The following is a 57671-nucleotide window of genomic DNA, read 5'->3' on the forward strand; positions in this document are numbered from 1 at the left end:
ATGATCTGAGAAATTTTACAGAATAATGTTTGGTATGTAAGGATTGAAAATTATAAATGTGATTATCCGCAATGATGCCAGTTGCCTTAGATTCTTTGCTTATCTGGTCGGAAGACCGATAACCGAAGACCGAAGTGACCTCAATTATAAATTTGAACAAATTCTAGATTGCTTTACCCTCTTTACTGGTAGAAAAGCGGATATACATAATTATAAAATTGGAAGATTGGAAAATTTGGTCACCATGAGCGTCCCTCATATTCTTATGGGATCGAAGGGTTGAAAGATCGAAGGGTTATTGGATTTGAAAATTGGGAGATTGAAAAATTATTGTGGTATCATAGTTTGATAGTGGAATGAGTTGGAACGTGGTACCACTTCATTATTCAAAATTCAGCATTGGACATTCATAATTTTTTGAATTAGAAATTAGGAGATTTAAGAATCGATAAACAAGAAAGCGTTGGTCACCCTTAGCGTCCCGCATAGCTATCGGGAATGAATGGCTGTAAGGTTCGAGCATAATTCTGAAAAACGACAAGCTATATCACCAAAAGTATAAATCTCAAAACCCTAACATCCTATCACATAATACTGATATATAGCGTTTTAACAAACATTTAGTTAATTAATCTAAAGACACTTTAGTATTAGAGAAGATTAGTAGTAATTCGATAAATCAACTTTTAAAACCTTTAAAAAATGAAAGCACATCGACTACTTCTGATCCTTCTATTTTGCAGTTTGCTACCATTAGCTACTCATGCACAAGTAAAGCCTAACTTACAATACACCGTAGGCTTCGGTTCATCCATAGATGGGATGAATGATCTTTATGGGCTCAATTTCACCAATGAACTAAATGTTAGGCTTGGCAAAAGAACCTCATTCAATGCTGGACTCTCCTTCTATCATTCGCTGGGCAGTTACAATGAGAAAATATTGCCTGAGTATTCAAATGGAAAGAATAATGAACAGTCCTCTGGTATTTTTATTACCCCATCTTTCAAATACGACATCTTACAACGCCCTTCTGGTTTCAACTTGGCTTTTTCAGCTGGACCTTCACTTCAGCTTGGAGGAGAAACTTTCATACGGTCCGATTTTATTTCAGAAGCACCTTCTACAAGTTATTATGTAAACAAGTATCAACGTATCGGCTTATTCATGGAATTAGAAGCTGAGTGGAATTCTAAGAATCCTAATCGAAAAAATGCAGTCAGCCTTTCTGCATTCGGAGCGGACAATTCCATACCATGGTACCTCAATGCGACATATAAAATGAGATTTAAAGTCGGTAAGAAATAATCATAATCGGCTAACTTGCGGCCTTAAAGCGATTGAATTCAAAACTACTACATGAATATAAAACCAACTATTTCCCTGTTTTTTCTACTTCTAAGCATAAGTTCCTTTGCTCAAAACGCTCCGCTTCAGACAGTTACCGATCCATATTTTAAGCTAGTAAGACCAGAGTTCAAGGGTGACATGGCTTATGAGACCGTAGGTTTTGTGGAGCAATACTGGAGAATCGCGGGAAATACTGGTTTTAATAATACCGTATATCGAATCGCTGAGAAATTGGAAGCTGCGGGTTATGTCCTCGAAGAAAAAGCTAGCGACTCAGATCGATTCACCTATAGAATCGAAACTCGGGAGATGCGTCAACCTACTTGGGAGCCAATTTCCGCTTCCTTGAAAATCGTCGGCGCCACTGAAAACTTACTTTCATCCGAGACCAACCGAAATATGATTTATCAGTATTCCTCCTCCACTCCGGTGGATGGGATTACTGGAGAAGTGATTTATGTGGAGAGCAAGGAAGCGCTTTCTGCTATAGATGTGAAAGGGAAAATCCTCTTTTCGGATCAGGTTAGTTACAGAACATTGCAATCATCCGTTACAGACAAAGGCGCTTTGGGCGTATTGACCTATGATTTGCCTGCGTATTTGCAACCTGAGAAAAACACTACCTCCATTCAGTTTAGAGGTTTGAGACACGATGTTAAGAATCCAGCTTGGGCGATTGCACTTTCTTTCGAAGCCAAAGAAAAACTGAAAGCCGAGCTAGCTAAAGGCAAGGTAGAAGTAACAGTGAAGGCAGAAACTAAGATCTATGAATCCGAGGAACTCACTATAGTAGCGAATGTAAAAGGATCTGACTTGCCTTTGGAAAGCTTAGTTTTCTCAGCTCACATCCAAGAGCCTGGCGCAAATGATAACGCTACTGGTGTGGGTGCTCAACTGGAAATGGCGAGCATTACATCAGATTTGATTAAAAGAGGAAAGCTTGACCTGAAGCGTACCTTGACTTTCCTTTGGGGAGATGAGATTATTTCTACGAGAAGATATATAGAAGAAAAAGATAAGCGTGAAGCCGATATCAACTGGGGAATTTCCTTGGATATGGTGGGTGAAAATACTGACATCACAGGTGGAACTTTCCTAATCGAAAAGATGCCTGATCCAAGTGCAATCTGGACTCGTGGAGAAGACAAACACAGCGAATGGGGCGGTCGACCATTGAAAGCGGAAGATATGAAGCCTCATTATTTGAATGACTTTATCCTGACCAACTTCGAAGCTCAAGGCGAGTATGCTGACTGGGTGGTGAAAACCAATCCTTTCGAAGGAGGATCTGATCATACACCATTCCTTCAGGCTGATATTCCTGGATTATTACTTTGGCACTTTACCGATCAGTTCTACCACACGGACAATGATCGCTTGGATAAAGTTTCTCAAAAAACAATGGTCAATGTAGGAACAGCGGCTTTGGTTTCTGCTTTTACTTTGTTGAATGCAGATGCGAAAACCGTAGATCAACTGATATTGATGATCACAGCAAAAGCCCACATACGCTTGCTAACAGAAGTTCAACTTAGCAAAAAAGCGATTGCTGAAGGTGGATCTACCAAAGATGAACAATTGATCCTAGACACATGGGCTGACTATTATGCAAAGGCTATGGATTCGATAAAGGACTTGGTACCTGCTGATGATGAAAAAACATTGAGGAGAATAGTACTAGCCAAAGAAGCTATCAAGGCTCAGGTGCCTCAGCTTTAATATAATCTCGCTCCCGATAGCTATCGGGAGGCGCAAAGGCGCAACGATTATAATTTGATGGGTTCAACCTGAAAATCGAATATACACCTTCCCATACTTGAATATGATTATTGAAAATTGAACTTGATCATTGCTCATTGCTCATTTCCAAAAGCTCGTATAGGATTCTTTTCTAAAAGCATTTCCCAATCAGCCTCATCAAATCCCTTCGCATTCAATGCGGGCATCAGCTTTTCAAAAATATTGGTAAAGGGCTGAAAATCTCCACCATCGGGTTTGGCTGGATCATACCAGCCTGCATCGTGGGAAATCAGCACTTGACCTAAGAAACCATTTTCTTTGGCGAAGAGTAAGCGAGCTACATATTCATCCACGCTCCAACCAATTCCATCCAAGCTTATCCAAACGCCAAGTTTAGCAGCTTCGAAATAATTCTGAAAATCCTCTTCAGCTTGTGAGTGAACCCAAACAAAAGCTGAAGGATCAATTCCCATTTCCTGCAAAATTTTGACTTCCTGCTTTGCTGTAGTCCAAGTGCCCGTGTGAGAAGCTATTTGCAAACCTGTTTCCCGATGAGTGAAACCAGCAGCTTTAACCAATTTTGCATCTATTTCCCGAAGTGGTTTTTCTTCATTTACAGAGATCTTGATGAATCCAGGTTTGATTCCTGTAGCTCCGATTCCATTTTCATATTCATCTATCCAGCGATTTGCCAGTTCTTCAGCAGTTTCCGTGAAAGCAAAATCCGGCAGATACTTACCTCCTACTGCTCCATAAAAACCAGTGTTGGTGATGAGTTGAATTCCCGACTGCTCACTGAGTTTTCTGAGCAGAACTGGGTCCTTTGCCAAATAGGAAGGAGTACAATCAAAAATCATTTTTACCCCATATTTCTTCACTTCAAGTAAATAAGGCAGGACTTTAGCGATTACCTCTTCCTGATTATATCGCTCAGACGATACTGAATCTGCTCCTATAAAGTCCACCAACATATGCTCATGAATCAGTGTGATCCCCATGGAAGCTATAGGAATCGGGCCAGTGACGGTATTGATGTAAGGTGAATTGGACTCAGGATTTGAGCAAGAAAAAGAAAGGATCAATATGCTTAGCCCAATTACTAGCGAATGCTTCATATATAAACCTAAGAAACTACGATCCTTAATGCCAACAGGTATACCAATTGATTTACCCGACTTATTTCAAAGAAGACATTCCACCGTCTATGTGTAATATCTGACCTGTGACCCAAGATGATTTATCATCCAAAAGAAACAAAGTCGCCTCAGCAATATCCTGTGGTGTACCTATGCGACCAAGTGGATGTCTTTTGTCAGATGCAGCACGCTTTTCGTCGGTGCTCACCAACTGCTGTGCTAGCGGTGTGTCCGTCAATGATGGAGCAATGGCATTGACTCTAATGTGATTTGGAGCCCATTCTGCTGCCAAAGATCTAACTAATCCTTCCACAGCTCCTTTTGCAGAAGCTATTCCTGAATGGAAACCCATTCCTGTTTGCACCGCAACAGTACTATAAAGAACAACCGAAGGAGCTTCTGACTTTTTTAAATTTTTCAAGCAGGCTTGAAGTGTTCTTACCGCGCCAAAAAAATTAAGATCCATTTCAGCCTTAAAATCCTCCATGGAGATTCGGTGGAATGGCTTCAGATTGATGGAACCTGGACAGTAAACCAAGCCATCAATTACCTCAGGCAAATCCTGTAATTCTGAAGCTTCATCTGTGACGTCAAATTGATAATTCCCCTCTCCACTTCTGGAATAGAGAAACAAATTTGCGCCGTTGTTTTCTGCAAGTTCAGCCACAGCTTTTCCGATTCCTGAATTCCCTCCGATGATGACAATATTTTTTCCTTTCATTGCTTTTTATTTTCTATTTAAAGCTGATTCGGAAGGAGATTGTTTGAAAACGTGAAAAATGAATATGTATATCCGCATGAATGCACATAATAGAATTTTGTCTGGTTCTAGCCTGAAAAAAATCCCCCTTGCCCCCTTAAGAAAAGGGGGAATTGCGAAATTTGAACCTCTAGCATTATTTCAAAGCACATACGTGCAGTTAAGCGGATACTCATAAAAATGAATGGTAGGAAGAAAGTAGCGTTTGACTAATCAACTACGTTTAGCAAAAACAATCCAACTTTTAAAATGCGGGCAATTCTAAACATCCTCTTTTTTCTATTGATTATTTCTAGCTGTAGCGAAGATGGTCAATTAGAACAAAAGTTTCAGGAAGGCACATTCACTGGTACATTCCAAAGGGATCTTGGTGATAGTAGAATCGCGAATATCACGTTGACATTTGACGGCAATCACTGGAGCGGGACTGGCGACTATCCAAAATACCCAGCGCTTTGCAGAGGCACTTATTCTATCAATGGAAATAAAATTACTTTTCAAAATGAATGTGCATGGACAGCTGAATTTGATTGGACTTTAATTCTTTCAGGAGAATATAAGTTAACGAAAACCGGAAGCGTATTAGAGTTTTCAAGAGATTATCGTTCTGCAACTTCTGACACCTATATAGACCAGTACCGATTGACCAAAAATTAAGAGCTATGAAGAAATACTTCAGCGGGAATACTGAAGAAATTCTTGAGCTTTTGAGCCATCTTCAACGTGATTTCACGCTTGCCTGACAATACCGCGGAGACATGACCTTTGCTCCCAATCATAGGTTCAAGATCCTTGGCCTTGATTCCCATTTCTTTCATTTTGTACTTGATCACTTCTAATGCATCAAGCTCGGGAAGCTGATAATGTGTATCATCATAATCTTTAACCAATACCAATAGAAGTTCAAGCTCATCACTCTCAGGAGTATTTGGCTCTGCATGGAATATTTCCATTAACCTTAGTGAGGCTTTATTATAGTCTTTTTCGCTTTTGAGCACTTTCCACTTCATATCCATAAGTTGAGTTACATTAAAATTGTCGGGTCAAATTCAATTTTGCTTACGTCTATTTTGTCATATTCTTTGTGAGTTCCAAACCACAATACATAACAAGCCTTCTGCAAAAAATTAATTGACACAACTAGCCGAAAGTCATTGCCTTTTATAATGAAGACAACTCTATTATTACTTACGATACTGGCGTTTCCATAAACCTTCTTCAGTTCATTGAAATTTGAAAACTCCTTTTTTGAAAACTCATTATACCAAATCAAAAGTTGAGTCGAAGCAACTGGATACTTTTGAGTGTAAAATAAGATCGTTTTCTTAACAAGAATTCTCATTGATCAAAGGTGTTGAAAAGTCATCAAATTGCAAACTTTTGTAAAAACTTGTTTATTAACCGTCTCTAAAAGCAATCCTCTTCTTCTTAGTTTCTTCATTACCGCCAAGTCGCAAAGTTCGCTGAGTTTTTCGCAAAGGAAAAAAAGCCTTACATGTGATTGATTAAACACAATCAGCCTATTAAAATAAAAACATCCCAATTATCTAGTTCATATTGACTAAAGTAGTATTTTAGTAAAAGTTGTAACCTAGAATCCAGGTTATTACTACTTTTTAATGAGACAAATGAAAACTTTAAATTTTATGTTATGATTTGGTTTGACATCAAAGAACTAGAAAGAGGTCTTATAAACAGGGAAATCTCCGATAGGGTAATCTTCAATTATTTACTGGGAAACTTGATACTCTACTCCATATCCCCCTACCTAGCAGGAAGTGACTCTCCTGGATTTTTACTCATCTTTCTTCAAATAGCTGTCACCCTTGTTATAACTGTAGTTGGCACATCGAGAACGTATGAAATCAATACATCGGGGGACCGCAGGGATTATTTCAAGAGGTTTCTTTCGCTATCCTTCGTGACCGGAATCCGGTTATTTGTTTTTATGATTATTGCGGCAATCCCAATTGGTATTATTCTCGGGGTTTTAGGCTTCAACCCATTTGTAAACAAATATTCTGAAGGTCTTTTCAATTTAATTTTGATGGCAGGTGGAGGTGTTCTTTACTACTACATGTTGACTAACTCTTTCAAAAGAGTTAGTCACGGACATCAAAATCAGCCGGTAGTTCAGTAAATGGATTGGGCTATTTCAAGTAAAAATTTAATGGGATCAAGCCAAATAAAAACATGGAACACTTGTGGCCAATTGCGATATAGACGCAATAGGTGATGAGGGTTGCGTATATACAAGTGTTAAATTCCCACCACAACTCCCTTACCATCTCAAGTCCAGCTTCTGGAGAAGCAGGACAACTAATCCTACGCTACTTCGCATTTTCTTCGCGCCCTTAGCGGTTTAAAAAAAGCATAAAAAAAACCGAGCCTCACAGCCCGGTTTCAATGTTGGTTTTCGTCTTCAGTTGTTACTTTTCAAGATTGATGTACTGCATGAATTCGTTTCGCGATTGCTCGTCTTTTTCGAATTTGCCTGAGTAAAAAGAAGTCACCGTAGAACTCTGTGTGTCCTTCACTCCTCTGGAACTAACACACATGTGATAGGCATCTATAATCACCGCCACATCGTCCGTTCCAAGCGCCTCTTTCAGTTCATTCCCGATCTGCATTGTCAATCTCTCCTGCACTTGTGGGCGCTGGGAGAAATACTGCACGATTCGGTTGATTTTAGATAGTCCGATTACGCTTCCATTGGAAATGTAGGCCACGTGGGCTTTTCCGTATATCGGCACGAAATGATGCTCACAGTGAGAATGCACAGTGATATCCTTCTCCACCAGCATCTCATTATACTTGTATTTGTTTTCAAAAAGCTTTGCGACAGGTTTATTCTTAGGATTCAACCCTGAGAATACTTCCTTCACATACATCTTTGCTACACGATGCGGAGTGCCTTTAAGACTGTCATCTGTAAGATCCAGCCCCATGATGTTCATGATTTCTCTGAAATGCTTCTCGATCAACTCCACTTTCAGTTCATCATCCATTTCGAAAGCATCCTCACGAAGAGGAGTCTCCAGGGAAGTTCCTACATGTTCCTCACCGATTTCCTCGAATGAAGCACGGGCGATTTTAATTCCCATCGTATTCAACAAAGTTTCTTTCTGTTTCATAAAGTCGAATCGTTAACTCGAATTTGCGATCAATTTTTTCCCTTAAAATATTCCAAATAACCACTGCAATGTTCTCAGCGGTTGGGTTAAGTTCTTTGAATTCATCGGTATCCAGGTTTAAATTTTTGTGATCTAATTTCCTCAACACATGCTCCTTGATCAAGTCGCTGAGCACTTTCATGTCAAAAACATAGCCAGTTCTCGGATCTACTTCCCCTCTCAGTTTTACGACCAATTCATAGTTGTGACCATGAAAATGGGGATTATTACACTTCCCAAAAACGGCAAGATTCTGTTCATCTGACCAGTCAGGATTATGAAGGCGATGTGCCGCGTTGAAATGTTCTTTTCTATAAACTGATACTTTCATGGAATGCTGAAACAGCCGCTTTTCTGTTTTTGTTTGAATTATTTTCCTATTTGTCTGTTAGAGTACTTGAAGTATCCTGAGTGACAGGGAAATAATTTTGGGAACGCAAAATTACAGAATAATAATTGGTACCAAAATCAAAGTCCAGTCTCATTATGCCAAGAACGGATAAAGCTGCTGAGAAGGTTCCCGAAAAAAATTTCACATCTTTTATGGTGAAAATCATAAGAGACTGACTTCAAGTTCGTTTGAAGTGACAGGATATCGTCCTAACTTTGCCAAATCACCCAAATGCTTATGCTTTCACAAACACTTGCGATTACCTTCCTATTGTTCATAGGAATTTTCCCCAATCCAGATTTTAAAGAAAACAGTACAAATACCACCTCCATCGACCCAGTCACCGCTATATACGATGGACTTCATATTAAAAACGGAGTTCTTCCTTCCAGAGAAGTATTCAACTTGGCTATCCAAGGTTGGAACAAAATGAAAGGAAGTCTCAAATCTAAAGTCCTCACCGTAATTGATTTCAGCCTACCTTCTACCGCTAAGCGGATGTGGGTGATAGATCCTGAAAAAGGTGAAGTGCTATTGAATTCAGTGGTTTCTCACGGCAGAAATTCCGGAGACCTAATGGCAAATACCTTCTCTAATGTGCCAGAATCATTCAAAAGCAGCTTAGGTTTCTATAAAACTGCCGAAACTTACTCTGGCAAACATGGCTACTCTCTTAGACTGGATGGGTTGGAAAAAGGCTTTAATGATCAAGCTAGAAACCGTGCAATTGTAATTCACGGAGCAGATTATGCCCGTGAAGAATTTGCCGAATCAGTTGGAAGATTAGGAAGAAGCTTAGGCTGTCCTGCCCTTCCAAGTGAGCTTTCTGCTCAGGCCATTGATCTGATCAAAGACGGTTCTTTGCTATTCATCTTTGGAAAAGACGATAATTACTTATCAAAATCAAGCCTGATCAAGGCTTGATTTTTTGCTTCTAAGCGCTTTCAGCAACGATTGGTCTCTTTCGTAGACATCTGACCTGAAATTAGCTTTTCCTTTTTTATCTGCCCAGAAAGTCATATAAACTAGCACCACTGGTATTTCTCTATCCAACTTCACTACCTCTTCGTTAGTCTGATTCATCGCTTTTTGGATCTTTTCATCATCCCAAGATTTATCATTAAGCAAGATTTTTGCGAATTGATCTGGATTCTGAATTCGGATACATCCGTGGCTTAGTGCTCTGGTCTCCCGATCAAAAAGACTTCTAGCTGGCGTGTCGTGAATGTAAATATTGTAATCATTTGGGAACATGAATTTCACCAAACCCAGGGAATTATCTCCTCCTGGCTTTTGTCTAACTCGGTAGCCAGTTTCTTTTGACAAATTGACTTGTGAAGCTTTCACTACTTCGCCACTTCCATCCACCACTTCCATATTTTTCTGAGAGAGATAATTTGGGTTCTTCTGAACTGAGGGAATAATCTCATCATTCGTAATTGACTCTGGAATGTTCCAATACGGGCTAAAAACGATGTAACTCATCGGAGCCGTAAAAGTCGGCGACTCATTGTATTCTTTTCCCACGATCACTTTTGCTGTGAACGCTGTGTCAGAATTATTCATGTAGTCCAACTGATAGTTGGCAATGTTCACTAGAACCATCTCTTGATTCCAATCCATTTTTGGCATCCAACGCAGTCTTTCCATGTTGATAGATGCGATATCTATGAGATTTTGAGGGGAATTATTAAGCGATTCAGCGACTAAGGAACCGATCACGCCGTCAGGATTCATTCCGTTGGACTCTTGATATTTCTGCAATCCGGCAAACATGGTAGAGTCAAAAAGTGAAGGATCTGCTGTTTCATAAGGCTTCAAAACATCCCAAAAGGTCAAACGCTTACGCAAAGCTGGAATAGCTTCGTGCTTCTCTCCTACCTTGATGGCTCCATCTACCTTAGCAAAATCCCAAGTAAGTGTATCATTCTTTTGAATCTTATACAGCTCCTTTATCGCTTCTCTGCCATGTGCATATAAGTCTGAATTAGGATATAGGCTGGCTAAGGTCCTTTCTACAGAGCTTCCATTTGCTACTTTTTCCAATAATTCAGTGTAATTCACATCAGTTTCCTTCTCTTCAAACTTCCAATTTGGATCCAAGCTTGAAGGATTCACTTTTCCTTTTTCCAAGTCATGGGCTAAGTTGAAAAAGCTATCAGTAAGCAAAAGTTCTAAATTGACTTTCTCTTCTGAGGAAAGATTTCTGAATTTCTTATTCTCTTTCTCCTGATTAGAAGAAAGCTCATAGATCTTGGCCAGGTTATAATCTTCCGGCTGCAAACCATCATATTTTGAGTTTTCAATCTGAGCGAGCATCTCCTTTCCGGTTTTGGAAAGTGTCCCATTGAAAAGCCAAACTTCCATATATTCTCTACCAGCGTAAAAGCTCTGAATTTCTTCTGAATAGTTAGAGTTAGCTAAAACACCGGTTTTCTCTCCACTTAGATTTGCTTGCAGTTCATCTGTCAAATCAGATCTGCGCTGGTTGAAAAACCAGATGAGTCCTACTGCAAGGAGTAGAACTGCGGATATTGGAACGATTATCTTCTTATTCATAAAAGGCGATTTGTATTACCTTCTACTAGTCAAAGTTCGTACGCTTAATTTTTCACGGAAATAAAAGCCGGGGACTTTACTCTTTTCAACTCATTTTCAATACGTTAAAAGAAAAATACGATTATAGATCAATATCAGCTGAGACTGACCACTGAGACTGGAATTACCCAAGTTGGGGTAAATGCCTTAGCAGATCCCTATCTGTTCGTGCCTCCAAAACCCCGGCATATGTCTAACAGACCGGTAACCAAAATCAACTATTACTTGCGTAATGCGATCAAAACTTCCTCATCTCTGTCGTAGATATCTTGCCTGAAATGCCCTTGTCCTTTTGAATCTGCCCAAAAGGTCATATAAAGCAGCACCACAGGTATCTTTCGGTCTAAGTTTACAATCTGCTCATGGCTTTGATGCATGGCAGCATTGATCTTCTCTGGCGTCCAGGAGCTATTGCCTTTCAGTAATAGACCTGCGAAGGTGGCTGGATCCTGAATTCGAATACAGCCATGACTCAGCGCTCGGTCTTCTCTTTCAAAAAGGCTCCTTGCTGGCGTATCGTGTATGTAGACACTATGTTCATTTGGGAACATAAACTTCACCAGCCCCAGAGAATTAGTAGGACCAGGTTTCTGTCGCACCATATATGGAATTGACCTTCCACTCCAATTCACCGAAGCTGGATCCACAGGTTTACCTGAGTAAGTCACTACTTCCATATTTTTCTGGGCCAGGTAATTCGGGTTTTTGCGAACTGCAGGCATGACTTCATTTCGCACAATCGAAGTCGGCAAATTCCAGTAAGGACTAAAGACGATGTAACTCATCGCAGATGAAAAAATAGGCGACTCATGATACTTCTTCCCGACGATCACTCTTGCCGAAAATAATGTATCCCGATTGCTCAGGTAATCCAACTGATAGTTAGCAATATTCACCAAGATCATCTCAGCCCCTCGCAACGTATCAGGCAGCCAACGAAGACGCTCCATACTTACCGAAGCTTTGTCAATCAAATCCGTAGGTGATTGATTCAATGCATTCACCGTATTTTTGCCCAATGCCCCATCAGGCTCTAGACCATTTCTCAGTTGGAATTTCTGCACTGCCGCAAACATCGTCGAGTCGTATTCCTTTTCATCTTCAAATGTGTATGGCTCTAGATACTTCCAAAATGCAAGACGCTCCCGTAAGTTCGGCATCCCTCCATTTGTCTCTCCTACTTTAATGGTTTTAGACACTTTGACTGCCTTCCAGTTCAGGGTATCCTGCTTACGAATTTCATCCATAGCCCGAATCACTTCACGCCCTTTTTTATAAATCGTAATCGTAGGATAAAGTGTCTCCAGCGATTGTCTAATCTGCTTTTTGTTCACTGCCACTTCGAGCATATCTGTGTAGGATACTTTCGCCTTTTTAGTAATGATCTGCCAGTCACCAGCAAGGGACTGAGGATCCACCTTACCTATTTCCAGATGTGATGCCAAGTGAAAAAATGCATCGGAAAGCAATAGATCTACATCTGCCAGGTCATCCAAAGCATTGGGGATAGCTTGCTTTTTATTAGACTCGAAAAGTGTGAAAAACACATTGATCAGATCCAAGTGATAATCTCTAGGACTTAGTCCATCAAATTTGCTTTGAATTATTTCAAACCGAAGTTCGTAAGCTAATTCAGTGAGCACCCCATTTTCTGTCCAAACAGGATTGAATATGCGATTAGTATAGAATTTATATATTTCGCCTTTGGCAAAAAGCTCATTCTGACGCACATTTAAAGGAACATCAGGCTGATCCAGCTCTAGCCTAATTCTGATATTATCTTGCAGATCAGTACGCTGAGCAAAACAAAAAAGCCCCGGAGCTAAACTCAGGAGCAATACTAACAGCAAGTGTTTGCGCATATTATTGGATTAATTATTCACATCAAAATCCTGATACTTTCTTCCAAGTATCCAGGCTTCTTTCAGCATTTCTAAGAATTGACCCATCTTATGAAGTGGGATCAAATTTGGCCCATCGCTCAGTGCTACAGATGGATCTGGATGAGTTTCGATAAAGAAGCCATCAATTCCAGTTGCCGCTGCTGCTCTAGCCAAGATCGGCGCAAATTCACGTTGACCTCCACTAGTTCCGCCTTGACCACCTGGCTGCTGTACAGAATGCGTGATATCAAAAACCACTGGAGCAAACTGACGCATAATAGGAAGTCCACGCATATCCACTACCAGATTATGGTACCCTAAAGAAAAACCTCTTTCCGTCAAACACACATTTTCATTTCCTGTTGACCTCACTTTGGTCACCGCATATTGCATGTCCTCAGGAGCCATAAATTGTCCACGCTTGATTTTGACAGCTTTTCCACTTTCGCCTGCGGCTAAAAGCAAATCCGTCTGCCGACACAAAAACGCAGGAATCTGCAAGACATCAACTACTTCAGCGACATCCTTTACCTGATAGCTTTCATGTATGTCTGTCACCAAAGGAACATTCAGCGCTTTACCCACACGCTGCAAAACTTCCAGCGATTTATCCATTCCTATGCTTCGAAAAGATCCAGAGGAAGTACGGTTAGCTTTGTCAAATGACGCCTTGAACACATAGGAAAACCCATGCTGCTCGGCCCATGCTTTGACTTTTGTACCTATTTCCAGACAAATATCATAGCTCTCGACTGCGCAAGGACCAGAGAATAAAACAGGTTTATCTTCTCCCAAAATCACCGAATCAGTGACGCGCATGGGTTGGTTATTTCTTATCATTTTCCTTTTGGGATAAAGTATCAATCAATGGGACAAGCTGGCCTTTGGAATGAAGAAGCAAATCTCCTACTTCTCTAAAAACTCCCTCTCCTCCTTTAAATCTAGACACATAATGTGCAATCGGCTTTACATATTCTATGGCATCACTAGCAACTACAGCTAGACCGACACGGGCTAAAATGGGTAGATCGATCAAGTCATCACCTATGTAAGCAACTTCCTCAGCTTGCAACTCGAGTGTTTCTAAGACCTCGGTAAACTTCTTCCCCTTATTCTTTACGCCATGGTAATGGAAATCAAACTTGAGCTCCTCGCAACGATTTTGCACCACGTAGGATTCTCTCCCAGTGATTGCTCCTACCATTAAGCCACTTTTCCGAAGGTGATAGACGATCAAGCCATCTTTGACATTGAATTTCTTGAATTCCAACTTATTATCATCGTAGATAATACCACCGTCGGTCATCACTCCATCTATATCAGTGATGACCAGTTTTATTTTGGCTGCTCTTTCCCACACATCTTCCGAAACGTGTGAGAAGTAGTCAGCTACTATTTTTTCTGTTTCCATTGAATTGAATAAAGGTCGAGCCTTCTCTGCTCGAGGTTTCGTACACTTCCTGCTTTTCTCTGCTTGGTCAAAAGATCCAAATCCACATCGGCCACGATGATTGTTTCCTCGTTTTCAGAAGCCATCGCTACTACCGCATCATGAGGAAAAGAGAAATCTGACGGAGAATAAATCGCAGCTTGAGAATACTGAATATCCATGTTCTCCACTTTCGGCAGGTTACCAACCGAACCCGTAATTGCTACATAACATTCATTTTCAATCGCACGAGATTTGGCGCAGGTGTTTACTCTGAGGAAAGCATTCTTGGTATCTGTCCAAAACGGCACAAATAAGATGTCCATTTCCTGCTCAGCGAGGATTCTTCCCAGTTCTGGAAATTCCACATCGTAGCAGATCAAAATACCTATTCTTCCCGCATCGGTTTCGAACACATTGATGCCATTTCCACCTTGTAGACCCCAATAGGAAGCCTCATCAGGTGTGATATGAAGTTTGTACTGCTTGTCTTGCGTACCATCTCTTCGGCAGAGGTAACTCACATTTCGAAGCTTTTTGCCATCATACTCAGGCATGGAACCCGCAACGATGTTCACGTTATAAGAAACCGCCAAATCACTCATGCGGCTAATAATCTCGTCCGTGTAATCTGCTAGATTTCGGATCGCTTCAGAAGCGTCCATATCATTGAATTCTGCCAAAAGCGGTGCGTTGAAGAATTCAGGTAGTAAACAGAAATCTGATTTGTAACCAGAAACTGTATCTACGAAAAACTCTACTTGCTGCATCAAATCATCCACATTGGAGAAGCGACGCATCTTCCACTGCACCAATCCAAGACGTACAATTGACTTCTTATTACCGATTAGCTTCTCGTCCTTTTCGTAGTAAATATTAATCCACTCGAGAAGTGTGGCGTAAGCTCTTGAATCCGTATCTGATGGCAAATACTTGGTAATCACTTTACGTACGTGAAATTCATTGGCTAGCTGGAAAGACAACACCGAGTCAAAAATCTCTTTGTTCTTGACCAAATCAATGTATTTCCTTGGCGTCATTTCATCCGCGTAATTCGTATAGCCGGGAATTCTACCTCCTGCGATGATGGAACGAAGGTTTAGATTCTCACAAATCTCCTTTCGCACATCATACAATCTACGACCGAGGCGCATTCCGCGATAGTCGGTATGGACAAAAACGTCCGTACCATAGAGGGTATCACCTTCCATGTCATGGGTGTCGAATTTGCCAAATCCAGTGATCTGATCGTATGTATGGTTATCACCAAACTTATTGTAATCGACCACTAAACTCATTGCGGCTGCTACCAGTTTCCCGTTATCCTCTATGCCAATCTGACCTTCTGGAAAAGCTTTAAGTTGATTCTTAAACTCTTGTTTAGTCCATGCACCGCCTTGATTTTTATAGATCGAACTCATGATTTCCTGAATGTCCTCATAGTCCGAAAGTTTTACGTTTCGCAGCTTAAGCCTGTGCTCTAGCTCTTCTTTTTGCTTGCTCATGGGTCAAAATTAGCCAAATTCAATTAAATATTTCCAATCACTTCATCCTAACGAAAAGAAACAGAACAATCCTCACTATAGCGTGTTCTGAAAGAATTATATTACATTAAATGGCAATTCTGAATAGTTTTAGAATTGAAAAGATCTAAAAGTAAGCTCCAAATAAATGCAGCAGGAAATAAAAGAAGTAGCTGGAGAGAAAGCTCAGGGCTTCATCGAATGGATTCAAGAAATATTCAGTTATAGTCTAGTCAACTTGGGCGAGTCTAAGCTTACTGTGGGTTTGATCCTTACCCTGATCATATCCTTTATCGTCCTATTCATTATTACCGAATGGATACGCAGACTACTCGTACACAAAGTCTTAACTCGATATCAGATCGATTCCGGCACCAGATCCTCTATCGGTATGATCGTCAAGTATGTGCTGATTTTGGCGGGTGTGTTTTCTATTTTACAAACCAACGGAGTTGACCTAAGTGCATTCGGAATCCTAGCTGGAGCATTAGGTGTAGGTATAGGTTTTGGTTTGCAAAACATCACCAACAACTTTATTTCCGGGCTGATTATTCTGTTTGAGCAGCCTATAAAAGTGGGTGATCGTATAGAAGTAGGCGATGTTTCTGGCGATGTAATCCGTATTTCGGCACGCTCCACGACCATTGTCACCAACGATAATATCACGATAATTGTACCCAACAGTCAATTCATAGACAGTCCGGTGATCAACTGGTCCCATAATGACAGAAATATTCGATTCAATTTCCCCGTGGGAGTAGCCTATAAAGAAGATCCTGAAAAGATAAAAAGCATCCTCATTGAAGCTGCAAAAGAAAATAGTGGAGTATTAAATACTCCTGCTCCAGATGTACTATTCGATAGCTATGGAGACAACAGCATTAATTTCATTCTTCGTGTATGGTCATCGGAATACATCAACCGCCCTACAGTGCTGAAAAGCCAATTATACTATGCAATCTTCAAAAAATTTGGTGAGCAAGGAATAGAAATCCCTTTCCCTCAGCGCGATCTTCATCTCAAGTCTGGATTTGAAAAGTTAGAAAATTAGCCTAATTTTCGTGCTGGGTAGTAACGCTACTCAATTGAACAGAAGTCCATCGATGAAAAAACTATTATTCATATTACTTTTTCTTTTCTCCTGGACAGCCCAATCCCAGAGTTTTTACCGTTACAAATTTGAAGAGCCTTTCTCAGTTTCTGCCAGCATAGGGGCAACTCAATACTTTGGGGAGCTTTATTCATTTTGGAAATACAGTGAAGGCGTGCAACCTGACTGGAATGCCAATATTGCTGCCCATTACACCTTCGGTACAAACCTAAGAGCACGTGCTGAATTCTCCTATTATAAAATGTCTGGCCAGGATCCCCCATCGGATCCAAGAGCCTACAGAACGCCTAGAAACCTCGATTTCAGAGCGAAAAACTGGGAAGCAACTGCTATTGTAGAATATTACTTATTCCCTGTGAAGGTTCCCAATATTCACCGCTCCCTTCTCAATCCATACATTTTTGCAGGACTGGGCATGTCCACTAATAACCCGGAAACTCAGCTTGACGGAAACTGGGTGGACCTCCGCCCCTTGCAATTGGAAAACAACCCCTACAATCGGAACATTATTGTTTTCCCGATGGGATTAGGCTTCAAATACAAGCTTAACGTGTACACAGATTTAACTTTTGAAGGCAACTATCGCTTCACGCTGAGTGATTATATGGACGATATTTCTTCCTATAATATCAGTGAATTCTACCTTGACCTAGTTGACGATTATGTCACCGGCAAAAATCCTGATCGTCTAAGATTGGCTGTCCGTAACCCAAGTTTCATAGATGACAATGGACTACCAGATGTGGACAAGATCTTGCAAAACGGAGGTAGAATACGTAGAGGATCAGGCCTTACACACCGGTATGATGGGTATATGACGGTCAATATAGGATTGGAAATCTACCTTTCCCCAGACATTTGGGACAACTTGATCTTCCGAAACAGAGTGTACGAGAAGGCTTTCAGATTCTGGTAAGCTAGCTTTTTACACTTAGCACACCCAAATCACTCTTAAAAATCAAAGTCTCTGTAGTTTCTACTATATAGGCGGGAGCATGACTATGATCACCTGTCACCAAAATAATCCATTTAATATTCTTGGTTTCGGCGAAAGCTATCATCCCCTTTTCTACTTCTGAATCATTGAAAATATGCTGATGACAAGTCAATTCCTCATGTCCTTTCTTAAACAAATTCATTCTTGAAGTGATTTCTTGAGTAGAAGTGAAATGAGCAGGAATATTGACAAACAGTAAGTGAACGGTGCTTTTGAATAGCTTTATAAGTGGCTTGATTTTTTCAAAAGCCACTTTGGATTTTGGTTCAAAGTTGGATGCAAAGGCAACTTTTCGGAAATCATTTCCATTTAGAGGCTCTTTTACTGCCAAAACAGGGCAATTGGCTTTTCTGAGTACCTTCTGTAAGTTTGATCCGATGAAGTTTCCTTCAATATATCCTTTACCATAGGCACCGAGCACCAGCAAATCAGGATTTTCCTCTTGAGCTACTCGAAGGATTAATTCATTAGGAACACCTATTCGAACTATTTGTCGGATTGGGGCTTTTGCTGGAGCAATCTTAAGAATATAGTCTGGAAGCACTTGCTGAGCTTCTTCAAATTCTTCTATCAAATCAGGATAGTTTTTTTTCGCCTCATCGGAGAGTAACTCCCAATCTACTTCGGAAGGAATAACTGTAACACAGAGAATCTCTGCATCCGATTTGGCACTGATTTTTTGAGCAGTTTTTAGTGCCGCCAATGAATAAGAGGAAAAATCAAAAGGAACGAGGATCTTTTTCATGATGCTATGGGAATTGATTGATCCTAAATCTCTACATATTCAATGCATTTTCAGCTGTCAAAAATCAGTTGAACTCATGATAAAAATTAGTAAAAAAAATTCTACAGATCCAGTTCCATTTTGATATCGCATCGGCAGTATTTCCCTTCTTCAAGTTCTGCTTCCTTGAAACCCAATTTTTCATAGATTTTTAAGGCTGGAGCAAGTTTGGAATGTGTGTAAAGCACCACCTTCTTGGCTCCCATTTCCTTGGCTTTTGCCAGAATAGCCTTGGCCAAAATCATCCCAATTCCTTTTCCTTGTGCACTTGCAGCTACACCCATTTTAATAAGTTCATAGACTTCATCAGAGACTTTATGCAACCCTACAGTCCCTACAATTCCCTCACCTAGCTTCGCATAAATTATAGTACCCCCAGGCTTAACAATGATTTCATCTGGGCTATCAAACTGAGCCTGATCAAATGGCTCAATTGAAAAAAACTGCTCCACCCAAGCTTGGTTGATAGACTTGAAAAAAGGGTTTAATTCAGGTGAATAGGGTAATATCTCGATTTGATCCATCGGAAGAACTTTTAATAGTTGGTTCCAAAAGTAAAAAGAATCGGCTAGCTTAGGAAAACTAAAACCACGACCCTATGAAATTAAAACACCTCTTGTTAACCGTATGTCTTGTGACTTTGGTTCCACTTTTAACTTTTGCCCAAAGTCCTGAAGACAAGCTGAAAGAACTCGGACTTACTCTTCCCGAAATCACCTCTCCCATCGCCAATTATGTGAAATGGAAACAAGTAGACAACATGCTTTATCTGTCCGGCACAGGTCCTGATGTATATGGGAAAGTAGGTACTGACTTGAGCGTAGAGGAAGGGTATCAGTCAGCCAGAGAAACGGGGCTGGAAATTATTGCTGTATTGAAACTGGCAACTGGAGGAGATCTAAGCAAGATCAAGCAGTTTGTAAAAGTAATGGGAATGGTCAATTCTGCGCCTGACTTCACTAAGCAACCTGCGGTGATCAATGGCTTTTCTGATTTGATGGTAGAGGTTTTCGGTGAGAAAGGAAAGCATGCCCGCTCGGCAGTTGGCGTAGCGGCTTTGCCAAACAATATGGCTGTGGAAATCGAGGTGATCGTGGAGATAGAATAACCTAAAACGCTCATTTTAAGAAACCGTCAGAAAGGCAATTATTCTGGGATTTTTACCATTTTGTTAAGCAAATCATCATATTTTTGCAGAAAACCACATCAAATCTGAAATATTCCAGATTTATGATGTGGTTTTTCTAATTTTTGTCAAAAACCAATTTCTAGATTTTAAGCTTGATGAAGAAACATATACAGCGAGGATTTCGCGTTTCTCGCTACGTTTTTTACAAGGAAACCTTGATAGATGCCAAGGAGCATTTCTGGTCTTTTATAGGCGCTTTTGTAGGCATCGGCCTGATTACTTTTTTTCATAGTAATGCGCTCAACAGCCATGAGAACCTTTTTCTGATCGGCTCTTTCGGAGCTTCCAGTGTACTCGTGTATGGATTGATAGGAAGTCCGCTGGCACAGCCCAGAAATCTCGTCGGAGGTCATGTGGTATCAGCCATCGTCGGTGTCACCATAAATCTGATTTTCCCAAGTACGCTATGGATCGCCGCACCACTGGCAGTTGCGTTGTCCATCGTAATGATGCAGATGACGCTGACGCTTCATCCTCCTGGAGGAGCGACGGCTCTGATCGCTGTGATAGGATCAGAGAAAGTGAAGGCACTTGGGTACATGTATGTAATCTCTCCTGTGCTGACAGGTTCCTTGATTCTACTTTTCGTGGCTTTGATTTTCAACAACATCACTTCACATAGGAAATATCCTTCTTCACGACCTTTTCCCAGAACTATTAAAACTTTGAAAAAGAGGCTGAGAAAAACGATTGGAACTCGCTGAAGAAAAAAAATAAGAGTTGAATTCTTGATTTCCGGTGAAAAAAAAATGACCCTTTTTAAGGTGGAAAACTCTCTAATCTGGTAAGAGATGCAATTGAAAGTAGTGGAGTTTAGATTAGGTAGTTATAACGGTTTGCAGATTTGCGATGGGCGGGATTTTTACCACTGAACTTTATGCGGAGCACAAAACTTTCGGCTACCACTGAACTGTCTGCGGAGCACGAAACCCCGCCTATTGCAAATGTGCTGTTAGCGGCTGGGCTTCTATTCGCTGTCAAACTTTTCAAGTCCATCTGTAAACTCTTTTAACTTGGGTATTGCAATCTCTAATTCTAAAAAGTACGAGTCAAATAGAATCATTGGTTTAGCAAATTCATATGTCAATGTTCTTTTTGAAAGTGAATCCATCAATAATGTTGTCATTTTGTTTGATAGTGAGAAGTAGTCAAGCATAAAGTCAATTGTTAGTGATTTACCTGTCCATACATTAAACGTTCCGCTCTCTGTTCGCATTCTACCTTTCGTAAGCATATTTATTACTTCGTTGATATTTCTAATGGGATACTTAAAAATATTGCCATTAAAAAGTCTGTTACTTAATACAATGCAGGATGATATTCTATTAATTCCAACTGTCTTAATTCCAAGTTTCCTTTCTAAAATTGGGAGCAATTTTCCCTCTTGGAAACTTCTATTTATTTTGTCAAGTTGACTTTCAGCCTTTCTAATATAGTCATAAGTTGTTCTTAGGTCATATGAACTTACTGGATGTAATGTATGCTTGCATTCAAACACAAACAATGTGTCTTGATATACTGCACACACATCAATGTCAGTATCACCTATTTCTGTTTCAGAATATGCCGGTATTGAAATTGAATTAAATGTTTCTTTGAGTTCGGAAACTAATGTCTCACCTGAATTTAATAACCCTGAATTGGATTGTTTATATTCGGATGCAAACAAATTTCTAATGGAATTTGAGTTTGCGAAAATTGATAATGGAATTAGAAAACTATTGTTTAAATATAAAATTGGATGGTATTGTAAATCAAAAATAAAATCTGAACCTGGCTCCCAACAAACAATATCAAGAAATGAATCAATTTTTTCAGATGGAAGAAGTTTTCCAAGAAACTCGTAAAACTGCTCAACTTGATAGACAGGGATTAAAGAACGAAATAATAAATCAGTATCAATTTTTTCTATTTTATAAATCTCCTTTGCAAACATTAAATAGAACAATACGAAGACCCTTCTTACTTTAATAAACTCATAAAGCGTTAAATCGTCTTTGACTTTTATTTTGTTTAAGTCTGTTGGGTTTAGTAGTTGCTCCTTAAATATCAAAGAGAGATAAATTACTTCATCTTTAAAGAGATTGTCGGGTTTGATAAATTTTTCAATAATAAATTCATAGATAGGCTCTGGTAATTCAACCCTGTATCTTGGATAATTATGCGTTTCAGTCAGCTTGAAAATTTTTAATTCTTCTTGGCTGTTTAGCTTTTCTACAAGTTCCTCAATAGATGCTGCTTCAATAGTATTTACTCTGTCATTAGCTTGTTGTATTTCAGTTCTTATATATCCTGCTCGTATTGATTTTTCAAAATCCTCAAAAGGAGGATTTATATATAATTGTCCTGCAACAAGACTACAACTATAGTCAAAGTGGTCAATCATCACTTCAAACTCTTTAAAGTCCGAGTAATAACAAGCAGGGATTATTAATTTACTTATCTCTCCACTTCTAATGTATTCTTCTGAAACAAATCCCGTATTGATGTTATCGCTGTTAATTCTATCTGTATAAATGTGAATTAAAAATGAAACAGCAGAAGAAATATCCTCCTTTGGTCTATTTGTAATTTCAGATAAGTCGGTATTTGTTTTTGGATAAAAGCCAGATAAAAAAAGAAAGTCAGTAGCAGATAATAGCGTTTTAACTATTGATTTGTCTTTGTGCTTTCTTTCAAAACGTTTTAGCTCTTCAACAATGTGTCGTTCAAAAGCATTGTATGAATCTAAAACTGTTGAATAGTTTATTATGCTGTCAAGATATGTGAATGTTTCGTTTGAAAAGTGACCATACTCTTTGCAAATTTCAACAAGTTCAGTGGCAATTGATTTTACTATGCACTTTTTGTTTGCATAACGTGAGTATCTAAAAATGCCTTTTCTCCTTATAAAATCAAAAGTATCATCGGGTGCATAGAATAGAGTAACAAGGAGTGTGTTTCTTGCAATTAAATAATCTGCATTTAAAACAGAGGTCTCTATTTTTTTTAAAAGCTCTTTTATGACTTTCTTGGATGGAGTATTGTTCTTATTGTCAATTATGTTCTTTTTTAGAACACTCTTGTCAACCTTCTTAAAGTTTATTTTTTCAAAATCCATAAGTCACTATTTGTCGTCTGATTGGTGAGCTGTCGTCATAGCCTTGCCGCTAACTTATTATATACGCAACTCCCTCTCCCTTTCTCTAAACCTACTAAACTTTTCTAAATTCTCAATCACCCTTTTGAGTGAATAAACCTACTTTATCCGACCGCAAACGGATACTATCGAATACAAACGACTAGCTACCGACTTAGCGCAAACCGATCCCCCAACTTTGGATCATAAGTTTTTCCTCTGGCGAAAACGACAAACAAATTTTCTAACCAAAACAACAAACATCATGAATGCGCTAAGAAACAAAGTACAGCTAATCGGTCACCTAGGAGCCAAAGTAGAATTGAAAACCCTAGAAAGTGGCAAAATCGTGGGCAACGTAAACATCGCTACCAACGAGTCCTACAAAAATCAAAAAGGTGAGAAAATCACCGAAACTACCTGGCACAGATTGGTGATCTGGGGTAAGAATGCTGAGATCCTAGACAAGTACACCGATAAAGGATCTGAGATCGCAGTCGAGGGAAAAATCAGCAATCGAGACTATACCGATAATGATGGAGTGAAGCGCTACATCACCGAGATCGTGGTAAATGAAATACTGCTGATGGGCGAAAAAACGGCTAAATTAAATCAAGAAGCAGATCTGCCTTTTTAAGGAAATTAAGATAAAGCGGTAAAAGTCAAAAAAGGCTGGGAGTTCAGAACTTCCAGCCTTTTCCTGTAGGTAAATCAAATAGCGCATGCAAGCGATAATCTTAACTCACTAATCCGTCGTCCTATTGAATCGTTGGTTTTGCCCGTCAATAAATTGATGGGTCTTTTTATCAAAGCCAATAATTCTGCCCGAACTATCTCTTACAAAATGAAACCATAGTTCCGCGTCTGTGTCAAAAAACACATCCTTTTCGTACGCATAAATCGGAATGCGGTCAAGAACTAAATTTCGTCTGTATCCTTGAAATTTCAAGGTATCGTTCTCAATCAGCATATTATTCCAGAAGACCTTACTTTTTTCATATAAGTATTCTCCAACATACTCTTGTAACTCCTCAGTTGAAATTGCTTGTGGTTCTATAAACTTATTTAGTTGAATCCGTCGCTCTTTCAGATTGTATTTATCTCCATTTTTCAAGAGATAGAATTTATTTTCCCCAGATTCAAGCGTATCAATCTCATTGTAATAAGGCGACCAAAATGTCCGGTCGTAAATAGCCACATACTTATTGCCTATTACTTCAAATTCATTCCCCTGCACCAAAATCCCCGTGTCTTCGTCTATCCCAACACCCAATAATTCTGGCCGGATTTTCAACAACTCAAACATATCATACTGCCTATTGCGATAAAGATGATGCTGGTCAAAGGCTGTATTTGTCACAAAGCCAAAACCAACCTCAGGATCTCCCATGATCTGGTAATTCCCGTCATCACCCCTTCCGCCTCTAACCAAATAAGAACCTTGGATGGACGCGCCTGCTGAATGCCCGCCAATAATCCCACCGCGATTTAAAACGTCCTTTAATTCTGTGTACGTTTTGGTATTCAAATAGGCATCTGCCAATCGCCATTGCCTGCCGCCTTCAAGCCAAACGGCTGTGGCGGATTTCAAAGGTTCTATAAATTCATCCGTATCTGCAAACAGGGAATCTCTTGTATGCATAAATTGTACATCAATAAATCCACGCGCTTTAAAATCCCTTTCCAAAATCTTGAATTCCGGATCGTAATTAATGGAGTTCTCATCGAAAGCCGTAGGAATGACAACAAGTTTGGCCGAATCTCCACCGGCTAATTCCAAGAACACTTGCCACATGTCATCAGTCATCCCTCCTCCACCTATTAGCAAAGCCCCATTGCTAGGACCTATAGATTGGGTTTTTGAGGGGATGGTATTTGTCTCGGGATTTTGGCAAGAAATACCCAAAATCAGAAGTAATACTAATGGTAGTTTATATAAAAAATAAAGAGCTGAATTCCTGATTTTCGGTGATAGCAAAATGGATTTTTTAAGGTGGAAACTTCTCGGGTTTGGTAAGAATGGCAATTCAAAGTAGTAAAGTTTGGATTAGGAATCCATAACGGTTTAGCTAAGAAACGTGGGGATTCCGAAGTTCTTGTCTGTCCGCCGAAACCAAAGCTGGCTACGGAGCGAAAACCTTGCTGCTATTCGTTCACCCGCCATAAGCTATATGATTTGTTAGCGCTCAGGCTTTTTTTATTTTTTTCTATTCAATACTTGTCTAAAATAACGGTTCAAAAGTCCTGGGCCTTGAAACCTTTTCATAACCACTGGACTTGCTTCCAATTCAGCTTGTCTATATTCCTCTTTGTCTGAGTCGAAACTGCCGAGATAAACCATTCTGTAAATTTTGTCGTCAGGCTGTTCTTGATTAGCTTGTCGTAAAAGTTCATTTCCTTCTCTTTCTAAATCTTCATAATTCCCGTATTCGTAAGGAAAAATAGAAACTGTCCAACCTGCGATAAACTTGAATTCGGTATAGTTCTGAAATCTTTTTTTTCCGTCCTCATACATCTCTTGCAGTTTTTGTCTGAGGCTTATTCGTTCATGAAATTCTGAAGAAGCGTCCTCAATTGCTGTCCACAGGAAAAAGTAGAAGTGTTTCCAAATTTCAAAGTCTGACGGATTAGTTTGATAGAGTCGATTGTAAGATTCGAAAGCTTGGTCGAAATCTCCGCTGTCTTCTATTTCCAATATGTCCTTTATAGTTTCCAATGTTATTTTTTCAGCTTAGCGGTAACGGGATTCAGCTAAGAAACACGGGGCAGTTCGAAGCAATTTCCTGTTTGTTAAAGTATAAATTTGATCGGAAAAAAAAACTTTCTATCCCCACTGATCGCCCCATGTTTTCTTAGGTGATGTTGGCCACATTATTTTTATTTTTCGTCAAACATTAACACCATTTCATAGTAGAGGTTAATTGCTATTATTAATCGAGTCAGGCTGTTTTCTAAATCTTTGTCTGTTAAATTCTCCTCTAACATACCTGCTACAAGTCCGGGGCTCAATCCTGGAACTGCTTTAATTGCTTCCAAATATTCATTAATTATATTATTCTTGTTTTGCTTTATCAGACAATTAAGATATTTGCCCTCTGGATTTGTGCTATATGGCTCAAATTCATCATCTGATTTTGTTTGAGGCTCGTCAATAGTGATAATTTCAATGTCGTCATAACTCTCAACTGATGAAAGCGGTACCCATATTTCGTCAAAGGTTTTTGATTTCTTAATTCTTGCCAATATTTCCTTGCTATCTTTTGAAAGGAAAAAGCTTGGCGGTATGTTCATCATTTTTATGTCTTGGAGGAACGATTTGTAAGATTGTCCCAAATTTTTTCCTTTGTATTTGTTTTTCAATTCCGTTTCAAAGGTCTGGGCAGCTTCATTAAGTAATGAAATATCTTCCTTCGACATACAGTCCTTTAAATTGTCTGCATAATCTACCAAGGTCTGAGATGAACAGATTGTTGTTGTTGTTGTTGTTAAAAGAAGGAATACAAAAATTAATGCTCTAATGTTCATTTTGGTTTTTTCTTAATACTGAGGCCAACGTTTGTATATACGCAACTCCCTCTCCCCTTCTCTAAACCTACTAAACTTTTCTAAATTCTCAATCACCCTTTTGAGTGAATAAACCCACTTTATCCGATCACAAACGGATACTATCGAATACAAACGACTAGCTACCGACTTAGCGCAGACCGATCCCCCAACTTTGGATCATAAGTTTTTTGGCTAGCGAAAACGACAAACAAATTTTCTAACCAAAACAACAAACATTATGAATGCGCTAAGAAATCGAGCGAGATAAAAAAGTCCCACACTTGATAATTGTAAGTCAAGCGAGATTCTCCCGAAGAAAAATCGGGACAGGCTATATGACCGCTGAAAAACAATTATAAACAGATGAAACAAAGTACAGCTAATCGGTCACCTAGGAGCCAAAGTAGAATTGAAAACCTTAGAAAGTGGCAAAATCGTGGGCAACGTAAACATCGCTACCAACGAGTCCTACAAAAATCAAAAAGGTGAGAAAATCACCGAAACTACCTGGCACAGATTGGTGATCTGGGGTAAGAATGCTGAGATCCTAGACAAGTACACCGATAAAGGATCTGAGATCGCAGTCGAAGGAAAAATATCCAACCGTGACTACAGTGATAAAGATGGCGTAAAGCGCTATATCTCCGAAATCATTGTGAATGACTTCCTCCTAATGGGCGAAAAAACTGCGAAGATGAAAGAAGAAGCTGATCTGCCTTTTTAGAAAGGAGACGAAAAAATGATAAAGGTTGGAAGCAGGTAAGCATCCAACCCTTTTTTAGTATAAATCTCTACTGCGCCACATAGGTAGGTTATACCGATCGTGCCGTTGGTACTCGTGGAATTATTATTTCATCTCAAAACTCAGAATTGTCTTCTGGGCTTTTACTGATCTAACCCTTGCAAGAGGTGTAATATTTCGATAGGGAAGGAATGATAGGCCCCAATTATATCAAACAAAATATTTGGCTCATCATCCAAATCTTTTGCTCCGATTGTGCCATCGTCACAACCACTATCAGCCTCGAATCTAGATAAGCCAAATTCTAGTCCATATGGAAGAACCCCAGAACACGAAAGTCACGATGGCTATATATACTATACTGGGTCACAGATCAGCCAGTAAGTCAATTAGCCAGTGCCGATTTTTCCTAAGCAAAAAAACACCCCAAGAAGTATCTCTCCTCTTGGGGGCCAATCATATTCAATATACTTGCTTTACTAGAAGCTTATTTCTTCCACTCAAACTTTTCGAATGCCTTATCTACAGGAGTTTTAGCAATGTGATTTGTGTAATTACTGATTACCTTCTGGGAAAGACCAAGGATAATTTCCAATAGGTTCCTTTCAGTGTAACCTGCTTCAAAGAAATTGTTTACCTCTTCAGTTGAGATATTTCCACGGTTGCGAACTATAGTGAGCGTAGTCTCATGCAACACCTGAAGTTTTGCTGTTGGCATTTCAGTTTGATTACGCAAAGCTTCCGTGATCACATCATCTACTTTCATCATTTTGGCAATTCCCGTATGTGCAGGCACACAATAATGGCACGCGTGCTCTACGTTGATGGTCTGCCACACCACTGTTAATTCGTCATTATTAAATGATGAATCGATAAACAATTGATGGAGGGTCTGATATGCTTCCAACAAGCCTGGAGCTCCTGCCAAGACGCCATGTAAATTAGGCACATAACCATACGCTTTTTGAGACTTTTCAAGAAGAGCCTTACTGCCTTCTGGTGCTGTTTCTACACTGTGAATCTGTACTAGTTGGTTTGTTTCTGTGTTACTCATGATTTTGGTTTTTAAGTATATTAATAAATTTTATATTTCTAACCGATTGGTTAGTTTTAGGTCAAAAAAAAGGAGATGCTAGTTTCCCTTTTTTCAATTTCTATCTTCAAATGGATTTGAATACATTTTCTATGTAATTATCCAGCTGTGGTTGGGCAAAAAATCGCGTAGCAGAAGAGAGCCCTACCATGGCGATAATCAGGTAATCTGCTTGCTGATCAACTAACACTTGATCTTTTGTATCATCCCGCTTGAGAATGGAAGCAAAAGCTTCACGAACCTGACCTGTAAATTGCCCGATGACTTGCTTGATTTTCTCGTCAGCTGCATCGTTGATCTCATTGGCGGTATTGGTTACTAAACAACCCTTTCCGAAATCTGTTTCTCTAGTAAATTCTATAAAATCATAGAAATACTTTTTGATTCCAGCTATTCCCAAATCTGAGTTCTCAAGCGTATTCAGGAGGATGTTGATTTTACCCATATAGCATTTCAAACTTTCCAGAAACAAGCCATTTTTGCTTCCAAAACTGGCATAAATCGAAAATTTATTTATGCCCATTTCCTTTTCTAGCATTTGCATGGAAGTGGTCTCAAACCCATTCCGCCAAAATAGATTCATGGCTTTCTCCACCACTACCTCTTCGTTATATGCCTTCTGTCTTGCCATTGTTAAATAATATACGACAAAACTAACCGAACGTTTAGATAAATACAATTAAAACCCAAAAAAGTTTAAACCTGAAGGTTTTAAGGTAATGCATTACCCTACTCAAAAAGGCACATAGTTCCCTATGATAAACCTATGAACCGAAATCCTTTGCACAAATACCCAACACCCTAAGTTTGTTTTATGATTTTTTGAAACGTACTTAAAGTTTCAATTCAAAGACCCACATGATGATACGCCAACTCTGCCTCACATTATTCTTTTTACAGATTTCTCTCGTCGCTTTCGCCCAGACGAAAGATACCCCTGCCGATCTGGTGAATCCTTACGTGGATAGTAAAAACTCCCGCTGGTTCTTTTTCAACACAGCTACTCGACCTTTTGGAATGGTGAATCTCAGCCCTGACACGGACACTGGGGGAGCTTGGGGCTCTGGATACCGATATGAAAGTGACTCAATCAAAGGATTAAGCCACGTTCATGCTTGGCAACTTTCAGCGCTTTCGGTGCTGCCCGTTTCTGATGTGACTTTGGAAGGCGAAAGAAATTTCGCATCACCATTTTCTCATGAAACTGAAATAGTAAAGCCCGGCTATCACCAACTGATACTAGATCGCTATGGTATCAAAGTAGAACTCACCTCCACCCTGCGCACAGGTTTTCACAGATATACTTTCCCTAAGAATGGCACCCAGCAGGTCATGATTCGATTGGGCGGAATGCTCGGCCCTTCCAATATCATAGACGGTGAACTCACTCAAGTAAATAAAACCACACTTCAAGGCCACTTAATCAATGGGTCAACCATCAGAAGACCCAATGACACTCCCGTGTTTTTTGCCATTAAACTCAATAGAGAAATCTCTGAGATCAGCGGTTGGTCAGAGGATGGAGTCACCTCTACTCTATCTGAGATCAAAGGAAAAGACTCAGGTGCACTTTTAACTTTTGATTCTAACAAGGAAGAATTACTCATGAAAGTGGGAATTTCCTATGTAAGTGCAGCACAGGCCATGCTCAATCTGGATACGGAATTGGCGCATTGGGATTTTGAGAAAACAAAAAAGGAATCCTTCGATGAATGGAATAGCTATCTGGGGAGAATCAAAGTAGAAGGAGCTACAGAAAAGGACAGAAGAAGATTCTACACGGATCTCTTTCATGCGCTACAAGGCCGAAGAACGATCTCAGATGTAAATGGAAAATATGCTGACCTAACGAGCGGAACTCACCTGACCAAGCAAATCCCAGTGGATGATGCAGGCAAACCAAAATTCAGGCACTTCAATTCGGATTCGTTTTGGGGCGCTCAGTGGACAATCAATACACTTTGGCACCTAGTTTATCCTGAAATCACTGAAGAGTTTGTGAATTCAATGTTGCGTTACTACGTGGATGGTGGTTTGATCCCTAGAGGACCTTCTGGAGGAAATTATACTTACGTGATGACTGGAGCTTCGAGCACACCATTTATTGTCAGCGCATATCAGAAAGGCATTCGTGGATTTGATGTTGAACTGGCCTACGAGGGTTTGAAAAAGAATCACCGACCGGGTGGAATCATGGACAAAGCAGGCTATGAGCACAAAACCTCTCAAGGCGGAGGACTATCCTATTATTTGAAAAATGGCTATGTCCCATCGCCAAATCCAGAAGGAACTAGGTTTGGATTTCATCAGGGCGGCCCAAGTTTGACGATGGATTATGCCTATCAGGACTGGACTTTAGCACAATTAGCAAAAGCGTTAGGCGATGGAGCTGGAGAGCAGGAGTTTTTGAAAAGATCAGGGAATTACAAGAACACCTTTGATACAGAATCAGGGTGGATGCGTCCTAGAGATGCGGAAGGAAATTGGAAAACACCTTTCGATGCTTATGAATATGGCGTTGGTTTCAACGAGGCAAATGGAAGTCAAAACACCTGGTTTGTCCCGCACGATTTAGAAGGGTTGGCAGAGCTAATGGGCGGAAAAGAAAAAGCAATCGAGCGTTTGAACATCTCCTTCCAAGAAGCTGAGAAACTTGGCTTCACTTCAGGCACTTCCCATTCGCAAGAAACACATCCAGAATACCGTAGAGTCCCAATCAACTATGGTAATCAGCCCTCGATCCAGACTGCTTTCGTTTTTCACAAATTGGGAAGACCTGATCTGACTCAGTATTGGTCTAGAGCTGTAGTGAAAAGAGTTTATTCTGATTTAAGTCCTGAAAATGGATACAATGGAGATGAAGACCAAGGACTGATGGGAAGTCTTGCTGTGTTGATGAAGATAGGTTTGTTCCAAATGAATGGGGGCACTGAAGCTGACCCGGCATATCAGATTGGTAGTCCTATTTTTGATAAAATCACGATAGAGCTGAATCCAAAATACTACTCAGGCAAGGAATTCATCATCAAAGCAGAAGCGAATAACCCTTCCAATGTGTATGTAAAATCTGCTAACTGGAAGAATCAAGTTCTAGATCACCTTGAGCTTTCGCATAGCCAGATTACTGGAGGAGGAGAATTGAAATTGGAGATGAGCGATACAGGAGTGAAGTAAATTTATTATTAAAACAGGAAGTCAAGAGAGATTTTGACTTCCTGTTTCATTAACCCATACTACTCCTTCAAATTCAAATCAAACTGAGGTACAACTGGCTTTATCCCCAATTCTTCAGCTGATTTCATAAACAGGACAATGTCATTGACCAATGGGAAATCAATGCCATCAGCCAGCATTTTCTTTATTTCAGCAAGTGAATTGGCTTTGAAGTAATTCGTTTTGACACCGGCATTTTTCAGGCTTAAAAGTTGCTCGCTAGTATAAGAATCTCCCCCATCTCTTAGCTGGATAAATTCTGTCCCAGCACGCAGAGTTCCACTGACATAAGCCGCCGTTGAGTTCTGACGATCCATATTACAAATCATCATTTCAGGTACTGACTTCTGCGCTTTTCTAGCTCCTTTTAGACTAGAAGCCAGGAAAGCCTGATGGAGTCTATTTTGCTTTTTCACCAATTCTGCCACCATAGCAGGAAGTTCACCTTCTCCTTTAATATGGATATTCAGCCAGATATTGTAAGGCATGATTTCCAGTACTTCTTCCAAAGTCGGAACTCGGACACCTTCAAAATCAGTAGATTTCCAACTTCCTGCATCCAGTTTTTTGATCTCAGCCAGATTCATTCCTGAGATCTCTCCCCTTCCATCGGTAGTTCTATCGACAGTCTCATCGTGCATGACTACCATTTCCTTATCCTGACTTAGCCAAACGTCAAATTCTATCATCTGAGCCCCAGCGGAAATTGCTGCCTGGAAAGCAGGAATTGTGTTTTCGGGGTGAGTTTCCATCGCTCCTCTATGTGCACATAGTCCACTTGTAGGAAGAATTGGATTGGTATTTTGAGATAAAACATTGCCTGTTAAAAGGCAAAAAAATAGAGTTAGCTGAAAGTATGAGTTCATCTGATCAGTGGTTGAGTTACGGAGGAACCTTCAAGAAATGAATCTTGCTCGAAAATTCCCAATTCAAAAAACAAACTTACCTGCTGTGGAATTGCGCGAAGGTTCTTTCATGTTAAATCTAAGTTATTCTTCTCGTTAAAAATCATTCGTGAATTGTGTGAGTTCGCCAATAGAGATAAACTAATATTTCGCACCTTCAGAGCTATAAACTTTGACAGTCATTTTACCTAACCCTTTAGGCTAGGCTATCTTGGGCTTGCAGCCCTTTTAACTAAGCCAAGCTTCTGAAGAAGTAGGACAACTCAGAAATAAAATAAGACTTCGACTTCGCTACCAATGGCGGATTGATTTGAAGACACGAAATGCTGGTCAGTCCGAGCACCCGAGAGACGGGAGTCTAGAGGTTCGAGGACAATAACTTCAATTACTTTAAAAGAGCCTTCGACTTCCTCCCCGAAGTCAGGCGGACGCTCAGGCTAATACCGTCGTCTCTCTTTTGTAAGTTCTATACTTTCATTACTCAGTCTGACACGTTTTTTCTGTGCGAAAACGTAAGCGTCCACTGCGGTTAAACCCAAAAAAAAAATGAGGCTCTTTCGAGCCTCATTTTCATTCTATTTATCTTGGCCAAACATTGTCAGCCTTGTCTTTGTCAGGGAAACGTCCATGAGGATCAAGGGTGATTGCTTTGATTTTGCGATCACCAAAGTCCATCACTGCATCAAAAGTTCTGCTTCCATCAAACCAAACCGAAACTGGCCAGGTCACTTCAGCAGTAGTAGCATCGATCATTTCAGCGTTAGCCAATTTCTTGATTGCTGCTCCTTCTGATTCAAACTCTACTTTCAATACAATCGGCGATGGCATTTCTCCAGCCTGATGTACTTTCACAGTAGTTTTACCATTTGAAGTAGTGACATTTTGAATGGAACCCTCCACAGATTCTGTGGTAAACAACCAGTAATTCCAGAACCACTCCAGATTTTGTCCCAGCTCATTATTCATAAAGAACATGTAATCCCAAGGCGATGGATGCTTGAATGTCCAAGCCGCAGTGTACTTTTTCATCGCATTGATCACAGCCTCATCACCTACGATTCCACCCAGCATGGATAGCATCAACGGAGTTTTAGAATAAGTTTGGAATCCATACATGTTACCTGCATCATTGGCACTCCACATCATTGGCGCTTCATCTTCCATGCCAGAGATACGTCCATAGCTTTGACCCAAACCATCTAGATTATAATCTACTCCTCGGCTATCTGCAGCAGAAAGGATGTTCATGTATTGGTTGAATCCTTCATCCATCCAGCCGTAGCGAGTTTCATTCGTACCCACCATCATCGGCCACCACTGATGCGCTGCCTCATGATCCGCTGCACCTTGATTGGAGTTGATTACCATAGGATACTCCATCCCAGCACTCGGCCCGTCTTGTAGGGTTAGTTGTGGAAAAGGATACGGTGCCCAAAGTTTGGAATAAAACTCCAATGCATGTTTGGTGTTTTCACCAGCCTTTTCAAAAAACTGAGCTCTCTCAGGGATGAATACCATGTAAATTGGTACTGGACCTTTGCCAGGAATATCCGCTTTGGTAGCCTTCCAGATAAATCTATCTGAAGTAGCCCAAGCAAAATCATTTACTTTATCAGCCACAAAGCGCCAAGTCAGTTGATCTCCAGCTTTCGTTGCTTTTCCAGGACCTTTTTCATCTTCGCCTACCAGAGTAACTTCTCCATCAGAGTCAAGAACTTTAGCAAAACGCTCAGCCACTGAAGGGGTCAAAACTTCCGTTGGGTTTTGCAAAACACCTGTTCCTGTTACTATCCAGCCTGCAGGCACAGTAAGTGAAACATCAAATTTCCCGAAATTATTATGAAACTCCGCTGGACCTAGATAAAGGCTGGTTTCCCATCCTCTTAGATCGTCAAACTTCGCCAATCTTGGGAACCACTGCGTAGGCTGAAATAAGGTGCTGTCAAAACGCTGAGTCATTCTATGACCTCTGCCATTGTCACCACCAGGCAATTTGGTATGCCAGTCGATTTCTACTTCAGCTGTTGTTCCTGCTTTAATTGGATTTACCAATGTGATTGTTGCCACAGTGCTTTGCAAACCTCTAACGGTTAATTTCGGAGCTGCCGCCGGTTCATTTCTTCTTCGCTGAATAGGAGGAGCATTTAAATCCACCGATTCACCAGCTACTTTTATAGACGTGACGATCATTCCCTCGGTATTTTCCGCAGGAACAGAGCTTCCACGAGGAACATCTCCGCGGAAAACATTATGATCCAATCGAAGGACTATGGAAGTCATGTCCTCTTTGCTATTGTTATGCACCAGGATTTTTTCAGATCCGGTGATCGTCTGCGTAGATGGATCCAAGGTAGCTTTGATCGTGAAATCTGTTTCTAGCTGCCAATAGTTTGCACCTGGCTTGCCAGAAAAATCCCTAGATCCTTCATCGAAAGCCTTACGAATTGAATTCGTCATCGGCACATCTTGGCGGATCACGCGAGAGTCCGTTTCAACGGACGAACGTAGCGGTTTGGTAGTATTTTGCTGCGCAAAAGCTACAGAAGAGCTAAGGCACAGGAAAAAGAGTATTTTTCTCATAAGCTTTGGTGGGTTTTATTCAAGTTGGAAAACTAAGTTAAAAATCTAATAACACGCTTAATAAATGAGTATGAACGGGTCATGGAATTGATATAATGACTATTTTTTGACGCTCTGTACTTCTTATAATTTTTACTTTTCACAAAATCTACTTCCTTTTCCCCGGCACATACCTCTCTGCTACCCTAGCCTCCACGTCTTCCCGGTAAAAAGCGACATCTTTGAAATTACCATCGACATAGTCCTGAGTTTGATCGTAGAAATGCGGAGAATTTGGATCTGCATTCTGGCCACCTGCAAGAATAGATTTTGCTTTTACTCTCTCACCAAATTCCACCACTGCCACAAAACTATTGCCTCTGTATCCATATAATCTCTTCGTTCCAGGATAGGTTTTCGCACCAAAAGCAGCCAAAGCCCCCCAGGTTCCAGAAGCCATTCCCACTGGAGTGTAGTCTTTCGCATCATCAAATGGCATATCGATTTCACCTGTTAATCGCTGGAATCTATTGATCTCAGACCAAGGCGTATTCCAAGTGCCAAAATCGGCATTCATCTGATCCAGTGTTTTACCAAAAGTGGCAAGAAGCTCTGTAGGTGAAGGGTTTGGTATCTTCGTGTTTTCGTTGCTATTGAAGGAAATAAAGTTATTGATACTGCCATGATTTCTCATGAAATTCATCCCAAAGAAATGTGCCAATGACATAGCCACAGATTCTTTGGAGGTGCGGTAATCCCAAGCTTCCAACACTTTCATCGCCTCAGTGAACTGTGGATCTGCGATTCCTTTCTTCTCGTATGCTTTCAAAAGCATAGGGATTAAATGCTCCATTGCTGGCAAATAAGGATCATAAGCCATTTCGATCATGCTATCTATAGTCAAGCCCGAAGCTTCCTTCAGTACTTTCACGGCATGAATGCCACGGAAATTCTCCTCATCAGGTGCCATGTAAAATGGATAATCTTCACGTTTTGGGCTAAACTCCGCCGCCGCAGTGTAAGGCGTAGAATTACAATTCTGAATCCAACCCGTACCTGGATTGACGATCATGATACTTTCATCCACGGTATGTAATCCCTGCCAATCAGACTTGGGATCTGAGCCATCTACAGGTTCGGAGAAGTCAAAACCTTCATTTCTTTTTGGGATAAAATTGCCATGGAAATAAGCGATGTTTCCATCTGCATCTGCGAAAACAGTATTGTTCGAAGAGTTCGTTCGGATATCCATCATCTTCTTAAACTCGGCATGATTACTCAGCTTCGTCCGCGTGAAACTTTGAGTCAATGCATTCACAGGATCCCAATTGATCTTAGTCGCCACCCAATCATCGCCAACCTTATGCGTGATCGGACCGTGATGAGTTCTGTAAAAAGTGAATGGCTTTTCCTTCATTTCTGCGCCAGACTTATATTTCAAAGAAACCTGAAACTCTTCCACTGCACGTGTTTCATCACCGTATTGGTATTGATATTTCCCATCTTTCTCAGAAACTTCCTCTACAAACTCATCAATGAAATCCACTTGGGTAGAAGTATGCATCCAGCCGGTTTTCTCATTGAAACCTTGATAGACGAAAAATTGCCCCCAAGTCACCGCGCCATAAGCGTTCAATCCTTCTTCACTTACCACATGAACTTCCGGTCTGAAATAGAATGAAGTATGTGGATTGATCAGCAAAATGGCATTACCTGAAGCGGTCATTTTACCATTTACGGCGATTCCGTTAGACCCTTTCGGCTCATCCAACAACGCCTCACGCTCAATTTCATCTTCATATAAAGCCATTACATCTGGCTCTTTCTCTGCATAAAAAGCCTGAATCCCTCTTGTAGGAATCTGCTCAATATCTCCGCCGATAGATCCTTCGCTGAAAAACATCGGCATCCACGGTTCATATTTCGTGATTACCTGAGGCTTCACCTCTGGATGCGTAGCTAGGTAATAATTTACCCCATCGGCAAAAGCCAAACAAAGTTCCTTCAGCCAATCTGGAGCAGTTTCATAAGCAGCTTTTGCCTCGGCTTCGGTCATGTAGAGATTTGCACGCAGGTCACTGTAAATAGCACCCTGTCCTTCCAATTCAGCCAGACGGCCAGTAGCCCAAATGTAATTGCGCTCCACTCTTCTGAAATCATCTTCGCACTGGGCAAACAGCAATCCGAAAACCGCATCCGCATCGCTTTTCCCATAAATATGAGGAACTCCAAAATCATCTCTAATAATCTCTACTCTACTGGCGGTGTCTTCCCAGCGTTCTGCTTCGCTAAGTTCTTTAGGTTCGCAAGACCAGATTAAAACCGGTAATAGAAAAAGTAACAGTCTAAAGTTCATACTTGGGTAATTTATAGGGCTGGATAAAATCAATTCTACCAAAATAGACTATTTGAAGAGTATAGGCAATTGGAATTTTATCTATGCTGCTTGTAATAGTTTAGCGGTATTTTAGTAGCCAATTCCCTGATCAGCTCATCCGAAATCATTTCGTGCTGCTTATATGCAAAAATCATCTTTTCAACTTGCTCTACAGAACTTGCCCCGATCACTAAGGAACCTACTGCTGGCTGAAGCAAACCAAATCGAATTAAAAAAGCCTCAGGGAGCAAACCAGAATCTGCGATCAACTCACGGATTTCTATTACTTCTGCTGCAGTGTATTCCAGAAATGGCTCTGCGGATTTATGGATCAAAAGTCCTTTGGCCAAAGTTCCTCGAACTAATACTCTGGCGTCAGATTCAGCGATCAAAGGAAAGGCTGTTTCCTCAGGTCTGCGATCCAAAGGATTGTACTGCATCATAATGGTAGCAGGAGAACTCATTCCCAGTACTTTCCTGATCACATTTGGGCGAATGGAGGAAATCCCAAACGCCCGGATTTTGCCTTGGCTTTTCAGAATTTCAAATGCTTCCAGCGTTTCCTCCCATGGATCTTCCAGCGTGCCGCCATGGAGTTGGTAAATATCAATGTAATCAGTTTGCAGACGCTTCAGGCTTTCTTCCACAGCTTTTAGAATATAGGCTTTACTTGGATTCCAATCCCAGCCACTTCCATCTGCACGTAGCTGATTCCCCACCTTCGTTGCTAGGATAACATCTTTTCGTCTATCCTTAATAGCTGCTCCAACAATCTCTTCATTCAGGCCTTTTTGGTACAAATCGGCTGTATCCAAAAAATCAATTCCTCCGGCAATAGCTTTATCAATGATCTTCTGATCTTCTTTTAAATTGCCTTTCAGCGACATGCAACCCAACGCAATTGGACTTATTGTAAAATCTGAAGCAGGTACTTTTCTCTTTTCCATCCTTACAAATTCAGGTTTTTAGTGCTGGAATTCAAGCGCTTTTCCAAAAGAGGATTTATTAAAAGTTTAATAATTTGAGAAACTGAAAGCATTCTTTCTTTAATCCCTATTTTTGGGATCTTAAACCTATGAGCAATGAAAAAAATAGCAGTTTTTACTTCTGGAGGAGATAGTCCTGGCATGAATGCTTGCGTAAGAGCAGTTGTTCGTACCGCTATTTTCAAAGGACTAGAAGTATATGGCATATACCGGGGATACGAAGGCATGATCGATGGAGAGATCAAGCGCCTGCAATCACATTCGGTTAGTAATATAGTACAGCGTGGCGGAACCGTTTTGAAGTCTGCGAGATCGATGGAGTTCAAAACTCCTGAGGGCAGAAAGAAGGCTTACGATAATCTTATCGCTCATGGCATCGAAGGCTTGGTGGCGATAGGTGGTGACGGCACTTTCACTGGAGCCAAGCTGTTTTTTGAAGAATATGGTATTCCTACCATCGGTTGCCCAGGAACTATAGACAATGACTTGTATGGCACTGATTATACCATTGGTTTTGACACAGCTGTAAATACTGCTTTGGAAGCGATCGATAAAATCCGTGATACGGCTGCCGCACATGATAGAATTTTCTTTATCGAAGTAATGGGAAGAGATGCTGGATTTATCGCTGTAGAATCGGGTATTGGCGGAGGAGCTGAATTTGTGATGGTTCCAGAGACCAAAACAAACTTGGACGATGTCGTGAAGTCTCTGAAAAATCTTAGAAAAACAAAATCTTCAAGCATTATAGTAGTGGCTGAAGGTGATGAAGCTGGGAATGCTCAAACCGTCATGGAAAAAGTAAAAGCCAAGCTGAATGATCCTACTAAAGACTTTAAAGTAACTACACTTGGACATATTCAGCGAGGAGGAAATCCTACTGCGCGTGATCGTGTATTAGCTAGCCGATGTGGAATGTCTGCGGTAGAAGGATTACTCGCAGGGCATCAGTTTCACATGGCTGGAGTCGTCAATCAACAAGTGGTCTTCACTCCATTCGCTGATTGTATTGGCAAGACGAAGCATTTGATCGAAGATCACCTTAAATTAATGAAAATCTTGAGTATATAAGATGGGTTTTATACCACTATTTATCATGCTGGGAGGCGGAGGCCTCCTATTTTTCCTTACTGTGAAAAATGCATTGCAGCGCAAACTCAATCTTCAGAAAGAGTTGCTATTCAAATTGAATTCCTTGAATCCAGCCTTAGGCATATTGGTAGAAGACTCGTCTGACCCTGACTTGCTTATAGCTGCGCTAAAAGGGAAGCAACTTGAAAAAGGTATCACTGAAAAAGCACTGAAAATCATTAGAGAACTAAAGGTCAACCGCATTCAATACAATGCCTTGATTAAAAAAGCGCCCTATAACTGGGTTGGGAAAATCGCAAGTTTTCAAGCGATTTGATCTTGAATATAAGCTAAGATTTCAGCCTGCTTTTCTGGAGAGAACCACTTGATAGATTCATCCTTCTTGAACCATGTCATCTGGCGCTTGGCGTAGCGCCTGGAGTTTCTCTTGAGCAAGCGGATAGCTTCTTCTTTGTCATATTTACCTTCCAGATACCCGAATATCTCAGAGTACCCGACAGTCTGTAGCGCATTTAGATTTCTTTTCCCAAAAAGGCTATCTGCTTCATCAAACAAACCAGTAGCAATCATCTGATCCATTCTGAGATCAATCCTCCCGTACAATTCTTCTCGGTCTCTTTCCAAGCCGATTTTGATCACCTTAAAAGGTCTCTCTTTTTTTGATTTCACTCGGAAAGAGCTAAACTTCTTACCTGTGCCTCTCCATATTTCCAGTGCCCTCATCAGTCGTTGAGGATTTTTTTGATCCACTATTGCGAAGTATTCCGGGTCATTCTTAGCCACTCCTTCCTGCAAAAACGCTAAGCCTTTTTGCTCATACTCCTGAATTATTGTAGCTCGTATTTCTGGCGCAATCTCCGGCATTTCATCCATGCCATTCACAATCGCATCTGCAAATAGTCCAGAGCCACCAGTCATAATCACCACCTGATGATGCTCATATAATTCATCCAGCAAAGCCAATGCTTCGCTCTCAAACTTCCGAACATCATATTCCTCTTCTATAGACAGGCTGTTGATGAAATGATGCGGTACTTGCTTCAATTCATCAGAGCTAGGCTTGGCAGTTCCGAGATTCATTTCCCGGTAAAACTGCCTGCTATCGCAGGATACAATTTCAGTCTTGAAATTTTTGGCTAGATTTAGACACAAATCGGTTTTGCCGACTGCCGTGGGGCCCACCACTAAGATCAAATAGGATTGATTTGACAAAATGAGTTAATAATTTAGCTGAGACTCCAAAGTAAAGTAATGAAAAGCAAAAAGGTCTTGATTGTAGAGAATAATGACTTGACTCGAACATTGTTTGAAAATCTAATCGGCCAGCTTTTTAGCTTTGAATCTGTTAAAAACGGCATAGATGCAGTGGAAAGAGCTTCCAAAGAAAAGTTTGATCTGATTCTCATGGATATTCAAATGCCTTCTATGGATGGCATTACTGCAGCAAAAATAATATGGAAACAATCAACATACCAATGTAAGATCATAGCTCTTTCTACCTATTCAGCGGAATCTGCTAAAAGTTGTCTACTAGAAATGGGGTTTGATGATTTTATTCCGAAACCAATCCGTCCCAAGGAGTTTTTGGAAGTAATCACTGCAAAGCTCAACTCCAAAATAGAAAATACTCAAGCCACTGATGGAAATCTAATCTTAGACAAAGAAGTGCTTTTACAACTCCTGAAATATAATTCTACAGATAACATCAAGTCTATTTATGGTGATCTTCTGGCAGAATTTGATGAATTAATGGAGCAAGTAGATTCTGCTTTCAAGGAAAAAGACCAACAAACAGTAATTGAAAATTTACACACTATAAAGGGCAATTCAGGCACTTTAGGTGCGAATGCTATATTTGTTTTATCTACAGATGCCGATAGAATGGCTAGATCTCAAGATTGGGATTCATTAGAAAAAGCATTGATAAAACTTAGAAAAGAGCGCAAAATTTTAGAGAAATATATCAAAGAAGAAACTACTTTTAAGCTATGAGTAACTCAAAAAATATTTTAGTCGGTGAGGATAGTTCTGTTATTCTCAATCTAACTAAAAGCATCCTCGCATTTGAAAACTATCAAATGAAGGCTGCGAAAAATGGAAAGCAAGTATTAGAAATGTTAGAAAAAGAGGAGTTCGATCTTATTCTTATGGACTTAAACATGCCAGTAATGGATGGAGCTAGCTGTACCAAAATGATTAGAGAATTGGCTGACCCCATCAAATCGAAGCTTCCAATCATTGCTATTTCCGGAAATATGAATAACTATACGATGGATGAATTCAGGAAATTAGGATTTGATGATTTCATACAAAAACCACTCGATTACGATAAATTACTTGCTACCGTAAAAAAAATCCTCGGCTAAAATGGTAATAAAACACACGAAGCACTTTTTGGATAAACTTGAAAATCTATTCGCCTCATCAGAATACATGCTGCGCTACGAAAAGGGTAATTTCAAATCAGGCTACTGTGTGTTGAATGACGCCAAAATCGTCATCGTAAATAAATACTTTCCCCTTGAAGGAAAAATCAACGCACTGATAGATATTCTGATTGAGCTGAATATGGACCCAGCTGATTTCAAGGACAAAGCGAATCATGACTTCCTCACAGAGTTGAGGCAAACCCAATTGAAATTTTGAAAGTTACTTTTTTAGGAACCGGTACTTCCCAAGGCGTTCCTGTGATAGGTTGCGAATGCAATGTCTGCAAATCATTGGATTTTCGGGATAAAAGATTTCGATCTTCCGTTCATCTTCAAATAGGCAAGCTCAGCCTTGTAATTGACACAGGTCCAGATTTTCGCAGTCAAATACTTAGAGCAGGAATCACTACCCTGGACGCTGTACTTTTCACCCACGAGCATAAGGATCACACCGCTGGGTTGGATGATATTCGTCCATTTAATTTCAAGCAACAAAAAGACATGCCTGTTTTCGGAAAGTTGCAAGTCCTGGAGCAAATCAAGCGTGAGTTCGCCTATATTTTCAGCGGAAAAAGATATCCTGGAATCCCTCAAGTGGAGACTATTGAGATCGATGAGAAACCATTTACAATTGAGGGGATTACCATCACTCCTATTCCAGTTTTGCATTATAAGTTACCCATATTCGGGTTTCGAATTGGTGATTTCACTTATATCACGGATGCCAATTACATCTCAGATGAATCACTAAAACTAATCGAAGGCACAGAAATATTGGTATTAAATGCACTGCAAAAAGATCCCCATATTTCACATTTCACCTTAGATGAAGCAGTAGCTATGGCGCAAAAAATCGGCGCTAAAGAAACGTATTTCACCCACATTTCTCATCGACTAGGTCTTCAAGATGCAATTGATCAAGAATTACCTCAAGGAATAGCCTTGGCCTACGACGGGCTTCAGCTAACTTTGGACTAATGCATCTTAATTATCATTTCCTGCAATACCTCTGCCCTGAGTTGGAAAAAGCTTTCCTGGGTAAAAAAATCATCGCCTGTTTTTCACAGAACAAAGATGAATTGATTCTGGAGACCGAAGACGCTGAGGAATCACGGTTTATCCGCGCACATTTTCTCCCACCTCAGATATACCTTTCTTTCCCAGATAGTTTCCCACGAGCCAAGAGAAATAGCATTGATCTATTCAAAGAACTGATCGGAGAAGAGATCATTGGATGTAATGTTCTAAGCTTTGAACGCGCATTTTATTTCTCCTTCCGTTCGGGAAAAACCCTCTTGTTTAAGCTTCACGCAAATAGAAGCAATGTACTTCTCTATGAAAAAGACGCTGCGATACCGACTAAGCTATTTAGAAATGGAATTGTAGAAGACCGGGATTTAGACTGGAAATCTTTGAACAAAAGCTATGATTTGAGCTGGGAAAGCTTCGAAAAACTAGAAGGAAATGCATCTCAGTTCTTACCCACTTTGGGAGCTATTCCTAGAAACTGGCTGAAAGGAAGAGGCTATCCCGACGCAATCCTTACTTCCAAATGGGAGCTTATGCAGGAGCTTCTAGAGATGCTGGAGACTCCACTCTTTTCACTTGTGGAAAAAAACGGAGAAATCCACTTGAGTCTACTACCTGAGGATAATCCTGTCAAAAGCTTCTCTAATCCCATTCAAGCCGTCAATGAGCTTTTTTATCTGGCACTTGTCCGTGGGAATTTTGAAAAGGATAAAAACACCATGCTCAAGAAGTATCAGGAGCAGCTCAAGCGAACCAAATCCTATATAGAGAAATCCACACAAAAACTGGAAGAACTCCGCAACTCACCACCTCCCTCAAAGTTGGCCGATGTGATCATGGCTAATCTTCATGAATTTCAAGGAGGAAAATTGGAAGTGGAATTACTGGATTTTTATTCTGGAGAAACTGTCCTAGTGAAGCTTAAGCCAAATCAAAAACCGCAAGATCATGCAGCTTCTCTTTACAGAAAAAGTAAGAATAGAAAACTAGAATGGGGACAACTGGATAAGACAATTGCTGCAAAAATCAATCAAGCAGAACTACTCGAATCTAAAATTGAAGAACTGAATGCAATCGAAGATTTCAGAGCACTAAAAAGCTACAAGAAATCTCATGGTGAAGACAAGGTCTTACAAAAAGATGCTGTGGTATTACCCTTCAAAACGTTTGAATTTGAGGGATTCCCTATTTGGGTCGGAAAGTCTGCCCAATCAAACGACGATATGCTTCGCGGCTACACTAAGAAAGATGATATCTGGCTGCACGCTCGGATGGTTCCCGGTTCACATGTCCTTATTAAGACTTCGGGCCTTAAAAGTATCCCTATGTCCGTCCTCGAGACGGCTGCTTCTCTGGCTGCTTTCTACTCAAAAAACAAAAACGAATCCCTCGCTCCTGTGATCCATACTGAAGCAAAGTATGTCAGAAAAGTAAAAGGCTCACCAGCAGGATCTGTGATGGTAGAAAAAGAAAAGGTTTTGATGGTAACTCCTAGAGGGCCTGAGGAGATTTTTGGAAAGGGAGATTAAGCTTAGTCATCGGCGATCAGTTGTAGTGATCAGTATTAAACTCTGAGGCAGAGAAAACCTCGAAGGTCTTTTTAAATGCATTGACTCTTAATTCGCTTCTAGCGAACAGCTAAAAAAAAAGAGTCCCGAAATATTTCGGGACTCTTTTTTGTGATTTTATTGAAACCTTAATCAACAATATGAACTTTCAACATGTTAGTTCTACCGTTTGATTTCAGCGGCATGCTACCTGTGTTCACTATAATATCACCAGTATTCACATGATTATCTGCTTTCAGTGTATTTTCGATATCTATGAAAGTAGCGTCAGTTGACACCTGATTCTCATAGAAATAGGCACGTACACCCCACACCAAACTCATTTGAGTGATCAAAGGCTTGTTTCTAGTGAAGACAAAAATACTTGCCAATGGTCTGTGAGAAGCAATTCTAAATCCAGTAAAACCAGATGAAGTGATTCCTACAATCGCTTTTGCTTTCACATTTCTAGAAAGTCTAGAAGCCATCAAAATCAAGTTGTTGCTCAAGAAGGTATCATCATCTTCAGGGATTTTGTACAGGTTGTGATAGATATCAGCATTTTCCTCTAGATAGCTGATGATGCTACTCATTGCTTTCACAGCATTTACTGGATATTTACCAGAAGCAGTCTCAGCAGAAAGCATCACTGCATCAGCACCGTCCAAAACAGCGTTTGCCACGTCATTAGTTTCAGCACGAGTAGGACGAGGATTAGTAATCATACTTTCCATCATCTGAGTAGCAATGATCACTGGCTTACAAGCAAGCTTACATTTCTCAACAATTCTTTTCTGCCAAAGTGGGACAATTTCCATAGGAACTTCCACTCCCAAATCTCCACGAGCAACCATAATTGCGTCAGTCGCTTCGATGATCGCATCAATATTTTCTAGCGCTTCAGGCTTCTCAATTTTTGCAACAATTTTACAAACCTTGCCTTTTGCTTCAATTCTTTCTCTAAGGTCAATGATATCTTCAGCAGATCTTACAAAAGATAAAGCGATCCAATCTACTTCCTGCTCTAAGCCGAAAGCTAGATCCTCAATATCCTTCTCCGTAAGAGATGGAGCAGATACTTTAGTATTTGGAAGGTTGATACCCTTTCTAGACTTAAGGATACCACCGTGGATAACAGTACAATTGACATTCTTGCCATCTGTATCATTCACTACCACTTCTAGGTTACCATCGTCTATCAGGATTCTATCACCACTTACTACGTCATTTGGAAGATTCTGGTAAACCGTGCTTACCAATCCACTAGTACCCACTACTGGGTCATTGGTGATCGTAATTAATTCTCCCGGTTTGATCTCAACACCGTTGTTTTCTACTTCACCCACGCGGATTTTTGGTCCTTGAAGATCCTGAAGAATTCCAAGGTTAAGTCCTTCGTCCTTATTTATCTTTCTGATTATGCTCGCTACCTCAGCATGAATTTCATGTGTACCATGCGAAAAATTCAAACGAAATACGTTCGCTCCAGCTGCTGCCAAACTCTTGATAGTATCGTAGTTATTTGAAGCAGGGCCTATGGTTGCTAGAATTTTAGTCTTATTGAAATGGCTCATTAGGGTGTTAATAAGTTAATAGGTTTTCTTTTGATTTAAGTTTAGTCACGTCCAGCTTCATCACATTCTGTATGTAGCGATTTTTTGCCAGCTGATTAGCAAATGTATTAATACTTATTTGAAAGGTCTCGTCTTGTACCAAAAGGAAATAGTCCATGGTTTTCAATTCTGGTATCAAATACGACACTTGATTCGTAGAATTCAAGGCTTTATTTTTTAAAAGCTGAACAAATCCGTGTGGTAAAGAAAGGAAATATTGAGAGATTTTCAGGCTTGGTAGCGTCATAAATTCCAGTTCCAGATCATCGAATTTGATTAGGTTAAGATCCAAATCCCTATTGATCAACCAAGCCATCTTATAGTCTTTAACGGGTGATACAAGCCCCAAAAGCTCGAAATCGTAAGTATGTTCAATTAGTAATTTGGCCTTCTTCATGCAGGGAAAAAATGAATCAAAACAAAGTTAGAAAATTTAATTCAACTTCTATGTTCGGCAATTTGCATAAAAATTTACTTGGATCTTTTCTTTGTCAATTAGCTATTAAATATATTTCTTTGCGAAGTGTTAATAACTAAACTGATCACAAAATGTCTGAAATTGCACAAAAAGTAAAAGCCATCATAGTAGACAAACTTGGCGTAGAAGAGTCTGAAGTTACTTTGGAGGCGAGCTTTACCAATGACCTTGGTGCTGATTCTCTTGATACTGTAGAATTGATTATGGAATTCGAAAAAGAATTCAATATCTCTATTCCAGATGATCAGGCAGAGCAAATTGGTACTGTTGGACAAGCAGTTACCTATTTGGAAGCTAACGTAAAATAATAATTCATAAATTCATTGTATGAATTTAAAAAGAGTTGTTGTAACTGGTATAGGTGCCCTCACACCAATAGGCAATACCGCAGAAGAATTCTGGAACGGTCTGTCTAATGGTGTGAGCGGTGCTGCGCCGATTACCAAATTCGACGCTACACTTTTCAAAACACAATTTGCCTGCGAGGTCAAAAACCTCGATGTAGAGCAATTTATGGATAGAAAAGAAGCTCGGAAAATGGATCCTTTCACTCAATATGCCATGATTTCTGCTGAAGAAGCCATGACAGATTCAGGATTGGATCTTGAAAAAATCGATAAATCAAGAGCCGGAGTAATCTGGGGATCTGGAATTGGAGGATTAAAAACCTTTCAGGATGAAGTGACTGCCTTCTCTACAGGAGATGGTACTCCTCGCTTCAACCCATTCTTTATCCCAAAAATGATTGCTGATATCAGCGCTGGCTTTCTATCAATTAAATATGGTTTTCGCGGTCCAAACTTTGTAACAGTTTCTGCCTGTGCTTCAGGTACCAACGCCCTAATTGATGCATTCACTTACATTAGAATGGGTAAAGCTGATATTTTTATCAGTGGTGGTTCAGAAGCAGCAGTGACTGAAGCGGGTATTGGTGGATTTAATGCAATGAAAGCTCTTTCCCAACGTAATGAATCTCCTGAAACTGCCTCAAGGCCGTTTGATAAAGACAGGGATGGTTTTGTATTGGGAGAAGGTGCCGGAGCATTGATTCTAGAAGAATATGAGCACGCAAAAGCACGTGGCGCCAAAATCTATGCAGAACTTGTAGGTGGAGGAATGACTGCTGACGCGCACCATATCACTGCCCCACACCCTGAAGGGTTAGGTGCTAGTAATGTTATGAAAATCACGTTGGAAGACGCAGGTTTGAATCCTGAAGACATTGACTATATCAATGTTCACGGAACATCTACACCTCTTGGAGATGTAGGTGAAATCAAGGCTATCCAACAAGTCTTTGGTGAGCATGCTTACAAGCTAAACATCAGCAGTACTAAGTCTATGACTGGTCACTTGCTGGGTGCTGCAGGAGCTATTGAAGCCATCGCTTGTATTTTCGCATTAAACAAAGGAATTGTGCCTCCTACTATCAATCACTTCGCCGATGATGAAGTGTTTGATCCAAGGCTGAATTTGACTTTCAACAAAGCGCAGAAGAGAGAAATGAAGTATGCGTTGAGTAATACGTTTGGATTTGGTGGACATAATTGTTCAGTAATTTTCAAAAAATATAATTAATCTGAATTTTGAAATTATTTCAAAGACTCGGGTTTAACAATCTCTTCTTTAGTGAAAAAGACAAAAGGCTTGCTACCTCCATCAAATTGATGATAGGGAGCAGGCCTTTTAATTTATCACTCTACAAGCTTGCCCTCACCCCTTCTAGTCTTGGTTCAGAAACCTCCCAAGGCTTCCGTATTTCCAATGAACGATTGGAATTCCTCGGAGATGCTATTTTGGGAGCGGTCATTGCCGAATTTCTATTCCAAAAATATCCATATCGTGACGAAGGTTTTCTTACAGAAACCAGATCTAAACTCGTCAACAGAGAAACCCTCAACGATACCGGTATTAAAATCGGATTGAGAAAAGCATTGGATATGGAGATCGGAGAGCGTAGTTTCACTGGCAACAAGTCTCTATATGGAGACATGCTAGAGGCTTTTCTTGGAGCCGTTTACCTGGACAAGGGATACCATTTCACCAAGAAATTTATTACCCAAAGAATCCTTTTACATTTTGATGTAGAAGGCATGATCGCGACTACGACCAATTACAAAAGTAAGATCATCGAGTGGTCTCAGAAGGAAAATAAACAAGTAGAATATGTGGTCCTCAGTGTAAGCGGAAATCAAAGATTCAAGGAATTCAAGGTCGCTTTACAAGTAGAGGGAGATGAAATAGCACAGGGAAAAGGAAGCACGAAAAAGAAAGCTGAGCAAGAAGCCTCCAAAAATGCCTGTGAAATACTATCTATTGCCACCTAGCTAAGTAATTTTAGGATCAATTAATCCATCCATGTCTTCAATAAAAATCGCGGGAGCAACCGTCAATCAAACACCGCTAGACTGGTCAGGCAATCTGAACAGAATCACGTGTGCTATTGAAGAAGCAAAAAAACAAGGTGCTGAAATCCTGTGCCTGCCTGAATTGGCAATCACAGGATACGGATCTGAAGATTTATTTTTAAGCTACTGGTTCCCAAAGAAAGCTCTTGCTCAGCTCGAGCTCCTACTACCTCACTGCGAGGGAATCACCGTCGCGGTAGGTCTACCAATAAGAATCCAAGACAAAGTTTACAATTGTGTAGCAGTCATTGAAAATGCAGTCGTCAAAGGATTTGTAGCCAAGCAATTCATGGCAATTGACGGAGTTCATTACGAATTCCGATGGTTCACACCTTGGAAGGCTAATGAAGTCGTTGAAATAGAATTTCAGGATCAGATGGTGCCTCTTGGTGATCTGACTTTCCAACATAAAGAAATTCACTACGGATTCGAAATCTGCGAAGATGCGTGGAGAGGAAAGCTTAGACCTGGATATAGATTGTGTGATCGCAAAGTCGATTTGATTTTCAATCCTAGCGCAAGTCATTTTGCCATGGGTAAGACTGCTCTTCGTAAGGAATTAATTGAGGAAAGTTCCGCCACCTTTGATTGTTACTATTGCTATGCAAATTTGCTGGGTAATGAGGCAGGTAGAATGATCTTCGATGGGGAAATCTTACTTGCCAAATCAGGAAAATTACTTTCGCGTAATAAGCTACTTTCCTTTGAGGACTTTCAGGTAAAAAGCTTTTACCTAGAACCAAAAACGCAAGACATCGCTTTCATTAATTCAAAAAATGAGGAGTTTGTCCAAGCTTCATCCCTAGCGCTTTTTGATTACATGAGAAAAAGCCGAAGTACGGGTTTTGTACTTTCACTTTCTGGTGGCGCAGATTCTTCTTCTATTGCAATCTTGGTTGCCGAGATGGTGAAGCGGGGGATAGGAGAATTGGGCTTGGAAGGATTTTGCAAAAAGGCTGGAATTAAAAACCTCCCTACTTCGCAGCACCCAGAAAAGGAACTGATGAAGCAAATCCTTACCACCGCTTATCAAGGAACCAAAAACTCCTCTGATGACACTTTTTCCAGCGCAGAAACTTTGGCTGAAAGCATAGGAGCTACATTCTATCACTGGGAGATCGACGAGGAAGTAAAATCCTATACCGCAAAAATAGAAAAAGCCATCGGCAGGAAATTGACTTGGGAGCAGGATGATATCACCTTGCAGAACATCCAAGCGAGGACCCGCTCTCCTATCATCTGGATGCTGGCAAATATTAACAATGCCTTGCTTCTCTCCACCTCCAATCGAAGTGAAGGTGATGTGGGCTATGCGACCATGGATGGCGATACTTCGGGAAGTATTTCTCCCATAGCCGCTGTGGACAAATTCTTTATCCTCAATTGGCTAAGTTGGGCAGAGAAAAATCTAGATCGTCCAGGACTGGCCAAAGTAAACTCCCTGCAACCAACTGCCGAGCTTCGCCCGTTGGAAAGAACTCAGACAGACGAAAAAGACCTGATGCCTTATGCGGTAATCGTAGAAATAGAAAAACTTGCTATACGTGACAGACGTTCACCCATGGATGTTTACCTCATCCTTTCAGAGGAACTGAAATTGGAACCTGACACTTTGAAAGATTATATCAAAAAATTCTTCCGACTTTGGTCACGTAATCAATGGAAAAGAGAAAGACTTGCTCCTTCTTTTCACTTGGATGAATTCAATGTGGACCCAAAAACTTGGTACAGATTCCCGATTTTGTCGGGAGGATTTGCGGAAGAACTTGCACAACTAGAACAACTTTAAAACATCAACTATGCTTGAATTAATCATGAACTACTTCGTTTGGGACCCTAGCCCTTCAGTAATTCACGGCTGGGAAAGACCACCTTGGTATAGTATTCTTTTTGCCGCTGGCTTTGTGATTTCACAACAATTCATGGTGCATTTTTTCAAAAAAGAAGGACAAAATCCAGAGTTGGTAGACAAACTAACCATCTACATGGTGGTAGCTACCATAGTCGGAGCTAGACTAGGACACGTCCTTTTCTATGAGCCTGCCAAATATTTAAGCAATCCTATAGAGATCTTGAAAGTCTGGGAAGGTGGACTTGCCAGTCACGGAGCGGCTATTGCAATTTTAATTGCGCTCTGGATGTATGCCAAAAGAACGCCAGGACAAAGTTACCTATGGGTTGTTGACAGAATTGTGATCGTGACGGCTATGACCGGTGCATTGATCCGATTTGGTAATCTGATGAATTCGGAAATTGGCGGGAAGGACACAAACTCTGATTATGGAATAGTTTACGCTTGGGATACGGAAGAATTACTTTCTACACTGAAGGTGCCGATTGAGTCTATCGACCCATATAAGCCTGATGACCGCCAAAATGAATTAGTTGGAAATGGTATAGTCCCTTTAAATATTGACCTAGAGATTAACAAAGGATCCTATACTTTGGAAGAATTAGAAAGCACTCTGAGACGTGACATCAAGTATGCTTTAACACAGTTCAACTCTAGCCAAGATTACTTAGCAGAACCGGTAGAAAGTCCTTTGGATATGTCCGTTGCTGATAAGGGAGACCACTATTTAGTAACAGTCCGAACCTTCGGTAGAACAAAGCATCCGACACAGATCTACGAGTCACTCTCCTATTTCGTGATTTTCCTTGTGCTTTTCGGGCTTTGGAACAAATACAAAGACCGTTTGCCAGATGGACTTCTCCTTGGCATATTCCTCATCTCCGTATTTGGTATGCGATTCGTCTGGGAGTTCTTCAAAGAAAGCCAGGTGGATTTCGAAGATGGTATGGCCTTCAATATGGGACAAATACTTAGTGTTCCTCTTGTAATCGCCGGAGTGGTATTGGTGGCTAGAGCAATGAAAAATGGTGTGAAGCCTATCAAAAACTAAGGTACTGGATCATGCCCGTGGCCTCCCCAAGGGTGGCAACGGGCAATTCGTTTCAGTCCCATCCAGCCTCCTGGCAAAACTCCATGCTTCATTATTGACTCCTTCATGTATTGGCTACAAGTAGGCGTAAACCTGCAGCTAGAAGGAAATAAGGGAGATATAGTGTATTGATAGACCAATACTGGAAATATAGCTATCTTTCGAAGTATGGATTTTGCCATGAATGTAAGTCCTAAGTGTAAGCGATTGCGTAAGTAACCAAATATTTTCAATCTGAATTCCCTCTTGATTATCAAGAATCAAAATATCCTTTATATCTCTTTCCTAATCCTAGCTCTTTTCATTGAGCCATGGGGGAATACTTCCTTTGCTCAGGGCGATACGTCCTATGCTCCTGCTAGTAGAAATTCTCCAGATAGCGTTACAGTTAATAACATTTTCATCGTAGGAAATGTAAAAACAAAAAAAAGTGTAATTCTCAGAGAATTAGATTTTACTACCGATTTCTACTACGATTGGAATACTTTCCTCGAAATACTAATAGCTGACCAAAAGAAAATCTACAATCTTAGACTTTTCACGTCAGTCGAAATTACTCCATTAATTACTAGCGACAGGGAGGTAGAAATCTTAATTACTGTAAAGGAACGCTGGTATATTCTTCCTCAAATCATCTTTCAGCTTGCAGACAGAAACTTCTCGGAGTGGTGGACAAATCAAAACAGAGACTTCTCCAGAGTAAATTACGGTCTAAGACTTAGTCATAGCAACGTAGGTGGCAGAAATGAAAAACTCAAATTTGCAGGACAACTTGGCTTTACTAAAGCTATAGACTTGCAATACAGTAAGCCCTATATCGACAAAAACCAGAAACATGGCCTTGCAGCTCAGCTGACTTTCAAAGAAAATAAGACCATCCCCATCAAATCTGAGTTCAATAAGCAAGTCTTCTACACCAACGAGAAAGAAGATATCATTAAGAAAAGCTTCGCTGCAGCCCTTCGCTATACCTATCGAAGAAGTTACTACAACTATCACTTCCTAACCTTAGGGTATAGTGGTACACGCGTAGCTAATGAAGTGTTAATGGAAAATCCAGATTATTTCCAGCATGGTGGTGATAAATTAAGGTATTTGTATGCGACTTATACTTTTAGACATGATCGCAGAGACAATGTATCCTATGCTACTGATGGGGAATTACTCCAACTGTCTATCACAAAATATGGTATAATCTACACTGAGGAACTTGATGAAGTGGAAGTAAACCTCACGGCTAACAAGTATTTTAAGTTTTCTGACAAATTCCACTTCAATACTGGATTAACTGCTGATTGGTTTTTGAGCAAAAGTCAACCTTACACACTAGTTAGAGGAATAGGGTACAATCCAAACTTTATTCGTGGGTATGAATTGAATGTGGTCGAAGGACAGCAGCTTTATGTACACAAAAATAGTTTCCGTTGGAAATTCGTTGATTGGGAAATAGATATTTCCAATTTGGTGCAACTGGAGCAATTCAGCACTATTCCTATCCGTCTGTACCTGAGTGCGAATTTCGATCACGGCTATGTAAAGGATAGAAACCACATTCCTGAAAATTCTCGTCTAGCGAATAAATATCTCATGGGATATGGTACAGGAATAGATTTAGTTGGTTTCTACGATTCAGTGTTGCGTTTTGAATACTCATTGAATAATAGAAATGAAGGCAACTTCTTCTTTAACTTTTCTACTCCTTTTTAAGGGTTCCCTCATAAAAAAATAATTAAGCTCTTAGATTGATTATCAAGTTTTTAACTAAATTAGTTAAGGCTTTTTTCGATCTATTATGAAGCACTTGATTTTTTCCTGCTTCCTGCTTTGTCTGAATTTTTCCGCAATAGGACAAACAGACCCGCTGACTCAAGTACACGGTGCTAGAAGTCAAAGCATGGGTAATCTACGCGTGCATGGCATGGACACTTGGAGCTATTTCAATAATCCTGGAGGACTGGCAAAACTAGAGTATTCAGCAATCTCGGCCGGATATGATAATCGATTTGGACTTAAAGAACTTAGTACTACTGCCTTTGTCGGAGCATGGAAAGTAAAAGCAGGAACTTTGGGCTTTGGAGTTTCCCGCTATGGAGGAAAGTTATTCAACCAGCAAACCCTCGGACTAGCATTTGCAAATCAATTGGGTATTGTAAGCATTGGCGGAAAATTAGAATTATTTCAAACTCAAATAGAAGGCTTCGGAACTGGTAACAGCCTTATTTTTAGTCTTGGAGGAATGGCGGAACTCAGTCCACAATTCACTATTGGCGCTAGTATTTCCAACCTAAACAGAACTAAGATCTCTAAGGACTCCGACACAAGACTTCCAACCGGAGTAAGCTTGGGCCTCTTTTACCTTCCTATATCTCAACTCCAGTTCCATCTCGAAGTGGAAAAGGATATACAAATCAAACCTGTCGTGAAAGCTGGTCTAGAATATGGAATCAAAGACTGGATATTCCTTCGTACAGGCATCAATAGCAATCCAAGCAGGTTATTTTCTGGAGTAGGCTTGAAATCAAACCGCTGCAGTCTGGATTATGCATACGGGCAAAATCAGGCTTTGGGAAGTACAAATCATTTGAGTTTGGGATTTTCTTTTGTCGAAAAATGAAAGCTATCACCCTCATAGCTATTCTGGTTTTTTGGATGAGCTATCATGCGCACTCACAACAGCCTCCACAAAAAGATATAGACTTAGAATCGTTTATGGAACGTCTTTTCCCTGTACAAGATGAGGATTTGGATTACGAATCTATTTACGAAGTGCTCCTCCAACTATATCTAAACCCCATGGACATCAACCGCGCAAGTGCGGAAACTCTGGCTTCCAGCTACCTACTCGATCCTTTACAAATCAGTAGTTTGATCACCTATAGAACCAAGCATGGGCCACTAATTTCTCTTTATGAGCTGCAAGCCGTTCCAGGTTTTGACCTCAAAACCATAGAGCAGATTCTTCCTTATTTAATTTTAGATGCTGGCACTTCAAATCAAACTCAATCCTTTTGGAAGCGAGTTGCAACTGAAGAACAAGCATATTTTATGCTTCGTCATCGTCGTACTTGGGAAACCCGCAAAGGGTTCACACCTGCAGACACGAGTTCTACTGGAAAAGTATCAAGCAGGTATTTAGGTGATCCTAATGAATTATATCTCAGATTTCGAATACAACATGCACGGGATTTTAGTCTTGGCTTTACTTTAGACAAAGATCCTGGTGAGCAGTTCACCTGGGATGGGAAGACAGCTAGATATGGTTTCAACTTTTCCTCCTTTCACTTCACTAAGTATTATGTAGGGAAATGGAAAACCATTGCATTAGGAGATTTCCAAGCTCAATTTGGTCAAGGCTTAGTTTTTGGCGCTGGCTATTCTCTGGGAAAAGGAGCAGAAACAGTTCCAACAGTTAGAAGAAGTAGTATTGGGATTTTGCCTTATACAGCTGCATTAGAATTTGGGTTTTTTCGAGGTGCTGGTCTTACTTATCAAAGCGGAAAATGGCAAAGCAGCTTGATAGCTTCCCATGCTCCACGAGATGGCCGAGCTTCTAGCAGTTTGGATACACTGAATACCGAGGATTTGACGATCAATTCATTCAACCAAAGTGGGCTTCATCGTACTTCCAGTGAACTCAGTACTAAAAATCAATTTCGCGAATTAAATCTAGGAGGAAATGTCCAGTTTTCTCCAACTTCCGGAAAGCTGCAAGTTGGCACCAACTACCTCTTTACAAAATTTGATCATTCTTGGGTTAAGGAACCTACCCTTTACAATCAGTTTGACTTTGCAGGAAAGAGCAATAACACAGGCAGCATTTATCTGAACTACAATTGGAAAAACTTCTTTCTATTTGGTGAATCAGCAATTTCCCAATCTGCTGGAACAGGAAACGTAATAGGATTTGTATCAAGCTTAAGCAAGCAGGTAGATTTTTCGGCTCTATGGAGAAAATATGATAAAGATTTTCACAGTTTCTACGCCAACTCATTTTCAGAAAGCACAAAGCCAGCAAATGAACAAGGTCTATACTTGGGCATCCAAGTCAAGCCAATTCCCAAATGGAAGATCAATGCTTATTATGATTATTTCAGGTTTCCATGGTTTAGATACAGAGTATATGCTCCATCCAAAGGCTATGAATGGCTAACCAGAATCAGCTTTCAGCCAAATAGAAACCTTATCGCATTCTTTCAAATAAGGGAAGAGCAAAAGGGCAGGAATCTTTCGGATTCGGGAGAGCCATCGCTCCCCTATCAAATCAGACCATTAAATAAGGTAAATGGATTACTCAGTCTGGAATATCACGTCAGTAAAACTTTCTTTTTTCGATCAAGGATTCTATTCAGTAGAGTCAATTATAATGATCAAAAATCGGCTGGCTTTATGATTCTGCAGGATGCTCAGTACAGTTTCAGTAAGTTTAGGCTAACGGGGAGAATAGCATTATTCGATACTGACGACTACGACACAAGACTTTATGCTTTTGAAAACAATGTATTATGGACATTCTCCATCCCAGCTTTCTCGGGACAGGGAATGCGTTATTATCTACTTGGTCAATATCAAATAAACTCACAGATCACCACCTATTTTCGCTTTTCAAGAACATCATACACAGACAGAGAAAGCATCAGTTCTGGGCTGCAGGAGATTGCTGGTTTCCACCAAAGTGAAACCACTTTACTCGTCCGATACATGCTTCATCGCTAAATTTCCATCAATGGTATACACGAGAGACTGCTTTTTTGATAATTTGTACTCAAACACCACAGCCACTATGAAAAAACTACTACTGATCCTCATTACCCTTCTTTCTATTCATTCTGGGTTTTCTCAAAACCTAGACTTGAGCAAAATGAGTAAGAAAGATGGATTTATCCCTTTTTACCTAGATGAGGAAAAAGGAAAGATTTACTTAGAAATTGACAAACTAGAATGGGAATTTCTCTACGTAAATTCTCTTACTGCTGGTGTAGGATCCAATGACATTGGCCTGGACCGTGGGCAGTTGGGCGACACTCGTATAGTGGAATTCAGAAAGTCCGGAAACAAGTTATTCTTGGTTCACAAAAACTACGATTTCAGAGCTTTTTCCGACAATCCAGCTGAAGTACAATCTATTAAAGATGCCTTTGCTGAATCTATTCTTTGGGGTTTTGAAATAGCTCAAAAAGACGGAGACAAGTTAATCGTAGATGCGACCAACTTTTATCTTCAGGATGTTCACGGCGTAGGAGAAACCTTGACCAGAAGTCGTCAGGGTTCGTTCAGAGCAGACGCTAGTCGCTCAGGGTTGTACTACCCAATGACCAAAAACTTCCCTCAGAACACTGAAGTGGAAATGACTATCACCTTAACTGGTCAGGCAACAGGAGGAAATCTAAGATCTGTAACGCCATCTCCAGATGCAGTGAGTGTCCGTCAACGCCATTCCTTCATTGAGCTACCGGACGATAAATATGAGCCACGTGAATTCGATCCGAGGGCTGGCTTTGGAAGCATTTCTTACATGGATTTCACTACGCCA

The 57671-nt window shown here is 40.3% G+C and carries 54 protein-coding genes and 1 pseudogene (1 of these 55 only partly in view); 28 read left to right on the forward strand and 27 right to left on the reverse strand.

Annotated elements, in window-relative coordinates; genetic code table 11:
* Positions 1-702 precede the first annotated feature (702 nt).
* A complete protein-coding gene (locus BM291_RS13730) occupies positions 703-1308 on the forward strand; it encodes a hypothetical protein (RefSeq protein WP_092898383.1) in 606 nt (201 codons plus the stop codon).
* 51 nt (positions 1309-1359) lie between these two features.
* Positions 1360-3069 carry a M28 family peptidase gene (locus tag BM291_RS13735; protein ID WP_245786878.1) on the forward strand — a complete coding sequence of 570 codons (1710 nt, stop codon included), beginning with the start codon at positions 1360-1362 and terminating at the stop codon, positions 3067-3069.
* Between the two features lie 134 nt (positions 3070-3203).
* Here the strand turns inward: BM291_RS13735 and BM291_RS13740 are convergent, their stop codons facing one another.
* Positions 3204-4205: a phosphotriesterase family protein gene (locus BM291_RS13740; protein ID WP_092898385.1), complete on the reverse strand. Its 1002-nt coding sequence runs from the start codon at positions 4203-4205 to the stop codon at positions 3204-3206.
* A gap of 61 nt (positions 4206-4266) precedes the next feature.
* Positions 4267-4947, reverse strand: a complete 681-nt coding sequence (locus tag BM291_RS13745; protein ID WP_092898387.1) for an SDR family NAD(P)-dependent oxidoreductase — start codon at positions 4945-4947, stop codon at positions 4267-4269.
* A 288-nt stretch (positions 4948-5235) separates the two neighbouring features.
* Between BM291_RS13745 and BM291_RS13750 the strand changes: the two genes are divergently transcribed.
* Complete coding sequence (locus tag BM291_RS13750; protein ID WP_092898389.1) at positions 5236-5643, forward strand: hypothetical protein; 408 nt, start codon at positions 5236-5238, stop codon at positions 5641-5643.
* Here BM291_RS13750 and BM291_RS13755 read toward each other — a convergent pair.
* Together BM291_RS13755 and BM291_RS13760 are read right to left on the reverse strand one after the other, a co-directional pair.
* Entirely contained in the window at positions 5640-5996 is a 357-nt protein-coding gene (locus BM291_RS13755; protein WP_175499706.1) for a helix-turn-helix domain-containing protein, read from the reverse strand. The two genes, BM291_RS13750 and BM291_RS13755, sit on opposite strands and share 4 nt — an antisense overlap.
* Positions 5997-6010: 14 nt before the next feature.
* Positions 6011-6328, reverse strand: a complete 318-nt coding sequence (locus tag BM291_RS13760; protein ID WP_092898393.1) for a type II toxin-antitoxin system HigB family toxin — start codon at positions 6326-6328, stop codon at positions 6011-6013.
* A gap of 309 nt (positions 6329-6637) precedes the next feature.
* Here BM291_RS13760 and BM291_RS13765 point away from each other — a divergent pair, with 309 nt between their 5' ends.
* Complete coding sequence (locus BM291_RS13765) at positions 6638-7126, forward strand: hypothetical protein (RefSeq protein ID WP_092898395.1); 489 nt, start codon at positions 6638-6640, stop codon at positions 7124-7126.
* Positions 7127-7415: 289 nt separating this feature from the next.
* On the opposite strand, the gene folE is transcribed toward BM291_RS13765, so the two are convergent.
* Positions 7416-8120, reverse strand: a complete 705-nt coding sequence (folE, locus tag BM291_RS13770) for a GTP cyclohydrolase I FolE (protein WP_092898397.1) — start codon at positions 8118-8120, stop codon at positions 7416-7418.
* Entirely contained in the window at positions 8080-8490 is a 411-nt protein-coding gene (locus BM291_RS13775) for a 6-pyruvoyl trahydropterin synthase family protein (RefSeq protein WP_092898399.1), read from the reverse strand. Before BM291_RS13775 ends, folE begins: the two co-directional genes overlap by 41 nt.
* A gap of 297 nt (positions 8491-8787) precedes the next feature.
* Between BM291_RS13775 and BM291_RS13785 the strand changes: the two genes are divergently transcribed.
* Positions 8788-9474 (forward strand): murein L,D-transpeptidase catalytic domain family protein, encoded by a 687-nt coding sequence (locus BM291_RS13785; protein WP_092898403.1) that lies wholly within the window; start codon positions 8788-8790, stop codon positions 9472-9474.
* On the opposite strand, the gene BM291_RS13790 is transcribed toward BM291_RS13785, so the two are convergent.
* From BM291_RS13790 to BM291_RS13810, 5 genes are all read right to left on the reverse strand, one after another.
* Entirely contained in the window at positions 9454-11109 is a 1656-nt protein-coding gene (locus tag BM291_RS13790; protein WP_092898405.1) for a L,D-transpeptidase family protein, read from the reverse strand. The two genes, BM291_RS13785 and BM291_RS13790, sit on opposite strands and share 21 nt — an antisense overlap.
* A 260-nt stretch (positions 11110-11369) precedes the next feature.
* Positions 11370-13010: a L,D-transpeptidase family protein gene (locus BM291_RS13795; protein ID WP_092898407.1), complete on the reverse strand. Its 1641-nt coding sequence runs from the start codon at positions 13008-13010 to the stop codon at positions 11370-11372.
* A gap of 9 nt (positions 13011-13019) precedes the next feature.
* Complete coding sequence (kdsA, locus tag BM291_RS13800; RefSeq protein WP_092898409.1) at positions 13020-13871, reverse strand: 3-deoxy-8-phosphooctulonate synthase; 852 nt, start codon at positions 13869-13871, stop codon at positions 13020-13022.
* Positions 13858-14442: a KdsC family phosphatase gene (locus BM291_RS13805; protein WP_092898411.1), complete on the reverse strand. Its 585-nt coding sequence runs from the start codon at positions 14440-14442 to the stop codon at positions 13858-13860. The genes kdsA and BM291_RS13805 overlap by 14 nt, the downstream gene beginning before the upstream one ends.
* A complete protein-coding gene (locus BM291_RS13810; RefSeq protein WP_092898413.1) occupies positions 14424-15965 on the reverse strand; it encodes a bifunctional GNAT family N-acetyltransferase/carbon-nitrogen hydrolase family protein in 1542 nt (513 codons plus the stop codon). The genes BM291_RS13805 and BM291_RS13810 overlap by 19 nt, the downstream gene beginning before the upstream one ends.
* 166 nt (positions 15966-16131) lie before the next feature.
* Between BM291_RS13810 and BM291_RS13815 the strand changes: the two genes are divergently transcribed.
* Positions 16132-17034: a mechanosensitive ion channel family protein gene (locus BM291_RS13815; RefSeq protein WP_092898415.1), complete on the forward strand. Its 903-nt coding sequence runs from the start codon at positions 16132-16134 to the stop codon at positions 17032-17034.
* Positions 17035-17086: 52 nt separating this feature from the next.
* Positions 17087-18010 carry a DUF6089 family protein gene (locus BM291_RS13820; RefSeq protein ID WP_092898417.1) on the forward strand — a complete coding sequence of 308 codons (924 nt, stop codon included), beginning with the start codon at positions 17087-17089 and terminating at the stop codon, positions 18008-18010.
* Position 18011: 1 nt separating this feature from the next.
* Here the strand turns inward: BM291_RS13820 and BM291_RS13825 are convergent, their stop codons facing one another.
* Together BM291_RS13825 and BM291_RS13830 are read right to left on the reverse strand one after the other, a co-directional pair.
* Positions 18012-18836: a universal stress protein gene (locus BM291_RS13825; RefSeq protein WP_092898419.1), complete on the reverse strand. Its 825-nt coding sequence runs from the start codon at positions 18834-18836 to the stop codon at positions 18012-18014.
* 101 nt (positions 18837-18937) lie between these two features.
* The gene (locus BM291_RS13830) at positions 18938-19399 is read right to left on the reverse strand and encodes a GNAT family N-acetyltransferase (RefSeq protein WP_092898421.1); all 462 of its coding nucleotides are present in this window, start codon (positions 19397-19399) and stop codon (positions 18938-18940) included.
* 74 nt (positions 19400-19473) lie between these two features.
* Between BM291_RS13830 and BM291_RS13835 the strand changes: the two genes are divergently transcribed.
* A complete protein-coding gene (locus BM291_RS13835; protein WP_092898423.1) occupies positions 19474-19983 on the forward strand; it encodes a RidA family protein in 510 nt (169 codons plus the stop codon).
* Between the two features lie 176 nt (positions 19984-20159).
* Entirely contained in the window at positions 20160-20768 is a 609-nt protein-coding gene (locus BM291_RS13840) for an HPP family protein (RefSeq protein WP_092898425.1), read from the forward strand.
* A gap of 263 nt (positions 20769-21031) precedes the next feature.
* Here the strand turns inward: BM291_RS13840 and BM291_RS13850 are convergent, their stop codons facing one another.
* Positions 21032-23164 carry a hypothetical protein gene (locus BM291_RS13850; protein ID WP_092898429.1) on the reverse strand — a complete coding sequence of 711 codons (2133 nt, stop codon included), beginning with the start codon at positions 23162-23164 and terminating at the stop codon, positions 21032-21034.
* 283 nt (positions 23165-23447) lie between these two features.
* On the opposite strand from BM291_RS13850, the gene BM291_RS13855 reads away from it, so the two are divergent.
* Positions 23448-23819, forward strand: coding sequence for a single-stranded DNA-binding protein (locus BM291_RS13855; protein ID WP_092898431.1), 372 nt, complete (start codon positions 23448-23450; stop codon positions 23817-23819).
* Between the two features lie 108 nt (positions 23820-23927).
* Here the strand turns inward: BM291_RS13855 and BM291_RS13860 are convergent, their stop codons facing one another.
* The 3 genes from BM291_RS13860 to BM291_RS13870 all read right to left on the reverse strand — a co-directional run bounded on the left by BM291_RS13860 (position 23928) and on the right by BM291_RS13870 (position 26707).
* Complete coding sequence (locus BM291_RS13860; protein WP_217647323.1) at positions 23928-25160, reverse strand: cyanophycinase; 1233 nt, start codon at positions 25158-25160, stop codon at positions 23928-23930.
* Positions 25161-25379: 219 nt separating this feature from the next.
* Positions 25380-25898, reverse strand: a complete 519-nt coding sequence (locus BM291_RS13865; protein ID WP_139229100.1) for a hypothetical protein — start codon at positions 25896-25898, stop codon at positions 25380-25382.
* 161 nt (positions 25899-26059) lie between these two features.
* Positions 26060-26707, reverse strand: a complete 648-nt coding sequence (locus tag BM291_RS13870; RefSeq protein ID WP_139229101.1) for a hypothetical protein — start codon at positions 26705-26707, stop codon at positions 26060-26062.
* Positions 26708-27107: 400 nt separating this feature from the next.
* On the opposite strand from BM291_RS13870, the pseudogene BM291_RS13875 reads away from it, so the two are divergent.
* Positions 27108-27452 (forward strand): annotated as a pseudogene (locus tag BM291_RS13875) (single-stranded DNA-binding protein); the annotation flags it as partial.
* A 505-nt stretch (positions 27453-27957) separates the two neighbouring features.
* Here BM291_RS13875 and BM291_RS13880 read toward each other — a convergent pair.
* Both BM291_RS13880 and BM291_RS13885 read right to left on the reverse strand, forming a co-directional pair.
* Positions 27958-28524, reverse strand: coding sequence for a carboxymuconolactone decarboxylase family protein (locus BM291_RS13880; protein WP_092898439.1), 567 nt, complete (start codon positions 28522-28524; stop codon positions 27958-27960).
* A gap of 106 nt (positions 28525-28630) precedes the next feature.
* Positions 28631-29194 (reverse strand): TetR/AcrR family transcriptional regulator, encoded by a 564-nt coding sequence (locus tag BM291_RS13885; protein WP_092898441.1) that lies wholly within the window; start codon positions 29192-29194, stop codon positions 28631-28633.
* A gap of 227 nt (positions 29195-29421) precedes the next feature.
* Here BM291_RS13885 and BM291_RS13890 point away from each other — a divergent pair, with 227 nt between their 5' ends.
* Positions 29422-31737: a GH92 family glycosyl hydrolase gene (locus BM291_RS13890; protein WP_245786880.1), complete on the forward strand. Its 2316-nt coding sequence runs from the start codon at positions 29422-29424 to the stop codon at positions 31735-31737.
* 59 nt (positions 31738-31796) lie between these two features.
* Here BM291_RS13890 and BM291_RS13895 read toward each other — a convergent pair whose 3' ends face one another.
* From BM291_RS13895 to BM291_RS13910, 4 genes are all read right to left on the reverse strand, one after another.
* The gene (locus BM291_RS13895; protein ID WP_092898443.1) at positions 31797-32642 is read right to left on the reverse strand and encodes a glycerophosphodiester phosphodiesterase; all 846 of its coding nucleotides are present in this window, start codon (positions 32640-32642) and stop codon (positions 31797-31799) included.
* A gap of 618 nt (positions 32643-33260) precedes the next feature.
* Positions 33261-35261, reverse strand: coding sequence for a M1 family metallopeptidase (locus tag BM291_RS13900; protein ID WP_092898445.1), 2001 nt, complete (start codon positions 35259-35261; stop codon positions 33261-33263).
* A 148-nt stretch (positions 35262-35409) separates the two neighbouring features.
* The gene (locus tag BM291_RS13905) at positions 35410-37596 is read right to left on the reverse strand and encodes an acylase (protein WP_092898447.1); all 2187 of its coding nucleotides are present in this window, start codon (positions 37594-37596) and stop codon (positions 35410-35412) included.
* A 77-nt stretch (positions 37597-37673) separates the two neighbouring features.
* Positions 37674-38564, reverse strand: coding sequence for an aldo/keto reductase (locus tag BM291_RS13910; protein ID WP_092898449.1), 891 nt, complete (start codon positions 38562-38564; stop codon positions 37674-37676).
* A 135-nt stretch (positions 38565-38699) separates the two neighbouring features.
* Here BM291_RS13910 and pfkA point away from each other — a divergent pair, with 135 nt between their 5' ends.
* Positions 38700-39674, forward strand: coding sequence for a 6-phosphofructokinase (pfkA, locus tag BM291_RS13915; RefSeq protein ID WP_092898451.1), 975 nt, complete (start codon positions 38700-38702; stop codon positions 39672-39674).
* Position 39675: 1 nt separating this feature from the next.
* Positions 39676-40011, forward strand: coding sequence for a hypothetical protein (locus BM291_RS13920; protein WP_092898453.1), 336 nt, complete (start codon positions 39676-39678; stop codon positions 40009-40011).
* Here the strand turns inward: BM291_RS13920 and miaA are convergent.
* Positions 39999-40907: a tRNA (adenosine(37)-N6)-dimethylallyltransferase MiaA gene (miaA, locus tag BM291_RS13925; protein WP_092898455.1), complete on the reverse strand. Its 909-nt coding sequence runs from the start codon at positions 40905-40907 to the stop codon at positions 39999-40001. The genes BM291_RS13920 and miaA overlap by 13 nt on opposite strands.
* A 39-nt stretch (positions 40908-40946) precedes the next feature.
* Between miaA and BM291_RS13930 the strand changes: the two genes are divergently transcribed.
* Genes BM291_RS13930 through BM291_RS13950 form a run of 5 tightly spaced genes read left to right on the forward strand, consistent with a single transcriptional unit; the run spans position 40947 to position 44682 of the window.
* Positions 40947-41687: a response regulator gene (locus BM291_RS13930; RefSeq protein ID WP_092898457.1), complete on the forward strand. Its 741-nt coding sequence runs from the start codon at positions 40947-40949 to the stop codon at positions 41685-41687.
* The gene (locus BM291_RS13935) at positions 41684-42061 is read left to right on the forward strand and encodes a response regulator (RefSeq protein WP_092898459.1); all 378 of its coding nucleotides are present in this window, start codon (positions 41684-41686) and stop codon (positions 42059-42061) included. Before BM291_RS13930 ends, BM291_RS13935 begins: the two co-directional genes overlap by 4 nt.
* Before the next feature lies 1 nt (position 42062).
* On the forward strand, positions 42063-42341 hold the full coding sequence (locus BM291_RS13940) for a hypothetical protein (protein ID WP_092898461.1): 279 nt from the start codon (positions 42063-42065) through the stop codon (positions 42339-42341).
* Positions 42338-43102, forward strand: a complete 765-nt coding sequence (locus tag BM291_RS13945) for an MBL fold metallo-hydrolase (RefSeq protein ID WP_092898463.1) — start codon at positions 42338-42340, stop codon at positions 43100-43102. The genes BM291_RS13940 and BM291_RS13945 overlap by 4 nt, the downstream gene beginning before the upstream one ends.
* Positions 43102-44682, forward strand: a complete 1581-nt coding sequence (locus tag BM291_RS13950) for an NFACT RNA binding domain-containing protein (protein ID WP_092898465.1) — start codon at positions 43102-43104, stop codon at positions 44680-44682. The genes BM291_RS13945 and BM291_RS13950 overlap by 1 nt, the downstream gene beginning before the upstream one ends.
* A gap of 167 nt (positions 44683-44849) precedes the next feature.
* On the opposite strand, the gene pyk is transcribed toward BM291_RS13950, so the two are convergent.
* Together pyk and BM291_RS13960 are read right to left on the reverse strand one after the other, a co-directional pair.
* The gene (pyk, locus tag BM291_RS13955; protein ID WP_092898467.1) at positions 44850-46274 is read right to left on the reverse strand and encodes a pyruvate kinase; all 1425 of its coding nucleotides are present in this window, start codon (positions 46272-46274) and stop codon (positions 44850-44852) included.
* Between the two features lie 7 nt (positions 46275-46281).
* Positions 46282-46710 carry an IPExxxVDY family protein gene (locus tag BM291_RS13960; RefSeq protein ID WP_092898469.1) on the reverse strand — a complete coding sequence of 143 codons (429 nt, stop codon included), beginning with the start codon at positions 46708-46710 and terminating at the stop codon, positions 46282-46284.
* A 152-nt stretch (positions 46711-46862) separates the two neighbouring features.
* On the opposite strand from BM291_RS13960, the gene BM291_RS13965 reads away from it, so the two are divergent.
* Genes BM291_RS13965 through BM291_RS13985 form a run of 5 tightly spaced genes read left to right on the forward strand, consistent with a single transcriptional unit; the run spans position 46863 to position 52102 of the window.
* Complete coding sequence (locus BM291_RS13965; protein WP_057940051.1) at positions 46863-47099, forward strand: acyl carrier protein; 237 nt, start codon at positions 46863-46865, stop codon at positions 47097-47099.
* Positions 47100-47118: 19 nt separating this feature from the next.
* Positions 47119-48369, forward strand: a complete 1251-nt coding sequence (fabF, locus tag BM291_RS13970; RefSeq protein ID WP_092898471.1) for a beta-ketoacyl-ACP synthase II — start codon at positions 47119-47121, stop codon at positions 48367-48369.
* An 8-nt stretch (positions 48370-48377) separates the two neighbouring features.
* Positions 48378-49118, forward strand: coding sequence for a ribonuclease III (rnc, locus tag BM291_RS13975; RefSeq protein WP_092898473.1), 741 nt, complete (start codon positions 48378-48380; stop codon positions 49116-49118).
* Between the two features lie 31 nt (positions 49119-49149).
* The gene (gene nadE / locus BM291_RS13980; protein WP_092898475.1) at positions 49150-50988 is read left to right on the forward strand and encodes an NAD(+) synthase; all 1839 of its coding nucleotides are present in this window, start codon (positions 49150-49152) and stop codon (positions 50986-50988) included.
* Between the two features lie 10 nt (positions 50989-50998).
* On the forward strand, positions 50999-52102 hold the full coding sequence (locus tag BM291_RS13985; protein WP_092898477.1) for a prolipoprotein diacylglyceryl transferase: 1104 nt from the start codon (positions 50999-51001) through the stop codon (positions 52100-52102).
* On the opposite strand, the gene yidD is transcribed toward BM291_RS13985, so the two are convergent.
* On the reverse strand, positions 52099-52323 hold the full coding sequence (yidD, locus tag BM291_RS13990; RefSeq protein WP_092898616.1) for a membrane protein insertion efficiency factor YidD: 225 nt from the start codon (positions 52321-52323) through the stop codon (positions 52099-52101). The genes BM291_RS13985 and yidD overlap by 4 nt on opposite strands.
* 64 nt (positions 52324-52387) lie before the next feature.
* On the opposite strand from yidD, the gene BM291_RS13995 reads away from it, so the two are divergent.
* From BM291_RS13995 to BM291_RS14010, 4 genes are all read left to right on the forward strand, one after another.
* Positions 52388-53848: a POTRA domain-containing protein gene (locus BM291_RS13995; protein WP_245786881.1), complete on the forward strand. Its 1461-nt coding sequence runs from the start codon at positions 52388-52390 to the stop codon at positions 53846-53848.
* A gap of 85 nt (positions 53849-53933) precedes the next feature.
* Complete coding sequence (locus BM291_RS14000; protein ID WP_092898479.1) at positions 53934-54755, forward strand: PorV/PorQ family protein; 822 nt, start codon at positions 53934-53936, stop codon at positions 54753-54755.
* Positions 54752-56854, forward strand: a complete 2103-nt coding sequence (locus BM291_RS14005) for a ComEA family DNA-binding protein (RefSeq protein WP_092898481.1) — start codon at positions 54752-54754, stop codon at positions 56852-56854. Before BM291_RS14000 ends, BM291_RS14005 begins: the two co-directional genes overlap by 4 nt.
* Positions 56855-56921: 67 nt before the next feature.
* A protein-coding gene (locus tag BM291_RS14010; protein WP_092898483.1) for a zinc-dependent metalloprotease crosses the window boundary here: on the forward strand, positions 56922-57671 show its 5' end (the start). Its footprint extends 1677 nt past the window's final position; only the first 750 of its 2427 coding nucleotides appear in the window; the start codon lies at positions 56922-56924; the stop codon falls past the right edge of the window.

Source organism: Algoriphagus aquimarinus (genome assembly GCF_900112005.1).
GTDB lineage: Bacteria > Bacteroidota > Bacteroidia > Cytophagales > Cyclobacteriaceae > Algoriphagus > Algoriphagus aquimarinus.

Excerpts from the sequence above, each read along its gene's own strand:
- folE (WP_092898397.1), bottom strand. The coding sequence starts at position 8,120 with ATGAAACAGAAAGAAACTTTGTTGAATACGATGGGAATTAAAATCGCC.
- BM291_RS13890 (WP_245786880.1), top strand. The coding sequence starts at position 29,422 with ATGATGATACGCCAACTCTGCCTCACATTATTCTTTTTACAGATTTCT.
- nadE (WP_092898475.1), top strand. The coding sequence starts at position 49,150 with ATGTCTTCAATAAAAATCGCGGGAGCAACCGTCAATCAAACACCGCTA.
- BM291_RS13905 (WP_092898447.1), bottom strand. The coding sequence starts at position 37,596 with ATGAACTTTAGACTGTTACTTTTTCTATTACCGGTTTTAATCTGGTCT.
- BM291_RS13855 (WP_092898431.1), top strand. The coding sequence starts at position 23,448 with ATGAATGCGCTAAGAAACAAAGTACAGCTAATCGGTCACCTAGGAGCC.
- BM291_RS13900 (WP_092898445.1), bottom strand. The coding sequence starts at position 35,261 with ATGAGAAAAATACTCTTTTTCCTGTGCCTTAGCTCTTCTGTAGCTTTT.
- BM291_RS13850 (WP_092898429.1), bottom strand. The coding sequence starts at position 23,164 with ATGGATTTTGAAAAAATAAACTTTAAGAAGGTTGACAAGAGTGTTCTA.
- BM291_RS13815 (WP_092898415.1), top strand. The coding sequence starts at position 16,132 with ATGCAGCAGGAAATAAAAGAAGTAGCTGGAGAGAAAGCTCAGGGCTTC.
- BM291_RS13745 (WP_092898387.1), bottom strand. The coding sequence starts at position 4,947 with ATGAAAGGAAAAAATATTGTCATCATCGGAGGGAATTCAGGAATCGGA.
- BM291_RS13895 (WP_092898443.1), bottom strand. The coding sequence starts at position 32,642 with ATGAACTCATACTTTCAGCTAACTCTATTTTTTTGCCTTTTAACAGGC.
- BM291_RS13920 (WP_092898453.1), top strand. The coding sequence starts at position 39,676 with ATGGGTTTTATACCACTATTTATCATGCTGGGAGGCGGAGGCCTCCTA.
- BM291_RS13840 (WP_092898425.1), top strand. The coding sequence starts at position 20,160 with ATGAAGAAACATATACAGCGAGGATTTCGCGTTTCTCGCTACGTTTTT.
- BM291_RS13790 (WP_092898405.1), bottom strand. The coding sequence starts at position 11,109 with ATGAATAAGAAGATAATCGTTCCAATATCCGCAGTTCTACTCCTTGCA.
- pfkA (WP_092898451.1), top strand. The coding sequence starts at position 38,700 with ATGAAAAAAATAGCAGTTTTTACTTCTGGAGGAGATAGTCCTGGCATG.
- BM291_RS13825 (WP_092898419.1), bottom strand. The coding sequence starts at position 18,836 with ATGAAAAAGATCCTCGTTCCTTTTGATTTTTCCTCTTATTCATTGGCG.
- BM291_RS13985 (WP_092898477.1), top strand. The coding sequence starts at position 50,999 with ATGCTTGAATTAATCATGAACTACTTCGTTTGGGACCCTAGCCCTTCA.
- fabF (WP_092898471.1), top strand. The coding sequence starts at position 47,119 with ATGAATTTAAAAAGAGTTGTTGTAACTGGTATAGGTGCCCTCACACCA.
- BM291_RS13730 (WP_092898383.1), top strand. The coding sequence starts at position 703 with ATGAAAGCACATCGACTACTTCTGATCCTTCTATTTTGCAGTTTGCTA.
- BM291_RS13910 (WP_092898449.1), bottom strand. The coding sequence starts at position 38,564 with ATGGAAAAGAGAAAAGTACCTGCTTCAGATTTTACAATAAGTCCAATT.
- BM291_RS13940 (WP_092898461.1), top strand. The coding sequence starts at position 42,063 with ATGGTAATAAAACACACGAAGCACTTTTTGGATAAACTTGAAAATCTA.
- BM291_RS14005 (WP_092898481.1), top strand. The coding sequence starts at position 54,752 with ATGAAAGCTATCACCCTCATAGCTATTCTGGTTTTTTGGATGAGCTAT.
- BM291_RS13750 (WP_092898389.1), top strand. The coding sequence starts at position 5,236 with ATGCGGGCAATTCTAAACATCCTCTTTTTTCTATTGATTATTTCTAGC.
- BM291_RS13755 (WP_175499706.1), bottom strand. The coding sequence starts at position 5,996 with ATGAAGTGGAAAGTGCTCAAAAGCGAAAAAGACTATAATAAAGCCTCA.
- BM291_RS13740 (WP_092898385.1), bottom strand. The coding sequence starts at position 4,205 with ATGAAGCATTCGCTAGTAATTGGGCTAAGCATATTGATCCTTTCTTTT.
- BM291_RS13775 (WP_092898399.1), bottom strand. The coding sequence starts at position 8,490 with ATGAAAGTATCAGTTTATAGAAAAGAACATTTCAACGCGGCACATCGC.
- BM291_RS13935 (WP_092898459.1), top strand. The coding sequence starts at position 41,684 with ATGAGTAACTCAAAAAATATTTTAGTCGGTGAGGATAGTTCTGTTATT.
- BM291_RS13765 (WP_092898395.1), top strand. The coding sequence starts at position 6,638 with ATGATTTGGTTTGACATCAAAGAACTAGAAAGAGGTCTTATAAACAGG.
- BM291_RS13805 (WP_092898411.1), bottom strand. The coding sequence starts at position 14,442 with ATGGAAACAGAAAAAATAGTAGCTGACTACTTCTCACACGTTTCGGAA.
- BM291_RS13820 (WP_092898417.1), top strand. The coding sequence starts at position 17,087 with ATGAAAAAACTATTATTCATATTACTTTTTCTTTTCTCCTGGACAGCC.
- pyk (WP_092898467.1), bottom strand. The coding sequence starts at position 46,274 with ATGAGCCATTTCAATAAGACTAAAATTCTAGCAACCATAGGCCCTGCT.
- BM291_RS13965 (WP_057940051.1), top strand. The coding sequence starts at position 46,863 with ATGTCTGAAATTGCACAAAAAGTAAAAGCCATCATAGTAGACAAACTT.
- BM291_RS13760 (WP_092898393.1), bottom strand. The coding sequence starts at position 6,328 with ATGAGAATTCTTGTTAAGAAAACGATCTTATTTTACACTCAAAAGTAT.
- BM291_RS13835 (WP_092898423.1), top strand. The coding sequence starts at position 19,474 with ATGAAATTAAAACACCTCTTGTTAACCGTATGTCTTGTGACTTTGGTT.
- BM291_RS13960 (WP_092898469.1), bottom strand. The coding sequence starts at position 46,710 with ATGAAGAAGGCCAAATTACTAATTGAACATACTTACGATTTCGAGCTT.
- BM291_RS13880 (WP_092898439.1), bottom strand. The coding sequence starts at position 28,524 with ATGAGTAACACAGAAACAAACCAACTAGTACAGATTCACAGTGTAGAA.
- BM291_RS13810 (WP_092898413.1), bottom strand. The coding sequence starts at position 15,965 with ATGAGCAAGCAAAAAGAAGAGCTAGAGCACAGGCTTAAGCTGCGAAAC.
- BM291_RS13785 (WP_092898403.1), top strand. The coding sequence starts at position 8,788 with ATGCTTTCACAAACACTTGCGATTACCTTCCTATTGTTCATAGGAATT.
- yidD (WP_092898616.1), bottom strand. The coding sequence starts at position 52,323 with ATGGCAAAATCCATACTTCGAAAGATAGCTATATTTCCAGTATTGGTC.
- BM291_RS13830 (WP_092898421.1), bottom strand. The coding sequence starts at position 19,399 with ATGGATCAAATCGAGATATTACCCTATTCACCTGAATTAAACCCTTTT.
- BM291_RS14000 (WP_092898479.1), top strand. The coding sequence starts at position 53,934 with ATGAAGCACTTGATTTTTTCCTGCTTCCTGCTTTGTCTGAATTTTTCC.
- BM291_RS13735 (WP_245786878.1), top strand. The coding sequence starts at position 1,360 with ATGAATATAAAACCAACTATTTCCCTGTTTTTTCTACTTCTAAGCATA.
- BM291_RS13795 (WP_092898407.1), bottom strand. The coding sequence starts at position 13,010 with ATGCGCAAACACTTGCTGTTAGTATTGCTCCTGAGTTTAGCTCCGGGG.
- BM291_RS13930 (WP_092898457.1), top strand. The coding sequence starts at position 40,947 with ATGAAAAGCAAAAAGGTCTTGATTGTAGAGAATAATGACTTGACTCGA.
- BM291_RS13885 (WP_092898441.1), bottom strand. The coding sequence starts at position 29,194 with ATGGCAAGACAGAAGGCATATAACGAAGAGGTAGTGGTGGAGAAAGCC.
- BM291_RS13870 (WP_139229101.1), bottom strand. The coding sequence starts at position 26,707 with ATGAACATTAGAGCATTAATTTTTGTATTCCTTCTTTTAACAACAACA.
- BM291_RS13950 (WP_092898465.1), top strand. The coding sequence starts at position 43,102 with ATGCATCTTAATTATCATTTCCTGCAATACCTCTGCCCTGAGTTGGAA.
- kdsA (WP_092898409.1), bottom strand. The coding sequence starts at position 13,871 with ATGATAAGAAATAACCAACCCATGCGCGTCACTGATTCGGTGATTTTG.